Origin of the sequence: Pedobacter polysacchareus, from assembly GCF_019802255.1 — a bacterium.
Taxonomy (GTDB): domain Bacteria; phylum Bacteroidota; class Bacteroidia; order Sphingobacteriales; family Sphingobacteriaceae; genus Pedobacter; species Pedobacter polysacchareus.
Window position 1 is genome coordinate 1 of the sequence record NZ_JAHYSS010000005.1, and the last position, 57671, is coordinate 57671.

Genomic DNA, 57671 nt, shown 5'->3' on the forward strand with positions numbered 1-57671 from the left:
ACAAAAAATCCCTACCTGAATAAACGGATAAGGATTTTTATGGTTAAATTTATGTCAACCTATTTCAGGACGTGACAAATGATTTATATTAGCTTAATTTTTCTAAAGCAGTTTTAATTCTCAATACGGCATCTCTCAATTTATCTTCTGCAGCAGCATAAGAAATTCTGATACAATCCTCGTTACCGAAAGCTTCACCCGTTACAGTGGATACATGAGCTTCATTTAATAGGTAAAGGCAAAGGTCTTCTGCATTGTTGATTTTGTAATCGCCAGTGCTGGTACCGAAATAAGCTTTCACTTCTGGGAAGAAGTAAAATGCACCATCAGGAAGGTTTACTTTGATATTTGGAATTTCTTTTAATAAAGCATAGACAATATCTCTGCGGCTTCTGAATTCATTAACCATTGCACTTACAGATTCTAAACCACCTTGGTAAGCATGTAAAGCGGCACGTTGTGCGATAGAAGAAGTTCCTGAAGTCACTTGTCCCTGCATTTTATCACAGGCGTTAGCAATCTCTTTGTTCGCAGCCATATAGCCTACGCGCCATCCAGTCATGGCATAAGATTTTGAGAAACCATTGATGAGGATTACTCTGTCTTTGATCGAGTCAAACTCAGCAATCGAAGCATGTTTTCCTACAAAGTTGATGTGCTCATAAATCTCATCAGAGATGATATAGATATTTGGGTGTTTCTCAAATACAGCAACCAGGTCGGCCAGTTCTTCTTTCGAATAAACAGATCCTGTTGGGTTACATGGAGAAGAGAACATGAACAATTTAGTTTTTGGCGTAATGGCCGCTTCCAATTGTGCACCAGTGATTTTGAAATTGTTTTCTACGGTAGCATTGATAAATACGGTTTCGCCTTCCGCAAGTTTGATCATTTCTGAGTAAGATACCCAGTAAGGAGTAGGCACAATTACCTCTTCTCCAGGGTTTACCAGGCACATAACAGCATTGGCCAAAGATTGTTTTGCGCCAGTAGAGACTACAATCTGATCAAAACTATAGTTTAGTCCATTTTCTCTCAATAACTTATCAGCAATTGCCTTACGTAATTCAGGATAACCTGATACAGGAGTGTAGTAAGAGTAGTTTTCGTCCACAGCGATCTTCGCTGCATCCTTCACAAACTCTGGAGTAAAGAAGTCGGGCTCACCGAAGCTCAGGTTGATTACATCTATTCCTTTTGAGGATAGTTCTCTACCTAACTTTGCCATTTTAATGGTCTGAGACTCTGAAAGGTTATTGATTCTGTTGGATAAAAATGTCATAATATTTTGTGCGCAAGCAAATATAATTTTGTGAGAAGGCAAATATATAAACCTAACGGAATTTTAAACTAAAAAAAATACTTTTTAATGTAATTTGCTGGTTAAAATGTACTTTTGACAGCTAAACTCTGCCAATTGTTACCTCAGAAAAAAGCAATACTCGTTTCTTTATGTATCAGCATCCTGCTGATGCTGGCTAAGTTTGTAGCCTACTTTATCACCCATTCCAATGCCATCCTTACGGATGCAGCAGAAAGTATTGTCAATGTGCTGGCGAGTTCTTTTGCGTTTTACAGCATATACCTCGCTACCTTACCGAAAGATGAAAACCACCCTTATGGGCATGGGAAAGTAGAATTCTTCTCTGCTTTCGTGGAAGGAGTCCTAATTGCAATTGCCGGAATTATCATCGTTTTTAAATCTAGTTACGATCTTATTTTTCCTAAGGAAATCAGTCAGTTATATGAAGGTGCAGCTATTATAGGCGCCACGGGGGTGGTGAATCTACTGGTGGGGCTTTACCTGATCAATACGGGTAAAAAACACCGTTCTATTACTTTGGAGGCCGATGGCAAACACCTGATGACCGATGCGATTACCAGTGCGGGTTTGGTGATTGGAATTATTCTGATCCAGCTCACCCAGATATTTTGGCTGGATAGCGCGATCTCTATTGCGCTGGGTGGCTATATTATTTATAATGGCTATAAGCTCACCAGAAGGTCGGTAGGAGGCTTGATGGATGAGAGTAATGTAGAATTGGTGAAAGATATTGTCGCCATTTTACAGGATAACAGAGAAGAAACCTGGATTGATGTTCATAATTTAAGGGCACAGCAATATGGTGCCGATCTGCACATCGATTGTCACATTACTTTACCGTACTATTTTGACCTGAACCAGGTACATCATGAAATATCTGCCATTGATCAGTTGATCAATGTGAAAGCAGAACATACTACAGAACTTTTTATTCATGCAGACCCTTGTCTGCCAGCATGCTGCAATTATTGCAAGATGAGTAATTGTAACGTCAGGCAGGAAGCTTTTCAAAAGGAGATTCCATGGACGGTGGAAAATGCAACAAAAAACCAAAAACATTTCGATCAATGAGCTATTTTAACGTAAGGGTATACGGCCTGCTTATCAATGCCGACAATCAAGTTTTGATTAGTGATGAGCAGTCTGGAGGGAAGATTTTTACTAAATTTCCTGGTGGTGGACTGGAGCTGGGTGAAGGCCTGATCGATGCACTCAAAAGAGAGTTCATGGAAGAGTGTAATGCAGCAGTGGAGGTGCTGGATCATATTTATACCACCGATTTCTATGAGAAATCATCTTTTAACGACAGCCAGATTTTAAGTATTTATTATATGGTAAAAGAGCTGCATCCCCTGGAACTAGATTTTAAAACCATCCCATTTGATTTTGAGGGAGATAGTCTGCAATCGTTCAGATGGATGGATTTAAAAGACCTTAAAGTAACGGATGTGACTTTCAAAACAGATCAAAAAGTAGTAGAACTACTCCTACATAAAAATATTTAAACATGACTTTAGCAGAAAGAGATCAGAAGGTCATCTGGCACCCTTATACCCAGATGAAGAACGCCTTGCCGCATATACCAATTGTAAGTGGGTCAGGTGCATATCTTTTCGATGAGGATGGAAAGAAATATATTGATGCCGTTTCCAGCTGGTGGGTGAACATTCACGGACATTCACATCCCCATATTGCCAAAAGAGTATCCGAGCAATTAAGTGTATTGGAGCATGCAATTTTCGCAGGCTTTACCCATGAACCAGCCGTACAATTGGCGGAAAGGTTATTGGAAATCCTTCCAGTAGGTCAGGAAAAGGTTTTTTATACCGATAATGGCTCTACAGCTGTAGAAGTTGCCCTTAAAATGTGTCTGCAGTTCTGGTCTAATACTGGAAGTAAGGCACGCACTAAGATCATCGCTTTTAAAGATGCCTATCATGGGGATACTTTTGGAGCAATGTCTGTAAGTGGTAGAAGTATTTTTACCGGACCTTTCAGCTCCATGCTCTTTGATGTGGAATTTATTGATCTTCCTAATGCGGAGAATATCGCTCAGATCAAGTCGAAAATTAATTACCTGAGTAATGAAGTGGCTTGTTTCATCTTTGAACCCATGGTGCTTGGCGCCGGAGGGATGCTGATGTATGAAGCGGAATACCTGGATCAGCTGATAGAAACCTGTCAGAAACATGGTATTTTAACGATTGCAGATGAGGTGATGACCGGATTCGGGCGTACAGGTACTTTGTTTGCTTGTGAAGCATTAACGACAAGTCCGGATATTTTCTGCCTTTCGAAAGGTCTTACCGGTGGTACCATGCCTTTAGGCGTAACGACTTGTAATGAAAAGGTGTTTGAAGCTTTTATGAGTGAAGATAAACTGAAAACCCTGTATCATGGACATTCCTTTACCGCAAATCCAGTTGCCTGTGCAGCTTCTTTAGCCAGTATGGACATCCTCATGAGCCCGGAGACTTTGCCAAACATTCAAAGGGTACAAGCAAAACATGAAGCATTTGCAGCGCAGATAAAAGACCATCCCAAGCTTAAAGACGTACGCCAAAAAGGGACTATCCTGGTCATGGAATGGGAAACAGGAACCGATACTTCTTATTTAAGCGGCTTAAGAAATCAATTGTATTCCTATTTCCTGGAAAGAGGGATTATCTTAAGACCATTAGGGAATATCATTTACATTTTACCTCCATATATCATCAGCAATGAGGACCTGGACTATATTTATAAAACCATTACTCAGGCTTTGAACGATATTTAACAGGCTGTTTTTTATTGTGATCGTCATCAGATTGGCTTAAACTTCCACAACATGGCTGGGAGTGATGGCATAAAAGCGATCACCTTGCTCCGGTTTAATCCTACTTAAACCGGTAAAAGCGCTAAAAGCAGGTAAAACTGCATACGATGTACCAAAGTAAAAGCAAGGCAGACTTAACCTTTGTCTTGCTTTTCCATATACGGTGACCCCTGGATGGATGTGTCCGGAAATCGTGTAATATTCATCCTCAGCTATTGGACGATCATGGATAAATCGGAATGGCCAGCAGGTCAATTCTTTTTCATAAACTTCAATCCCTAAATCCTTATAATCTTTAATCTGGAGTCTATCGTGATTTCCTTTGATCAGTAGAAATTTCAGGTCTGCAAATGCAGCTCTCCATTGAGAAAATACAGTGATATCACTATTGAGCTGGTGGTGAAATAAATCTCCGGTGATCAGCAATGTCTTTGGATGATACTGTTCTATGAGCCCTTTAAGGCGTGTTAAATCCTGGTCGCCGATTGTAGAAGGCACTTGAATACCATGTTTTCTAAAATGTGCCGGCTTACCAATATGGAGGTCACTGATGATTAGCATTTCCTGTGCTGGCCAATAAATAGCCCTTTCTTTGTTTAATATTAATATTTCTCCCCGACAGGTAATTTGCATGTTTAAGCTTTATTTTTTTTGTTCTTTTTGTCCGCCTCAACGGTCATTCTTTCAATCCTTTGTCCTAGCTCTTCTGTGCTCATGTTTTCTCTTAGACTATCCACTTTGATCGGGAAACAGAGCGGTGTATAACTCTCTGGTCGCTTTAATATGATCGTGCTTTGCTGGATGCGCTGCAAGGCTGCCAATAATCTGGGCTCTTCAATTTGCTGGTAAAATGCCTCTTCATAAGCCTGACGCAATAATAAGTTCCTCGGATCATAATCCGTAAAAACATTGAAAAATAAAGCCGACGACGATTGTAAATGTTTGTTGGCGGTATATTTACCAGGGAATCCCTGGAAAACCAATCCGGAGATACAGGCGATATCCCTAAACTTTCTTCTGGCCATTTCCGTGGCATTGATACTGCTCACGATGTCTTCTCCTAGTTGCGCAGGACTGAATAAAGTCCTGATTTCTTCTTCATCCAAAGGAATGGGATGCTCTGACAGCAATTCAAATCCATAGTCATTCATGGCGATCGAAAAACTGATCGGGGTATGGCGACTCAGGCGATAGGCAATTAATGCGGCTAAAGCCTCATGCACCATACGGCCTTCAAATGGGTAAGCAAAAATATGGTAGCCGTCTTTCGTATGAATCAATTCTACCAGAAACTCATCGTTTTTGGGTACATGAGATACGGCGGCCTGTCTTTCAAAAAGAGGAAAAACGATGTCCAGCTCTTCATCTTCATGTGTTTGATCCAGCGTCTCATTGTATTTTTTCCTTAAAATACTGCCCAGATTGGCACTCAATGAAATCCGGCCGCCCATCCAGCTCGGACTGATCGCCTTTTTCGCTTTGCTGCGCCTCACCAGGGCCGTCATTTCTTTGACCATAACGAATTCTAATATCCTTCCTGCTAGCGTAAAGCTATTTCCCGCTTTTAATTTGGAAAGGAAAGATTCCTCTACCATCCCTATATATCCGCCGCCGAGATATTTTACTTTGATCATGGCATCACTGACGATCGTACCAATATGAAGGCGGTGGCGCATGGCGATTTGCCTGCTTTCCACTTTCCATAGCCCATCCTCCGTTTTAACCACTTTTTTAAATTCATTATAGGCCGTCAGACTGTCGCCGCCAGTGGTAATAAACTGCATCATCCAGCTCCATTCTGAAGGCAGCAGTTCCTGGAAAGCATGGGTTTCTTTTACTTCTTCATAGATTTGATCTTCCTTAAAGCCATCGCCTACGGCAAGTGTAACCAGGTACTGGATGAGCGTATCAAAAGCCATCACTATCGGTTCCCGACTTTCTATCTGCTGTGTTTTTGCAGCCTCTTTAATGGCCGCTGCTTCAACCAATTCCAGGGCATGGGTAGGAAGGAAATAGATCTTTGAAGTCTCATTTGGAGAATGCCCACTTCTTCCGGCACGCTGTAAAAACCGGGCAACTCCTTTAGGGGAGCCAATTTGAACCACCGTGTCTACCGGCTTAAAATCGACACCCAGATCAAGGGAAGAAGTACTGATGACTGCTTTTAATATTCCTGAATGCAAAGCATCTTCAATCCAGTTGCGTAATTCGTAATCTATAGAACCATGATGAATGGCCAGGACCCCAGCCAGGCTTTCATCTAGGGCCAGCAGGTTTTGATACCATAATTCTGCCTGCCCTCTGGTATTGGTGAAAATCAGGGTAGTCTTGCTCTTATGGATAATGGGTAAGAGTTTATGCGCCAGTTTATGACCCAAATGTCCTGCCCATGGCAGCATATCGATATGATCAGGTAGGATAGACTTGATCAGGATTTTCTTTTTTACCTCAGCCCTGACAATGATTTTTAGCAAATCAGGATAGGGAACCAGCACCTCCATAGCCTGCTCCAGGTTGCCTATCGTGGCCGAAATGCCCCATATTCTAAGCAGTCGTTCCGGATGTTTTTCTTTTAAAATACCTTTAATTCTGGAAATTGCCAGTTCTGCCATCACGCCCCGTTTACTTCCGATCAATTCATGCCATTCATCGGCAACAATACATCGCAGCGGATAAAAATGGGCAAAATTGTTCTTCTGAGCCAGCAATAAATGCATGCTTTCAGGGGTAATGATCAATACTTCTGGCATTTGTTTCTTTTGCTTCAGCTTTTCTGATGCCGTCGTATCTCCGTTTCTAACAGAAATTTGCCAGTCCAACTCTAGTTCTGCACAAACTTCCCGCATGGCGCGGGCAAGGTCCTTTGCTAAGGAACGGAGTGGCGTAATCCAGATCAACTTTAAACCCTTGCTCGCTTTTACGGGTTTCTTCAATCCCTTTTTTCTAGGCAATTTCGAACTGTTTTCGGCTTGTTCATTCAATTCTTCAATAACCACGGCAAGAAAAAGAGAGAATGTTTTTCCAAAACCTGTGGGTGCATTGATCAATCCACTGTATCCTTCCGCGTAATATTGCCAGGCATCGCTTTGAAACTGGAAAGGTTTTCTCTTCCCCGATTTCAGCCATTTTAATACCTGTCGATAGCCACTGCTCTTTTCTATACCCATATTTACTATTCTAATGTAGAATTTAACAACTGCCTTAAATCGGCTAAAGTATTGATTTCTTCCGCTTTTTTATCCTTTCTCCACCTGGCAATCCTGGGGAAGCGCAGGGCGAGACCGGCTTTGTGTCTTTTACTTTCAGCAATACCTTCAAAAGCAATTTCAAATACCAGTTCTGGTTTAACAGTACGTACGGGGCCAAATTTCTCTATTGCATTTTTCTTTACAAAAGCATCAACCTCTTTAATTTCTGCATCTGTTAATCCGGAATAAGCCTTGGCAATGGTAATCAGCTGATCGCCATCGCGTATAGCAAAAGTATAATCTGTGAAAAAGCCGGCTCTTCTGCCGCTTCCTTTTTGTGCATAAATCATAACCGCATCAACGGTATAAGGGTTGATTTTCCATTTCCACCAATCGCCTCTTTTTCTGCCGCTATGGTATAGAGAATCTAGTTTTTTGAGCATCAATCCCTCGCTGTTCATGGCCCTGGAATCCATTCTTATTTCCGCAAGTGCTGTCCAGGATTTCGCTTCCACCACTGGAGAAAGGAAGAGGTTTTCCTGTGCTGGAATTTTAGAAATGAGCAGTTCCAGTTTTTTCCTTCTATTTTTTAGTGGTTCCCCACGCTGATCTGCTCCCTGGTATTCGATCAGGTCGTAACAGTAAAAACCTATAGGTGCATTTTCCAGCTGATTTTTAGCAATGGTTTTCCGGTTTAGCCGCTGCTGCAATATGGCAAATGGCAATACTTTTCCCGATTTGACTGCAAGAATTTCTCCATCCAGAACGGTTCCATCCGGTAATTCCGCAGATAAGAAATGAAGCTCCGGAAACTGATCTGTGACCAATTCTTCTCCTCTAGACCAGATAAAAAGTTCTCCGCCACGCTTTACAATTTGTCCGCGGATACCATCCCATTTCCATTCTGCCTGCCATTCTTGTACGGTTCCCAAAGCTTCGGGAGCTTGCTCCAGCGCATAGGCCAGACAAAATGGATAGGGCCAGGAATGGTCTGTATTCACATGCGCACCTGCAATCAGCTCGGGATATGTAATTTCTTCCGGATTCCATTTGCCCATGATGCTGTGCATGATCTGGTTGGCAGGAACCTGACTTTGTTTGGCTAAAGCATTGACCAGCATTTTTCCGGAAACCCCAATTCTGAAGTTTCCTGAGATCAGTTTATTAAAAATAAAGCGTTCAGGAGTGTTGAGGCGATCCCAGGAATCAGTGATAAAACTTTTTTTAGCCGAATCATCTAAACCATTAAGGACTGCCAAAGCCTTAATCCATTCGCTCAGTTTAAGGTCGCTGGTTTGCGTTGGAGGCGGTAAAATCAGGGCAATCGTTTCGCTCAGGTCTCCTACATTATGGTAGCTTTCGGCAAACAGCCAGGCGGGAATCCCGCTTTTTTCAATAGCCCATTCTTTAAGCAATGCGGTGCTGACCGGTCGCTTTGGCTTTTTTCCGGTAAACATGGCAATCACGTAAGGTTTGTCCTGCTCTTCTGCTTCATTAAAATAAGCGACCAGTGCGGCCATCTTATCGTTGGTTTTATTGCTGCTTTCCAGCTGGGCGATCAGTTCTGTGAATCGTTTCAATGGATTACCTCCTCATCGTCTTCTACACCGTATTGTGTTTTCACCTCTTCAGAATCAATACCGATTTCATTTAAATACTTAGAGAAGGTGGCGGTATAGCCATGGGTTACATATACTTTTTCTGCTGCTGTGGCTTTAATGGCAGATAGCAAGCCTGGCCAATCGGCATGATCGCTGAGGGCAAAGCCAGCATCAGAACTTCTCCATCTCCGCCCGGCACGTACCTGCATCCAGCCGGAGCAGACACCCGTTGCCGGATGGACTAAGGTTTTGATCCAACGGCCATCTGCTACTGCCGGGGGAACAATCACAATCCCTTCCTGAAGTTCGGATTTGCCGATTTCCGGGCTGATTCTGATCGTTTCCGGAAGCGCTACTCCAGCTTTGATAAAAGCTTCATTTAAATTCGCTATAGCGGAGTGGACATATATTTTCTGCTGGAGAGGACTGAGTCCTTTAATTAGTCTTTGGGCCTTCCCGAGACTATAGGCGGTCAACACGCTGGTTTTTTGCTGCTGCTGATTGTTGCTGTGCCAATGGCTGATCTGGTCGAAAATCTCCTGCTGAGGCAGCCAATTGTAAATTGGCAGCCCAAAAGTGCTTTCTGAAACAAAAGTATGGCATTTTACAGGTTCAAAGGCGGTACTGATGCCATCATACTCCACCTTATAATCACCGGAAACCACAAATATTTCCCCTTTATACTCCAGTCTTACCTGCGCAGATCCGATCACATGACCTGCGGGAAACAAGCTCAGCTGGACGCCATTGATCAGCAGGGTTTCGCCATAGGCAAGGGTTTGTATCTTTAAATCACTCCCCAAACGGTGGAGTAGAATAGGTTTGGTCAGCTCATGACATAAATACGCATCATTGCCGGACTTCACATGGTCGGCATGGCCATGCGTAGTTACCGCAAGCCGGACAGGTTTCCAGGGATCAATGTAAAAATCACCTTTGGGGCAGTATATGCCTTTGTTTGTAAATTTGATTAAAGCCATCCCATTCAGAACAATTGCAAAGAAGATAAAGTTTGCTGGCATTATTTCCGTGGAAAATACTTAGCATTCAGTATATTTAGCCATTCGTGTTGTATTTAAAGCATGATTTAAGGAATATTATACCCTATTTTTTATATGCCTAATACCTTTAGACTAGTACTGATACTTTTATTGAGTATAACATTCCAGTATTCCATAGCCCAAACTAAAAGAACCATTAGTGGGAATGTTACTGACGCAAAAACAGGGGAAACGCTGATTGGCGCAAGTATTAAAGTCAATGGAGGGAGCACTGCTTCCAGCCTGACGAATGCTTACGGCTTTTATTCCCTCATTATCCCTGTAGGTAAATATGAAGTAGCTGTTAGTTTTATCGGTTATAAAACTACGGTCAGACAAGTGGAAGTGTCCTCTAAAGATCTGCGCCTCAATGTAGCCTTAGAGGAAGACAATCAATTGAATGAAGTTGTCATTTCAGCAACTAAAAAAAACGAAAACGTGAGCAGCCCTCAAATGGGATTACAGAAGCTGAGTGTTCGGGAAATCAATGATGTTCCGGTGCTGCTTGGCGAACGCGATGTACTGAAAACCTTGCAGCTCCTGCCAGGAATTAAATCAGCAGGAGAAGGAAATAGCGGTTTTTATGTAAGGGGAGGGGCTACAGATCAGAACCTGATCCTCCTGGATGAAGCGCCAGTCTATAATGCTTCCCATCTACTGGGTTTTTTCTCCACCTTCAATTCCGACGCCATTAAAGATGTGAGCGTCTATAAAGGAGGGATGCCTGCACAATATGGCGGACGATTGGCCTCGGTGCTTGACCTGAAAATGAACGACGGAAACCGCAAAGAATTTACTGCGGAAGGAGGCATCGGCCTGATCTCTTCCAGGCTTAAAGTAGAAGGACCGATCGTGAAAGACAAAGGTTCTTTTATGGTCAGCGCAAGAAGAACCTATATGGATCTTTTCTTTAAGCTTTCACCGGATAGCTCAATCAACAGCAATACCTTATATTTTTATGATTTAAATGCCAAGGCAAATTACCAGCTGGACGATAAAAATACCTTGTATATTTCCGGTTATTTTGGCCGCGACAAGCTCGGCCTTGCCGACACATTTGGGTTCAATTGGGGCAATGCCACGGTGACCTTGCGTTGGAACCACTTGTTCAGCAGTAAATTGTTCTCCAATACCTCCCTGATCTATAGCAATTACAATTATGTGATTCAGAATATGATGGAAGACAATAACTTTAAAGTGAATTCTTCTATTAAAGATTTTAACCTGAAGCAGGATTTTGATTACCGCTTGAGTAATAACCATAGTCTGAAGTTTGGGCTCAATGTGATCCACCACACGATCGCCCCAGGAAAGCTCAGTGCCGACGAGAGTTCCAGCGTCAATCCAACCACTTATGAGAACAGAAAAGGCCTGGAATCTGCCATGTATGTGTCTGACGAATGGACCGTTAATGAGCGTTTTAATCTGGTATATGGTTTGAGACTGAGTAATTTTTCTTTACTGGGGCCTGGAAATTTCAAGACTTATGATGAAGACGGAAATACGGTTTCCAGTAAAAACTACAGCTCCGGAACACTGGTCAAAACTTATTTCAATCTGGAGCCGAGGCTGTCGGCCAGTTATCAGCTGAACCCTTCCAGTGCGATAAAAGCTGCTTATACCAGGAATGTACAAAACATTCACCTGATGTCTAATTCGACCTCTACCTCGCCAACAGACCTGTACATTATGAATAGCAATAATGTGAAACCGGAAATTGCGGATCAGGTAGCAACCGGTTATTTCAGGAACTTTAACGATGATAAATATGAGTTCTCTGCAGAGATTTACTACAAGTGGATGCAAAACCAAATTGAGTACCGAAGTGGGACCGATTTGAGAGGAAACAGCAATGTAGAAGCCGATTTATTATATGGTGACGGCCGTGCTTATGGAATAGAATTTTTTCTAAAGAAAAGGTTTGGCAAGTTCAATGGCTGGATTGGCTATACTTATTCCAGAACTGAACGTCAGTTTGATGCGATCAATGAAGGAAAGTGGTTTTATGCGAAACAAGACAGGACACACGATATTTCGTTGGTAGGGATTTATAAAGCGAGTACACGCTGGACCTTCTCCTCTGTTTTTGTTTACAATACCGGAAATGCAGTGACTTATCCAAGTGGTAAATATGAGATCAATGGTAAAACTGCTTTTTATTACAAAGAGAAGAATGCTTACCGGACACCGGCTTATCATCGTCTAGATGTGGCGGCTACATTGGAAGGAAAACCAGGCAAGAAATTACAGTCCAGCTGGTCTTTCGGAATTTACAATGTTTACAACCGACAAAATGCTTTTTCAATTGATTTTAAAGATAATGAAAATGATCCTAGTCGGACAGAAGTGGTCAGAACGACCTTGTTTGGCATTATTCCTTCGGTTACCTGGAACTTCAAATTTTAACCTAAAAGCGTCATGAAGAAAATGAAATTATATAGAGGATGGGGTTTAGGATTGCTGATTATTTGTCTTTTCTCCGCATGTGAGAAGGTGATAGAACTCAAACTAGACGATGCTCCGGCAGTGGTGGTGATAGATGGTGGTGTGAGCGACCAGAATGAGATTCAGCGCGTTAAGGTTTCCAAAACTTATAACTTTACCGAGCCCAACAAATTTAATGGGCTTAGCGGTGCAAAAGTAGTGCTCGCTGTGGATGGTGCTGGAGCTATTGTTTTTAATGAAGTAAGTCCAGGTATATACCAAAGTGTAAAATTCAAAGGCAAATCGGGTTCCAGGTACGACTTATCGGTGACGGTAGAGGGGCAAACCTATAAAGCCAGTTCCACCATGCCAGCCCGGGTGCCTATGGATTCGCTTACCTTTAAGAGCTTTACCTTTTTTGGAGAAACCAAGAATTATGTGGCGGTAAACTTTAGAGATCCTGCTGGAGTAGCCAATCAATACCGTTATATCCTAAAGTTTAAAGGAGTGGTAGAAAAAGATGTGGTCTCCGAAGACCGCTTTGATGATGGCAATAAAGTCACCAATGTGATCTTTTATGAGTTGAATGACTTGATTAAAGGAGATAGTGTTCAGGTAGAAATTCAATGTATTGATCGAAATGTATACCGGTATTTTTACAGCCTGAGTCAGAATACAGGAGGAAACGGGCCACCGGTGGCTCCGGCTAATCCACCCTCTAACTTTAGTAATGGCGCTTTAGGGGTATTCAGTGCGCATACTTCCAGTATTAGAACGGCATTGATTAAGTAAAGCAACATTATGTCATCTTCCTGTTGTATTGTTGCAATTGTGTTGCATTAGTTATTCCTGTTTCTAACTTTGTGCTTAATCTGGTTGTCAGGGAAAGGGATTTACCCTGGTCTGCCTTCCTTTAAACCTTAAGCAATATGGAAAAAGAAACGATACAAGAAGTGATCATTATCGGTGGAAGTTATGCAGGTCTTTCTGCAGCAATGGCCTTAGGCAGGGCAGGACGGAAAGTCCTGGTGGTAGATAGCGGGAAGCCCTGTAATGCGCAGACGCCACATTCTTATAACTTCCTGACACAGGATGGCGAAACACCGGCCGCAATTGCTGTAAAAGGATTGGCAGATGTTTTAAAATATCCTACTGTAACACATTTAAATGATTTCGTAACTGCTGCCGTAAAAGACAATGACTATTTTGAGCTAAAGACGGCAACCGGTAAGTCTTTGAAAGCGAAAAAGCTATTGTTTGCCACAGGTGTTAAAGACCGGATGCCAGACATCAAAGGCTTTGCGGAATGCTGGGGGATTTCTGTAATCCATTGTCCGTATTGCCATGGTTATGAAGTTGCAGGTCAAAAAACAGCTTTGCTAGCCAATGGAGAAATTGCATTTCATTTTATCCAGGTGCTGAGCCAGTGGACTAAAGATTTGGTTTTGTATACCAATGGCCCAGTAAATCTGAACGAAGCGCAGCTTTTACAGCTCAAAAGTCATGGCATTCCCGTAATTGAAGTCCCTGTAAAAGAACTTTTGCAGGAAAAAGGCCAGCTAAAAAGCCTGCTGCTGGAAGATGGGCAGGAGCATTGCTTCAACGTGATGTATGGAAAAGTTGATTTTGAGCAGCATTCCTCGCTTCCTGAAAGCTTGGGCTGTGAAATTAATGAGCAGGGTTATCTGGTGATTGACGACAAAAAACAAACCAGCATTACTGGTGTATTTGCAGCTGGTGATAACACGACTATGGCCAGGTCTGTTTCCATGGCTGTAGCATCAGGCACACTATCAGGGGTTTCGATTAATTCTGCATTGATTTCTGAAAGCTGGTGAAACCGGATTTTTTCTTCACAAGGAAATATATATAGGCAAAACAGATCTTTTTTAGAATAGCTATTTAAAGGAGTAAAACTTTATCTTGTGTCCTATTGTTCGTATATAAATGATCGTAATTTGTTTTCTGCTAGAAACATTACTAACTTTATGATTCTTAATGGTAATCTCAATGGCGACTCAACTAGATCTGGATACTGCAACATTAGAAGAAGAAAGAATAAAAGCTTTAAAAAGGTACAGTATTCTTGATACACCACCAGATGGTTCATTTGACAAGCTGACCAAGCTTGCCGCCAGCCTTTTAAAAGTACCGATTGCGATTGTGAGTCTCGTAGATACCGATCGCATCTGGTTCAAATCTAAGTACGGAATTGATGCACAGCAGATTGACAGAGATGAAGGACTTTGTGCTTCCGTGATCTTTTCTGATGACCTGTACCTTGTAGAAGACGCATCCGTAGATCCCAGAACGCTATCCAACCCATTGGTAGCAGGTAGTTTTGGATTGAGGTTTTATGCTGCTGTACCACTTCGTACCCGTGATGGCTTCAATCTTGGGACTTTTTGCGTGATTGATAAGGCGGCAAGAACATTGAGCGAAGAAGAGGAGCAGATCCTTAGAGATTTAAGAGACATTGTGATGGATCAGATCGAATTGCGGCTGGCCTCCAGAGTGAGTATGGCTCAGCACAACCAGATCTTAAATACAACAGCCCATGACCTTAAGAATCCATTAACAACGATTCCTGTACGTGCGGATCTGATCAAGATGAAGAAAAGCAATCCTGAAATGGTGGATACACTTTGTGATCAGATAAAAATCGCCAGCCTCAATATGGTGCGCATCATTGATGAACTCCTGCAGGTTGGGAGTATGGAGGCAGGAAAGATCCATTTGATGTTAATCAAAGTAAATGTCTCCTTTTTGGTGAGTAATGTGGTTTCTATGAACCAGCCCCTGGCAGAGAGAAAAAATCAAACCCTACATTTCAGTTATGAAAAAGACCTGTATGTCAATGCTGATGAAGGGAAGCTGACGGAAATTGTAGACAACCTGATCAACAATGCCATTAAATATTCCCCAGCAGATAAACAGATCTTTATTCGTGTGAAAGAGCGATCGGGCATGGTATCGATTGAAGTGGAAGATCAGGGATTAGGCCTTACTCAGGAAGATAAAAGTAAATTATACCAGCGTTTTACCCGTTTAAGCGCGCAGCCAACTGCTGGCGAAAACTCAACCGGCCTTGGGCTATCCATTGTAAAAGTATTGGTGGAAGCACATAATGGAACCATTCGCGCAGAAAGCGAAGGCAAAGATAAAGGCTGTAAATTTATTGTAGAACTACCAGGCAGGAATAGCTAGTCTTAGAAACAGGTCACTTCCCAATATCTGGACCACTCTTTTCCAGGCGCGAGCTGAACGATCCCTTCTTTATTACTGAACTCCTGATCGTGATCAACGCCATCAGCAATGCCGCACCAAGGCTCCAGACATACAAAATCAGCATCTTTAGCTGCCCAGATGCCGAAAAATGGGAAGCCATCGAAATGAAAATCCAGTCCATGCTTGTCTTTTAGACTTTTTAAACTGATCTGATTACTTTTCAGATCTTTCAATACCAGGGCATCCTGATAGAACAATTGATGCGTTAAAGGCAGCTTTCCTCCCACTAAATGAATAGGGAGAGTTTCTTCTTCAATCAGGTTATTCGTGACCTGATGTACATTCAATTGCGTATCCTCATTAAATTCCAGGTAATAATCGTCATAACTTAAGCCAGATTGAAGTGGTATACGGAAGGCCGGGTGACCGCCAATAGAAAACCACAAATCCTTGTTTCCGCTGTTGAACACCTCATAACTACAGCTCAGAGTATTTCCAGTTAATCGGTAACGCAGACCCAGCTGAAATTTAAAAGGATATATTTTCAGGCTTTCCTCATCTTCTTTCAGCAGGAACAACACTTCTTCCGAGCTAATTTGATGGGCCTCAAACTCCCGGTCCCTGGCAAAACCATGCCTGGGCAGCTGATAGGACTTTCCCTCAAAAAAGTAAGTATCTTCCTTTAGTCCTCCAACAATGGGAAATAAAATCGGACTAAACTTTCCCCAGAAATTGGCATCTCCAGTCCATAAGTATTCCAAGGCAGTTTCCTTGTTTTCTAAACGTTGTAATTCTCCGCCTTTAGTGGAGAAAGTAGCAGAAATTTGTGCGTTTGCCAGAGAAATGATCATAGATAAAAGTAAAAATTAAATATTACATTTAGGCTCCGCATGGCAACAAAATGAACTTAGAGAAAAAACTATCTTCCAGTACCAATATCTTATTTAAAAAACCCAAAATTACCGGTGCGGTAATTTCCTTGCTACTGATCTCTTTGATCCTCTATGTATCTAATCAACGATATCAGATGGTTAAAGACGACCAGAGGATGGAGATGAACCGTGTTCTAGAGGTGGTGAGGTACAACGTAGACCAGTCGCTCAAAAACAGCTATACTGCAGCTTTGACGCTGGGTTTAACGATCAACACAGATGGAGTACCTAAGAATTTCGAAGCCGTTGCCGCACAGCTGATCAATTCTAATCCCAATTTACAGGCAGTAGAGATGGTGCCAGATGGGATTATTAAATACATTTATCCTTTAAAAGGGAATCAAGCAGCGCTCAATCTCAATATTCTTAAATTCTCTAAAGAAATTAGCGAAGAAGCCAAGAAAGCTATAGCGGATCGAAAGATGTATTTTGCTGGTCCTTTAAAGCTCAAACAAGGAGGATTGGGGATTGTTGGACGAATGCCTTTGTTTTTTAACAACAAGTTTTGGGGATTTTCTGCTGTCGTAATTAAGCTGGATACCTTTTTAAAGGAGGCAGGAGTAAAGGGCGTAGCTGATAATCGCTATGCCTTTCAGCTGTCGAAGGTTAATCCGGTAACTGGTAAAGAAGAGTTCTTTATGCCGAAAATTAAAACTACAGCTGATGCAGTGGAGGAAAGTGTCACTTTTTCTGATGGCAACTGGAAATTGTATATGAGGAGCATTCCTAGCTACAAACCTTACCTGAAAATCATATTCCCCACTATATTCGCTGTTTTTCTTGCCGGACTTAGTGGTTTTCTTGTCTCCATGGTATTTAAAAGACCTGCTGAATTGGAACGGCTGGTACACGAACAGGCCGATAAATTACTGGAAAATGAACTAAAATTCAAAACGATATTTGATCAGGCAGCGATTGGAATTATGGAGATTGATTCTAATACGGGTGCCTTACTTCATGTCAATTCAAGGCTCTGTAAAATCCTTGGATATTCAGCTGAAGAATTAGTAATGAAGCATTTTCATACCCTGAGTCACCCTGATGATCTGGACAGCGGCCTCAACCATTTTGAGCGAATGGAAAGCGGTGAAATCTCTGAATTTGAACTCCTGAAAAGGTATTTACATAAAGATGGAACAGTGGTTTGGGCAAACCTGATGATCACACCATTATGGCTGCCGGGAACAAAACCAACTAGTCATATTGCAATTGTAGAAGATGTGACGGCAAGAATGGAGGCTGAGCGCATTGCGGTTGAGTACAGGCAGCGCATCGAATCGCTGATCAATACCATTGATGGAATCGTTTGGGAAGCCAATCCTTTTACCTTTGAATTCGCTTTTATCAGTGAAAAGTCGAAAGATATTTTGGGCTATACGAGTGAGGAGTGGCTGGCTTCGCCAACCTTCTGGGTAGACCATATCCATCCGGACGACAGGCAATACCGCCTCCATTATTGTTATTCCTTTGCGGATAAACTGGAGCAGCATGATTTTGAATACCGTATGATCGCCAAGGATGGTAGTATTGTCTGGTTGAGAGACATTGTGAATGTGGTGACCTCCGATGGAAAGGTGGTGATGCTGAGGGGAATTATGATTGACATCACCAAGAATAAACAAGCGGAGAGAGATTTAAACCACTCTTTTGACCTGGTCAATGAGCAGAATAAAAGGTTGCTGAATTTCTCTTATATCGTGTCTCATAACCTCCGTTCTCATACCAGCAACATTCAATCTATTTCTGCCCTGATTGAATCAGCGACCTCTAATGAAGAGAGAAATGAAATGGTCGCTTTATTGAAAACAGTGTCGAATTCTTTGAATGAAACATTACTGAATTTAAATAAGGTCGTCAATATCCAAACAAACATCAATGTCATTGTAGAACCTTTAGTGCTTTATGAATACATCAATAGGACGCTGAGTGTACTGCACGATCAGATTGTGCTGAAAAAAGCCTGTATCCTGAATCAAGTACCGCAAACGGTATTGGTGAATTATAACCCTGCTTATCTGGAAAGTATTTTGCTCAATTTCATTTTTAATGCCATTAGATACAGCCACCCGGAACGGCCACCTCTAATTGAGCTGACTTGTCAGCAGGAGGGGCAAGTGGTACTGAAAATCAAAGATAATGGGATTGGAATGGACCTGGAAAAGCATGGTGCGGAGTTGTTCGGAATGTATAAAACCTTTAATGGAAATGCAGATTCAAGAGGAGTGGGGCTATTTATCTCTAAAAACCAGATCGATGCCATGGGAGGAAAGGTGACGGTAAGCAGTGAGTTTGGTACGGGAACGACCTTTGAAATTTACTTCAAATAGCATTTTTGATATCAATAAAAAAACTGCGACGCTTTAAATGCATCGCAGTCCGGTTATTCAATTTTTGTGTAGTAAACGATGGATAGACGAGGGCTAAGCTATGGGTTGATTCCACCACCTAATGCCGTGTAAAGTTCCACATCAGCAGCCAGTCGCTGGCGTTTCAGATCGCTCAGTTCCAATTCGCTTTGCAGCAGACTTCCCTGGGCAAGAATTACTTCCAGATAAGTAGCCATGCCGCTTTTATACAGCATATCCGCATTTTTAATGGCCGAACGCAAGGTACTTACACGATGCTCTGCCGATACCAGCTGCTCTTTTAATCGGGTTGATTTTGTTAAAGCATCAGCAACTTCGGTCACCGCTAAAAGCACAGTTTGTCTGAACTGTAACACCGATTTTTCCCTTTCTAATTTGGCGATTTCAAACTTGGTTTTTAACAGTCGGCGCTGAAAAATTGGCTGGGTAACAGATCCGGCAACCATCCCAAACAGTGAACCCGGAATGTTAAACCAGTTGCTGGCTTTAAAGGAATTCAGGCCACCTTGAGCGGTAATATTTAAGGCAGGATACATGCTGGCTTGTGCAATTCCAACTGATTCATTGGCGGTACGTAAGGCATACTCGCTGGCCTTTACATCTGCACGGTTGTTCAGTAATGCCACCGGATAACCGGTAGGAATTTGAACTGCCGGACTAATTTCATTCAGTTTTTTTACGCGGTAAACTGATCCTGGGAGTGTCCCTGTCAGCTGACTTAAGGCATTTTCCTGAATGCTGATGCCTTGTTGTAGGGTCGGTACCAATTGCTCAGAACTGAGTTTTTGTGCTTCCGCCTGTTGAACAGCAAGGATGGTGGTTAAACCGGCATACCATTGCAGTTTTGTCATTTGTAAAGTGCTGTCATTTAAAGCAACTGTACGGCGGGCAATGCGCAATTGTTCGTCCAGCATCAGGAGGTTGTAATATCCCGTAGCCACGCTGGAAACCAGTTTGCTGCGGATCAATTTGGAGGCTTCCTGTGTTTGAAGGTATTCGGAAAGTGCTTTACCTTTCATGCGGCTTAGTTTTCCCCATAGCCCAATTTCCCATGATACGTTTAATGCGGCATTATAGTCCTGAATGGTACTCGAACTAAAAAACTGTCCCATACTTAAGCCATTCAGGCTGTTTTTTGACGGCCTGTTGGTATTGGCCTGGATGTTTAAACCCATTTCTGGTAAGAAATTGACTTTTGCTTCCCGCAAACTTTGGTCGGCTTCTTCGATATTTTTCATCGCGATCAGCAGGTCATAATTTTTAGTGTTGGCACTGTCAATCAGCTGCTGTAAAGCATCGTCGTTAAAGAAGGCTTTTGTGCTCAATGTAGCTGCGCTACTGGAATCCGCAGACTGCTGCGCAGCACGGTATTCCGCTGGTAATGTAGCAGCTGGGCGCACATATTCCTTGCCCACCTTGCATCCTGTAATCAGGATGGCAAGGGCAGCGCAGGTATATAATTTATTAGGGTAATTCATGATTAATGAGATTTGACCTGTGGGTCGGTTTCTATTCCCGGTTTCCCGGTTATTTTTTCCTGTAAAGACTGGAATACCACGAAGAGTACTGGAATGATAAACAGTCCCAGAATTACTCCTGCAAGCATCCCACCGGCAGCACCAGTACTGATCGAGCGGTTACCCATTGCTGATCCTCCAGTAGCAATCATCAATGGGATCATACCCGCAATGAAGGCCAGGGAAGTCATCAGGATCGGTCTTAAACGCAGCCTTGATCCTTCTAATGCGGCTGGGATCAGTTCCATACCTTCTTTTCGGCGCTGTAAAGCAAACTCAATGATCAGAATCGCATTTTTAGCCAATAAACCAATCAGCATGATCAATCCGATCTGTACATAAATATTGTTGTCGATACCAGCTATCTTAATGGCAATAAATACCCCTAGTAGACCAGTAGGGATGGATAACATCACTGCTAATGGTAGGATATAACTCTCATATTGGGCAGCCAGCAAGAAGTATACAAACAATAAGCTCAAGGCAAGGATGAATACGGTTTGCGATCCAGAAGATTTCTCTTCTCTGGAAAGGCCGTTCCACTCATAACTATAGCCGTTTGGCAGTTTTTCAGCCAGTAATTTCTCTACTTCATCCATGATCTTTCCATTGCTCACTCCAGGTTTGGCAATCGCATTGATGGTGATGGAATTGAACAGGTTATAACGGTCTACAGACTCTGGCCCATATACTTTTCTTACGGATACCAGCTCACTTGCAGGTACCATATCACCTTTGGCATTCTTCACAAACACCATGTTCAGTGATTCTTTATCCGTTCTGTAAATGCCGTCTGCTTTCACATTGACACGGTAGTATTTACCGAAACGGTTGAAATCTGAAGCCTGAGCGCCACCGTAATATACTTGTATAGTGCTCAGTAAATCTCTTACGCTTACGCCCAACTGTTTGGCTTTTTGGTCGTTCACTTCCAGCTCAAATTGCGGGTAATCCGCTTTGAAGGTGGTAAATGCGACAGCCACGCCATCCACACCAAATAATTCGCCGACAATCTTGTTGGCCACCTGGCTGAATTTCTGCAGGTCGCCGCCTGTACGGTCCTGCAATACGAATTCGACACCACCAATGGCACCGTATCCGGCAACCGGAGGCATACGGAATACACTCACTGTTCCTTCTTTCAGGGTGGCCATTTTTGCATTGACCATGCCTAATACTGCGTCCATATCCTGTACTTCACCTCTTTCTTTTGGTGCTTTCAGCTTCACAAAGCCGAGTCCATACGCCGGACTCGCAGAGTTGCTCATGATGTTAAATCCAGATACACTGGTGGTAGTTTTTACCGATTCAAAGCTTTTGAAGGTAGAGTCTACCTTTTTAATGAACTTGGTGGTGCGGTCTAAACCAGTACCGGAAGGCATCGTTAAGGAGTAAATCATGAAACTATCGTCCTCCATAGGCACGAATCCTTTAGGCGTTGTATTTAGCATCCAAAGGGTAATTCCGGTCACTAGAGCCAATCCACCTAAACTTACCCATTTGAACCTGATCAGCCATTTCAGGCTGCCAATGTACTTTGCCGTCATTCGGTCAAATGAGGTGTTGAAAGCCTGGAAAAAACGCTGAGAAAAACCTGTTTTCTTTCCTTCTTTTTCAGCATGCGGATTCTTTAAGAACAAGGCACACAATGCCGGACTTAAGGTCAATGCATTTACCGCAGAAATCAGAATCGCAATGGCCAGTGTAAAGGCAAATTGCTTATAGAAAATCCCTGAAGAACCTTCCATGAAGCCAATAGGGAGGAATACTGCCGCCATCACCAGGGTAATCGATACAATCGCTCCCGTAATTTCACTCATAGCGGAATAGGTGGCTTCGCGGGCAGTTAAATCGGAGCCTTCCATTTTCGCATGGACGGCCTCCACTACTACGATCGCATCATCGACTACAATACCGATGGCCAGTACCAATGCAAATAAGGTCAGTACGTTTACGGTAAAACCGATCAGTTGCAAAAAGAAAAATGTACCAATAATCGCTACCGGAACGGCAATCGCCGGGATCAGGGTAGACCTGAAATCCTGCAGGAAAATGAATACCACAATAAATACGAGGATAAAAGCCTCAATCAAGGTCGTTTTTACCTGGCTGATGGATTCGTCCAGTCTTTCTTTTGTACTTTGAATGATTTCATACTTGATGCCTTTCGGAAAATCCTTCGCTGCTTTAATCAAAGATTTACGGACTGCAATTTCAATTTCATTCGCATTGGAGCCACTGGCTTGTAAAATACCCAATGTAACCGCGTCCATGCCATCCATTTTTGTGTCACTGGAATAACTGGCAGCACCAAACTCGATCCTCGCTACGTCCTTTAAGCGGAGTACACCACCATCAGCAGTAGATTTGATGATCAGATCTTCGTATTGCTCGGGTAAGTTTAACTTCCCTTTGTATTTTACGACATATTCAATTGCTTCTTTGGATTCTTCTCCGAATTTTCCCGGAGCAGTCTCTAAACTCTGATCTGAAATCGCTTCCGTAACCTCTCTTGGCGTTAGATTGTTGGCCGCCATTTTCTGCGGATTTAACCAGACGCGCATCGAGTAATCTTTGGAACCGAACATCTGTACCTGACCCACACCCTGGATCCTTTTTAGCTCAGGAACAAGGTTGATCTTGATGTAATTTTGCAGGAATTTCTCATCATATTTTGCGCGGTCTTCACTATAAATGTTGAAGTACATCACATTACTGTTTTGCTGTTTGGAGGTACTGATCCCTGCCTGCAATACTTCTGGTGGCATCTGACTGTTGATCTGGGCTACGCGGTTTTGTACGTTTACTGCCGCCTGATCTGGGTCTGTACCTTGTTTAAACACAATGGATACTGAAAAGGAACCGTCATTACTGGCGGAAGATTTCATGTAATCCATGTTTTCTACCCCATTGATGGATTCTTCCAGCGGGGTGATGACAGAACGGATGACCGCCTCAGAGTTTCCTCCAGGGTATACACCCGATACGAAAATGGTAGGCGGGGCAATGTCGGGAAACTGGGTAATCGGCAAACGGGTAAGGCCTACTATCCCCAGGAGTACCAGGAGGACAGAGATCACCGTTGCCAATACCGGCCTTCTTATAATAGATTGTAACATGTGGTTTTTATATTAATGTGGTAAATTATTGAGCGCGGTAAACGCTATCGGCATTTAATGGTTTTGGCTTAATCTCCGCCTCTTCCGTTAAACCATCCAGTCCTGAATACACAATGGTTTCTCCTTTTTTAAGGCCATCTTTAACCAGGTAATTGTTGCCGCTTTTGCCAGAAATATGGAGCGCTCTGCGTTCTAACTTATTTCCTTTTCCTACCAGGTAGACAAAGATCTTATCCTGAACGTCCATTGTAGCGGCTTTAGGCACCATCACTACTTGTTCATGCTGTTCTTCCAAACGGATTTTTCCGGTATTTCCGGAACGGAGTAATCCTTGAGGATTCGGGAACATTGCCCTCAGACTGATCGATCCGGTATTTTTGTCGAACTGACCATCTACCAGTTGAATTCTTCCTTTTTCAGGATAAGTAGTGCCATCGGCGAGTACTAAAGTAACCGGAGGAAGTTTTTTCAGCTTCTCCGTCATGTTAGCTCCTTTAATCTGTGCATTAAACTGAAGAAACGCAGGTTCACTCATGGAGAAATAAGCATACACCTCTTTCGTGTCGGAAAGGGTAGTCATGGGTTCCGGATCGCCTTTGCTGATGAGGTTACCCACTCTTTTTGGGATTTTACCGATGAAGCCAGAAATCGGGGCTTTAATCAGTGTGAAACCGATATTGATCTTTGCCGAAGCGATGCTGGATTTTGCTTGTGATACTGCGGCCTGTGCCTGATTGTAATTCGCTTCTGCGGTACTCAATTGTACTTCAGAAACGACCTTATTCTGCACTAAAGGTTTGATTTTATTCACTTCAATCTGAGCAGTACGTAAAGTCGCTTTTGCGGCTTCCATAGCTGCATTGGCAGTATTTAGTTGTTCCTGATACACACGATCGTTGATTTTGAACAAAGGCTGACCCGCTTTTACATAGGCACCTTCATCCACAAAGATTTTGTCCAGGTAACCGTCTACCTGCGGCCGAATGTCTACATTTACCCTGCCTTCAATGGCAGCACTATATTCATTGAAGGTAACCGCAGATTGCTCCAGCACAGCAATCACCGGGATTTCCGGTGCTGGAGGCGGAGTTCCGCCGGCTTGTTCCTGTCCGGCTTTCGATCCGCAACTGCTTAAAAACAACGCAGGGAAAAGAAGGGACAATAGCAAGAAATATCGGGTATTGTTTCTAAGGTTTGTGGGGAAAAACATCTCTTTTATAATTTATGTTTATTTAAAATGTCTGCAAACATAAAATGTATCCCGCGCGAAAATTCCATTACTTGACCGAAATGGATATATTAGTCGCTGAAACGTAGAAAATCAATAACCGAAATTATCGGTCGAGCCAGGCCTTAAACTGTCCGGACTTTTCTTTGCTAATGATGATTTCACCGGCAAGCGGGTTTTTCAGAATGACTTTTAGTTTGCCATTGAAATAGTTATGGATGGAGTAGATGCTGTTGATGTGAATCATGTGCTGACGGTTGGCGCGGAAAAAGCAAACCGGATCTAACTGATCTTCCAGTTCATCCATCGTGAAGGGTACAATCAGATCTGTCTGGTCGTCCAATACCAGGTGTGTGATTTTATGTTCAGAATAAATGTAATCAATGGAAGAAACAAGAATGGTTTTGTAACCATCTTTATAAGGTAAAAGGAATCTGGACCGGTATATTACAGATTTTGATTTGATGTAATCTACCAATTGATCCAATGCTTTATTGGGATTAGTTTCCTGTATAATATGATCGTACATACTCAAAGCTTCCTTTAGCTCGGCCTTTTCTACGGGCTTAAGCAAATAGGCAAGGCTGTAAATTTTAAAGGCACGAAGCGCATATTCGTCGTAAGCCGTCGTGAAAATGACCGGGCAGTGAAGCTCTACTTTCGGGAAGATTTCAAAGCATAAACCATCTCCCAATCTGATGTCCATCAGAATTAAATCAGGATGCGGATGTTGGGTCAGGAAATTTACGCTTTCTTCTACACTGCCCAATACGCCCATAATATGCACGTCTTCTCTCAATTCCGCCAGTAATTTAATGAGTCTGTTGGCATTGGGTTTTTCGTCTTCGATGATTAGAATATTCATATTTCAGGTACTATAATGGAAGTAAAGGTAAGTAAACGGCAAAAGACTCTTCATTCTCTAAAATGTAAGGTAGGTCTTCCGACAGTAAGGCATACCTGCTTCGTATATTTTGTAAGCCGATACGGGCTGAAGGAATGGAAAGTTTAATTCTCTGCAGGTTATTGCTCACCACAATATGGGAATCGGTATTGTAAATTTCTATGAGCAGCGGACTGCTTTTTGTGGCTGCATTGTGTTTGATCGCATTTTCAATCAGCAGCTGTAAGGTGATGGGAGGTATACCGCGGTCATCGTCATTGTTAATGTCTACGGAGACAATCACATTTTCTCCATAGCGGATCCTGATGAGGTATAAATAAGCATCTACAAATTTGAGCTCTTCTTCCAGGGAAACGATGTCTTTTTTAAGATTGGCAATCATATACCGATACACCCTCGATAAGTTTCTCAGGAAAACCTCTGCTTTTAACTGATCTTCAGAAATCAGTTCCGAAAGTGTACTGAAGTTGTTGAACATGAAATGAGGATCAAGCTGCAGCTTTAGGGATTGAAGCTCTGCCTGCATGGCTATTTCTTTGAATTCTGCGGTTTTTAATTTCAGTTCTGTGGCCTCCATCATGGTGGCCGTCCACTTTTGTAAAAGGAAGTTTCCGGTAGTTACAGCACTGATCAGGATCCCCATAATCACACATACATAGACGAATTGAATGCTGTTCAGTTCCTCTTCAAAAGTTGGTTTTTCTTTATACGTGTAGACTAATGATCCGATATAATACAAGAGAACCATCAAAATGATGACAAATACGATTTGGGTGAGGAGTTGGATACTGAAGCGCATGAATGGACGCTCTGTCCATGGAATTACTTTATCCAGCATGGAAGAATTGAATACACTCAGTTCAAAAATCAATACACAGAACAGTAGCGTTAAACTTGCGTCTGTAATGATTTCCAGGGTAGGTCTCTCAAAATAGAGCTGGTAATAAGGGCTGTAGGGATTGAGAAAATAAGACAATAAATTCAGCACCACAAAGATCAAAGGAATCGTAATGAAACGAAGGTGTCTGTTTAAGGGTTTAGAAAGAATTGTGCGGGGTTTCAGCATATTTCTTATGTGATGATTTTAATCGGCAAAATACATAAAATGCGCTTTATATTAGAGGAATAGAGGAGGAGCTCGATTGCTTGCCTGGTTTTGGAACAAAAATAATAAATACAGCTGGGAGGCGATTGCTGAATTTCACCCAAGCTGACCAAATAGGTAACCCAAGCGGAGAAATGAATTACCCAACTGCTGGGAAAAGCAAAATCCACTAGTGTTGATTAGTGGATTTCGTTGATTTTTAGAGTTAAGGCTGTTTATTCCTGATAAGGATCTGTAGTTTGACGGTATTGCTGTTTCAGGTCATTTCCAAATTCTTTCGCTTTATCCAGCCATTCCGGAGCCTGTTCTGTCAATTCGTCGACAAGGGATTTTCCGTTGGTGCCTTTTTTTGTGGCATATTTTACAGCCCCATAAACTGCTGCACCGATAAGTAGAGATTTGAGTAGGCCCATAGTGGTATTTATTTTAGGATTAATTGCTTCACTATAAAAACAACACAAGCGTCCAATAGTTTTGCCTTTTACAAAACAATAGATTTACATGTTACAGAAAAGGCCTGCTCCAGCTGTTTGAAAACAACAGGAACAGGCCTTTTTATTTTTAGAAACCTGATTTAAGGTTGTACTGCCGTTTTTGCGGCCTCAGCTTCTGCTTTCGCTTTTTTCTTGAAGAAACCTCTCAACAAAAAGTTATGTTGTAAAGCTTCCATGTTTTGATCCAGTTTCTTGCTGCTGCCTTCCAGATTTTGCATGATCACTCTGATTTGATCTGCTGCTTTCTGGTCGTTTAATAACAGGCCAGCGGCGTTGTCACTCTGGTTTAATTTCGAGCTGGCTTTATTCAGGTTATCTGTTAAAGCTGCGGCAGAACTTGCTGTTTTCTTTAACTCATTAACTGAAGCCTGTAACTGTGAGAATACCAGGGTATCGGTCAGCATCTTATCTGCTAATCCACCTTTAGTATTCATCTTTCTGGTGAAAGTATTCAGGTCTAAGGCCATTTTATTGGCTGCCTCTGTAGTCACTTTTAAATTCTGTACAATCGCTTTAAAGTTATCCGCAATCTGCTGATCTGCTAGTAAAGCACCTGCAGCACCTTTTCCTTCTACCAGATTTTTAGCAAGAATTTTAAAGTCTGAAGTGACATCTACCAGGTTTTTATTGTTCACCTGGAAAGTTTTCATAATGTCATCCGTAGAAAGTGCATTGCTGGCTTTTAAGCGGTCTCCTTCTTCTACGAATGGAAATTTAGGCGTACCACCAGTTACCACAATGATTTTATTACCAATCAATCCATCAGAACTGATGGTTGCGGTGGCATCTTTATGAATGTATTTATGTGCTTCTTCTTCAATACTTAAAAACACCTGTACCTGTGAAGTGCCAAAGAACTGGATTTTTTTGATGGTTCCGACTTTTACGCCTGAAAACCAAACATTGTTCCCTGCCTTTAAGCCCTGGATATCATTAAAAACAACATCAACAGTAAAGCTTTTTACAAATGTCTTTTTCTGGCCTCCCAACGTAAAAACTCCTAATACAAAAATGAGTAGTCCAAGGAATACGAATACTCCTACTGTTACTTTGCGACGCGTGTCTGTTACCTGCATATTGTTATTGTATAAAATTATAATCGTAAAATGGTTTTACCCGTTCATCATTGGTATTGAATACCTCATCAAAAGTTCCCTGACGTTCAAATTTGCCATCAAGTAACATGGCCACCCGGTTTCCTACTGCTTTTGCGCAGGTAAGGTCGTGTGTGATCACGATAGAACTGGTATGGAATCTTTCCTGTACTTCATTGATCAGGCTATTGATCTCTAAACAAGTAATCGGATCTAATCCTGCGGTAGGCTCATCATATAACATCACTTCCGGTTGAAGGATCAATGTTCTGGCAATGCCCACCCTTTTTCTTTGTCCACCAGAAAGCTCCGATGGCATTTGATTGATGGTTTGAAGTAATCCCACCGCATCAAGCACCTGCTCTACCGCAATGTTCACTTCTCCTTTTGTCAGATTTCTCTGGTTCCTCACCAAAGGGAATTCCAGATTTTGCCTCACGGTCATACTATCGTACAGCGCACTGTTTTGAAAAGAGAAACCAACTTTCAGCCTTAGGGCCAATAGCTCTTTGTAACTAATTTCATCCACCATCTGGCCGAGTACCTTGACGGCACCTTCATCTGGAGTCAGCAGGCCAACAATAATTTTTATCAATACTGACTTTCCTGTTCCTGATTTCCCAAGAACCACTAAGTTTTCACCTCTGTAAAGATCCAGGTCGACGCCTTTAAGGACGTCGTAGGTGCCAAAAGACTTGTACAGTCCTTTGATCTCTATTACCTTTTCCTGATCCATATTGGTGGGTTTCTTTTGTTCCATTATTTATAAGATCAAGACCTGAATAAACCAAAAAATTGTACCGAAATCACCTCTTCAATAAAGATGAGGAACATCCCGATCACTACTGCGGAGTTGGCCGCTTTACCTACGCCCTCAGTTCCTTTGGAAGAATTATAACCCTGATAACAGCCTACGATTCCAATGGTAAAACCAAAAATAATGGCTTTAACGGTAGATGCGGTGATGTCTAAAAAGGTAATTTGTTCTAAAGAAGCCTGGAAAAATGCTCTTGCACTGGTGTCCTCGAATAAGGAAACGTTGAGCAGGGCACCTAACATACCTACCATTGCGGTATAAAAAGTAAGGATAGGAATGGTGATGGTGGAGGCAAGGACCCTGGTGGTTACTAAAAATTTAAAAGGGTTGGTGGCCGATACTTCCATGGCATCTATTTGTTCCGTAACGCGCATAGATCCCAGCTCTGCACCAATACTGGAGCCTACTTTTCCTGCTGCAATGAGCGAGGTCAGGAGGGGAGCAAGGGTTCTGAGTAAGGCAATGCCGACTAAAGAAGGCAGCCATGAGGTGGCACCAAATTCTGCCAGTGAGGGTCTCGATTGCTTTGTAAATACAATTCCTGTGATAAATCCGGTTAGGGAGATTAAAGCCAGGGAGCGATATCCGATGTCGTAACATTGGCGCATCAGTTCTTTTCCTTCATAAGGAGGAAGAAATCCTTCTTTGAAAAACCGCGTGACGAACTGACATACGTCATAAAGTGTCAGGAACATCCTGGTGAACTTTCCAGGTGGCTTGGCTTGTTTTTGTAAAATGGCTGGATTTTCAGCTTTGTTATCCATTAATGTGTATCGATGTGTTCAGATAATAGGTGTTATAACAGAGATGTGCAACCCTTATCAAAATTTGCGCCATATTAACGATATTATCCCGATTAAGGTGTTTTAGTAAAAAAAAATGGCCTGTAAATTACAGACCACCCTTTAGATTATATGAATTATTTTCCTCCCGGAGGACAGTTTTTCTTAAGAAAGTCGGTGTAAGTCAGCGATAAATGCTGGAAAGTTCCATCTCCTTCACTAATGCTGTGCGTACGGTTAGGATAAGACATCATTTGAAAAATTTTACCGTATCTGATCAGCTCATTGACTAACATTTCGGCATTCTGGTAATGCACATTGTCATCTCCTGTACCATGAATGTACAATAAATTGCCTTTGAGGTTTTTCGCATAGCTGATCGGTGAGCCTTTTACATACGCTTCTGTAGTTTTCAAAGGAGAACCCATATAACGTTCCTGGTATACATTATCATAAGTCAGCTGATTGGCTACTGCTGCAATGGCGATACCTGTTTTGTAAATCTCAGGATATTGAAAAAGCAGGTTTAAGGTGGATGATCCACCACCACTCCATCCCCAAACAGCAACCCTGTCTTTGTCGACAAAATTCCATTCCAGGATTTTCTTAGCAGCCATAGCCTGGTCACGGATGTTTAGAGTACCAATAGATTTATAAATGCTTTTACGCCATTCTCTGCCTTTTGGAGCAGGTGCGCCACGGTTTTCTACAGAAATATAAATGTACCCGTCTTTTGCCATATCCCCATTGTACAAGAAATTACGTCCTGCACCATAAGTGTCCGTTACAGTTTGTGAAGCAGGTTCGCCATAGACATAAAATACTACCGGGTATTTTTTTGTACGGTCAAAGTTGTCTGGTTTTTTCATCCAGCCATCCATCGTCACGCCATCTTCAGTCGTTACTTTAAAGAATTCTACCGGATTTTTCTGCGCCCTGATTCTACCCAGCTGGTTGGTGATGCTCCCTTCCATTGTGAAAGGATTTAAAGTAGTCAGCTTCATCCATTCCGTAATGGTAGGTACAGTTGCACTTCCATAACTGTGGCGTGCAAACATTCCATTCGGAGAGATTTCATAATTGTGCGTTCCCGGAAGAATAGATGGCGTCACCATTTCTGGTTTGCCGCCACCACTTAATTTGGTTTTATATAAATACTTCTGAGTCGCATTGTCTGGAGAGGCCATGTAATAATACCAGTTGTTTTTCTCATCCACCAAAGCAGTTTCGATCACATCAAAATTGCCTTTTGTGATCAGCGTTTCTTTTTTCCCATCTTTACTGATGCGGTATTGATGTCTCCAACCGTCTTTTTCACTCGACCATAGGAATTCTTTTCCATCATTTACCCAATTCCATCCCTGACCAACGTCGATCCAGGCTTTATCAGTTTCGGTATAAATGTTTTTTACTGCTCCAGATTGTGCATTGGCAACAAATAGTTTGCTCTCATTTTGTTCTCTATTCAGCTGCTGAAGGATCACCTCATTGGTGTTAGGAATCCAGTCCATTCTAGGGATGTAATTCTGAACCTCAGAACCTGGAACGCTCAGCCATTTGGTGGCTGCGGTATTAATGTCTACGATACCCACTTTACAAGCCGATGGATTTTGTCCTACTTTAGGATATTCTACCGGTACATTGAAGGAATAAATCGAATCGGTATTGTTGATCATCAAAAAGTTTCTGATGTTGCGTGCATCTAATTGCCAATAAGCAATTGTAGTACCGTCAGGGCTCCATCTGAATCCATCCCTGCAGTCAAACTCTTCTTCATACACCCAGTCGAATGTACCATTGATGATGCGGTCTGTACCATCTGTAGTCAGTGCTTTTGTGCTGCGGGTAGCCAAATCATCTACGTAGATGTTGTGCTTGCTTACATAAGCCACTTTATTTCCATCAGGTGAGAACTTGGCAAACATCAAAGAAGATGCAGGCTGGTCCTTACCGATTTTAATCATTTCTTTTGTTTTCAAATCAGCTACGAAATAATCACCTCGGGTTTCATACCTCCATACTTTTTTGCTATTCGTATACAACAGGATTTTAGTCCCATCGGCAGAAATCTCAAAATCTTTAATGGCGCCTAGACCTTTATTGGCATTGGCATATAAGAAACTCGGATCCAGGATGAGTTTTTCCTCATTTTTAGGTAGGGTAATGGCTACAATACCGGATTCCTTAATCTGGTAATAGGAATTGCCATCTTTGGCCCATCTAATGTCCGATTGCTTTTGTGCATAGCTTTGTCCGAAACTTCCCAGAATAAGGAGGACTGCCAGTTTAAAAAAGAGGTTTTTTAGGTTCATTTTTTATAGTGCTATAAATTGCTGATATACTTTTTGAAGGTAAGCTTTCGCCAGGTCTAACCGTTTCTCGGTACCTTCCTTGTCCTTGTCGTTACTGTTGAATAAGGTCATTTTTCCTACATTATCAAAGGTAACACATTGTTCATTATCAATAAAGCCCATGCCATTGTCCCAGCTAAAATAAGCGAAAGGTTTGGTATAAGGGTTCAATAGGTTTTTACTCCATTGGAATTCTTTAGCAGGAATATTTAATTGTGCGAGTAAAGTGGCGGCAATGTCTACCTGTGAGCCAACATTACTGTATTTCTTCCCTCTGAACTCCTTTTTGATCACTTCTCCGAAAAACAGGAGTGGAATGTGGTAACGTCCAGGTGTAGAAATATCGTGACTTTGCTTAGGCAATAAATGGCCGTGATCCGCCACGAATATAAATAAGGTATTGTTGTACCAAGGCTGCTTTTTAGCGTTGTTTAAAAAGGCGTTGATACAGGAATCTGTATAGTAAGCGGTGCTTTTAAACTGCTCCACGTTATTGGCATTACCAAATTTTGATTTCCCAGGTAGGGTATAAGGTTCGTGATTGGTTAGCGTCAGCAAAGTAGAATAGAAAGGTTGTTTTTCTTTATTCAGGTCTTGCAGCTGCTTGTCAAAAACGGCTTCATCATATTGTCCCCAGAATGATTTCGGTGCATTTCCTGAGAAGTTGTTTTTATCAATGAGCTTTTGATAATCATGACTGAGGATAAAAGCTTTGTAATTGTCGAATTCGGACTCCCCTCCATAATAGAAAGAAGTATGGTAACCATTTTTGGCCAGCGAGCTGGAAATGGCAGGTAATTTTTGCAATTTCTCCGGCCATTTTACAATGCTGCCTGCAGCAAGGGTAGGGAAACCCGCGAGACTGGCAATAAGGCCTTTATCGGTGCGGCTTCCAGCAGCAAATAAATTGTCAAATAACACCCCTTTATTCATTAAAGAATCAAAATGTGGGGTAATGCCTGGTTCATTGCCAAGCGTCTGTGTAAGATCGGCAGTGAAACTTTCAATAATCACCATGACCACATTGGGCCTATCGGTGGTTAAAATTGCCGTAGTGCTGTCTTTTTCTACTGCATGCAGGTTTTGAATCAGCTCATCTGCTTTTTTAGGATCCAGGTATAAATAAGGATTATGACTGGTCATTTTTTCGGAAAGTGTACTTCTGATCAAGTTCCACTCTGTATTTACTGCAGCATGATTGAGCAATTGTTCCTTTGAAAAGTAAGCCATACTTTGTGTAATCGGTGAGCCTCTAAAGCCTCCGCGGATAAACATAAAAGTAAGTACAAGAACCAATATTGAAATTAGGCCGCGCAGCCAGATTGGGGATTTCTGAAAAGAAAGCTGTTTGGGGATCAATTGCTTTTGTAAGAAATATCCACCTCCAATGAGCATTATCAATATCAATAAAGATAGTGCAATCGGGGAGGAAGCTCCTGAAGCCATAGCCTCTCCGGGCGAAGAAAAAGCAAAGCCAATAGCTTTGGCATTCACTTTAGTTCCCCATTCCCGGTAAATGTTAAAGTTTACAATGGAAAGTATGCTGAATATCACCAGCAATACTAAATTATAAATAGAAATCCATTTGATGTTTACGGATTTCCAGCCAGTAAACAGCGATACGATATAGCCTAAAAACGGAATGACAGCAAGGTATGCCGTCATCGATAGGTCTAATAGTAAGGCCTGGTAGAAAGTAGCCATGGTTTCCGATAAAGGAACCATGGCTAGCTTTTTATGGTAAATTAGAAGAAATATTAAACGGTCTGTAAAGAAAAATAGCAACCAGAAAATATAAAATCTGATAAAAAAAATAAGGCTTCTAAACATTTTAGTGAATGCTATTGACCTCCACCTTGCATTTGCAGGATTTCTTCCATCGTTTTCACTTCATATCCTTTAGGAACGTCTAGGCTGAAAGGGCCTGTTTTTTCTTCTACCAGGCTTTTTATAGTAGCGGTAGATTTTACACCTCTATTGAAGCTGGTAAATTTAACTGGAGTACCTTTTACACCGATGAAATCACGACCTACTAAACCTGAAGGAAGTTCAATATCGTTGGTTGACCATAATTCGTAAGTGTTTCCTTTGTCGTCCTTATAGGTATATTTCTCAGTATTGTAGTTTAAGATCATTTTCTTCTCGCCAGTAGCTTTGAAATCGCTGAACTTAGGGTTGTTTTCTTTCTCTTTTTCGTAATCTGCTTTAGTACCCTTTACAGCAAATTGCATTTGTGCAACCGGAACATCAATCAGTACTAGTGAATTTAGGTCTACAATATCGGCAAGTACTGTAATCGTAGCCGGACCTTGCTGCATTTCCATTCTGGATATGTTGCCATTAAATTTGATTTTAGATTCCGTAGGAAGCATGGCAGCCATAGGTTGCTGTTCAGAAGTAAGTGCATACTCCATTCCGAAAGTAACAGTTCCTTCGGTGATTTTCTTTTGGGCGTTTGCGAAGATAGCTGAACTTACAAGAATTGCAGCTAAAACTCCGGTTTTGATAGATTTTAACATATAATAGTTTTTAGTGTTTGTACTAATTTGATACGTATTTAAACTGTTTTGATAGGTGCTTCTTTCGATTTGATACGTGTACTGATGAATTGAATGATTTGATTACCATTGTATTTTCTCTTTGCTGATAAAGGCAGCAATACCTTTTTTGAAATCTTCACTGTCTCTCACCCTGGCATTGATCTGAACCGCCAGTGACAGACAGCTCTCTAATTGAGGGTTGGTGGTCTGACCAATCAGTTGCTTCGTTACCATTAACGAATTGGCGGAAGTTTCCGTACACAAACTTAGTGCAAATTCTTTTACCTTCTGATGAATGTTTTCTTTGTTTGTTACAAAAGTGATCAATCCATAGTCCAATGCCTGTTGTGCACTGAACAGCTCACCTGTTAACAGGATTCTTTTGGCAATTGTTTCAGAAGTTTTTCTAAGTAAAAAACAGGAGACAATCGCAGGTACAAATCCAAGTTTTACTTCGGTATAACCGAAATTGGCTTCCGGTACTGCGAAAGTAATGTCGCATACGGTAGCCAGTCCGCATCCACCGGCAATGGCATGTCCCTCTACCTGGGCAATCACTACTTTGGGTAAGTAATAGATGGTAGTGAATAAACGCTTTAAATTTTCAGAGTCGGCCAGGTTTTCTTCATAACTGTTTTGCTGGAGCTGCTGTAGATAAGCGAGATCGGCACCTGCACTAAAGGTATTGCCGTTTGCTTTTAAAATAATGACTTTTACCTCATCGTCTTCTGAAGCCTCGATCAAGGTTTCCCTAAGCAGTGTAACCAGCTCCGGATTTAAAGCATTTCGCTTTTCCGGGCGATTAATCGAAATGGTGGCAATGCGTTGCTCAACAGAATATAAAACTAATGGCGCTGTCATAGGTCTGGGGGTAAGTTTCTTTTGCTTTTCTAATCAAAAGTAAATAAAAAGCAAATCATTGTGGTTAAAACGGAAGGAATTGGATGAAGATCTAAGGTGGTAGCGGAATGATTTTTAAAAACCGGATTTGATGGTACGCCAATACAGGCTGAATGAAATACTGAAAAGCATCATCTTCTTGTTTTAAATGTGTGTAAACAGTAGCTTGCTGGGCAAAAATATAAGCGATGGCTTGCTGTTTTGGGATCTCAAAACGGATGATTTCCTGCTGATGGTATCGCATGACTGCTGTTCTGCTCAGCGAAAATTGCAAGACTAAGAAAAAAGAAAAAGCGGCCATCAATAATCTCCAGTTGCCATTTACAATGGCCATAGTACCTAAAGTTAAAAAAACAGATAACAGGAGTAACTCCACTTTATTGATCCAAATCCCTGACAAAACGGAATAAGGAATTGCCGCAATAAATTTCAATCCAGTATTGTTGAATTGAATTAGCCAGCTGAGCACAGGAGCCAGAAAATCCAGACCTGGAATCAGCAGTAAAATCCCAAGGTACATGATCAAGGTGACGGGAATTAGAATAAACAGGTTGCCCAGCAGGAATAAAAAAGGAAATTGATGGAAATAATAGATAGACAGCGGAAAGGTGAACAGCTGTGCTGCTAATGACATAGAAATTATTCCCCATAATTTGCGGGCCCATTTATTTTGTATAGTCCAGCAGTCCTGGAGCTTGGGCTGTAAATATAAAAGACCAAAAACAGCTAGAAAAGAAAGCTGAAAGCCGACATCCCAGATTAAAAAAGGGTCATACAGCAGCATAGCAAAAGCAGCAAAGGATAAGATGTTATATTTATTTGCAGGCCTGGAGTATGTTTTTCCAACTAAAAATATAGAGATCATGATGACTGAGCGTAATACGGAAGGACTGCAGCCTGTTAATAAGGCGTAAAACCACAATAAGCCAAGGATGAGGAATAGCTTTATATATTGAGCGTTCCTTTTTTGGTTAAGGAAAGCTAGGGCGTAGTTTAAAATGAGATAAATTAAACCTACATGCATCCCGGACACTGATAAAGCGTGTATGGTACCCGTTTTGGAATAAATGGCCAGTATTTCCTTACTAAGATCGGCCCGATAACCAAGGATCAGCGTAGAGGCCATCGCCACAGCTTCATTGTCCTGTAGCAAGGATTGGTAGCGCTTGACTTGCTTGACTCTGAGGGCAATCGCAAATTTAAATAATTCATTTCCAGATTGCAGACCGAGTTTTATTACCTGATTTTGCAGTAAGAAACTTTGGTGTCTAATATTTTGTGCGGCCAGCCAGGCCTGATAATCAAATTGTGCAGGATGAAAAGAGGACTTGATTGGGGTGTAGCTGGCTGGAATCAGCAGCTCTTCCCCATAGTTGATGGCTAAAGGTTGCCTGTGATCTAATTTAATAGCGACCATTATTTTTCCAGATGCCGTTTTGGCCTGTAGCATGTGTTTCCCTTGATTTCCCAGCTGTTCAGTAAAATAAACTGACTGGATCTGTCCTTTGAATCTAAGTATCCCTGTTTTTTGGTAGGGTTCGTCCATCACCTGGATCTTTAAATAAAGGTTTGATGATTTAGAGAAATCGTCTGACTTTAAATTATTTTGATGGTGGTAGCACAACAAGCCACCGAAAAAGAAAAAAAACAATTGAAAAAGCAAGCCAGTTCCTGATTTGAAGCGATACACTTTAATAATGTTATAATAGTTGTTCAGGAGCAGCAGCAGGCTGAGTAAGCTTAGATTGATTCCGATCAATAAAGGTAGGAAGCCGGGATATTTAAAATGATAGAAAACTACAATTCCTAAGGTGTAGGGTAGGAGTATTCTGGGGAATACCTGTTCCGGCTGGGCTGAAATATCCATGTCTTAAAATTGATGACGGATTAATAATTTAACCGCGGATTTCATATTTCCATTAATTTCGTCCAGCCCGGAACCGATGAATGCTTGATGCGGGTAATAATAGAGGTCATAACGGCTCCAGAGGTCTAACTTTCTCCATAAACGGTACCGGAGGTTTAAAAAAGTGCGGATACCCTGTCCGTAATATCCTCCGGAGCCAGAACCATATAAAACATCAGCTTCGTAGGCATAAATTCTAGACTGATAGGAAGGGGTATTAAAATAGGCCAGACGGATGTTCCCTGATATTTTTGAATGCATGGGCGTATAATAAATGTCCTGATAAATCAGGTATCCGAATTCTTTAAGCAGCTTTCCTTTTTGATATTGAATCAGTTCTATCCTTTGTACTGTGCTGATTTTTTTATGGAATTTCCAGTTACAGTCTAGTCTGAAACTAGTTTTTAGGAGTTTTTCTAAAGAGCGGACCGTATTTACTGCTGCGGGATTTTGCTGTTTCTTTTCGGTTTTAAAGCGGGCCGTTACTTTAAACTGTTTAGTCGGACTATAAACCAATTGTGCTAGCGTTTCATAGCCGCTGGAAGCCGTATCTACCCGGTACTTCTTTTCGGGGAACTTAAAATAATCCAGATAGAGCGCAAATTTCCAATGTGGATGTGGCAGGTAATTGATACCGAGGTAAAGCCCTTTTTCATTGCTGCTTGTGGTGTTTTCTCCAATTGCCTGGCTAAAGAAATTTGCATAATCTTTGTCGTATTTTCGATATAGCAGCACCATGGAGATAGATTTAGAAAGGTTGGTCATCGCTCCTTGTAATCCTGCCCATCCACCGGGAAAGCTTTTTGCCAGTTCTCCATAAAAGTAAATATTTTGAAAAGCGACATTATAGTGGAGGCCGATGTTGCCTAGCTTTCTTCCTTCAAAGCCATATTTTTGGTAACTGCTGCTGTCTCTGGTGAAAGTCTGATCAAAGCGGGTCTGGTAAGCAGAAAAACCCATGTTTAAGGAATTACTGAGGTATTGTAAAGTGGCTCCATATGCCTCCTGTGCAAGCTGCTTCCTGTTTCTGATCTCTGCAGCATTTCGGTGCAGTCCGCTTTCTGAAATACTGCTTAAGGTATATTTGCCGTACTGATCTGTTTTTAAACTTGCATCGCGTTTTCTGATGGAATAAAAGGGGGTAACGAAGAGGTTTTTGGGTAATTTCAAAGTACTGGCAATGCCCCGGAAAAAGGTGCTTTCATTAGAGGAGGTATAAGGTTTTAAGCCCAGGTCTTTACTGGCCAGGCTAGTTACATCAGGCCCTTTTCCCAATGAAAAACCAGACCAAAGCGTCAGTCCTTGTCCGAATTGCAAGGTGTAATCTCCTATGACCAGCTTTTGAATACTTCGATAATTAAACAAGGCGAAATTTCCGGAAACAAAATCAATGGGTACCGGCTTTGTACCGATGGTTTCACCGGCATCTTTTTTCATTAACAGGGAAAATGCACCAATTTTAGGATACTGGTATTTATAACTCAGCAGCAGTTTATCGGCGGAGCCCAGGTACCTGCTGCCCGGTAAATCCCGGAAGCCTTTTTGCCGTTCAAGTGTTCTTCCATATCGAAATAGCAGTTGCTGTTCCGCTTGCTGGTAAAGGTCTTTGAATTTTAAAGAAGCAAAGCGATTTACTGGAATGAGGGTGACAAATGGAAGCATCTTGTCAATTGTGATCAGGTCGAAACCAGCAATAGATTGCAACTCGAGCAGATCCAATAATTTTCCATTGAGCAGTAGGTGCTCAAAAAAATTGCTGACCTGCAAAGGAGATAGCCAGAATAGTTTTTTCAACTCTTCCGCGTTCGTATGGTTCAGGTCTATTGGATGTTTTCTGAAAAAATCAAGCTGTTCTTCAAAGGCAGAAAGATCTTCCTCTTCCTTTCCGTTTTCGGCCAGGTTTTCCCTGAGTTCCATCACTTGTTCTTCTTCCTGTGCCTGGACAGGTAGCCATGGATAGCCGATAAAGAGGAGTAAATACAGGAATAGTGAGTAGGACATCATGATGCCTAATCACTATATTATTTATTTAATAAAAGAATAAATTAATCTTTAAATTATATTTCTTCGTTTAACTTAAGTAAGAAATCTTTCAACTTCTCCAGAGAAGCAATGATCTTTTGGTTTTCTTTTACTTCAGAAGTGTTGTTTTTTAAGTGCTCTTTGGCGCCTTTAAGGGTGAATCCTTTATCATCTACCAGGTGGAAAATGATCTTTAGATTTTCAATGTCTTCAGGAGTGAATAAACGGTTGCCTTTTTTGTTTTTCTTAGGCTGCAGTACATCAAATTCTTTCTCATAAAAGCGGATCTGAGATGCATTTACGTTAAACATTTCGGTCACTTCGCCCATCGTATAATACATTTTATTAATTTCCCGTTCTTTGTAAGGCATAGTTTGATATTGATTATTAGTGGTTTACGGCATTTATATAAAGTATTCAAATGTAAAGGGATTTTAGTAGAATACCGCAATAAAATTTTAATTTTGTTCACCACTAATAAGGAGAAGGATGACAGCTAAGGAAATCAGACAGGCATACTTAAAATTTTTTGAATCAAAACAACATCATATTGTTCCATCTGCACCAATTGTAGTAAAGAACGACCCTACTTTGATGTTCACCAATGCGGGAATGAACCAGTTTAAGGATTTGTTTCTGGGTGAAGCACCGATTAAATATCCGCGTGTAACAGATACACAACGTTGTTTACGCGTTTCTGGCAAACATAATGACCTGGAAGAAGTAGGTATTGATACCTATCACCATACGATGTTTGAGATGTTAGGGAACTGGAGCTTTGGAGATTACTTTAAGAAAGAAGCCATTTCCTGGAGCTGGGAACTTTTAACAGAAGTATACAAAATCCCTAAGGACAAATTATATGTGTCCATCTTTGAAGGAGACGAAAAAGAAGGACTGCCAAGAGATACAGAAGCGTACGAGCTTTGGAAACAATTTGTGCCGGAAGACCGCATCATATTAGGAAATAAAAAAGACAACTTTTGGGAAATGGGCGATATGGGACCTTGCGGTCCTTGTTCAGAGATTCATGTGGATTGCCGTTCAGCAGAAGAACGCGAGGCAGTAAGCGGAAAAGACCTTGTAAATGCCGACCATCCTCAGGTGATTGAAATCTGGAACAATGTATTTATGCAGTTTAACCGTCTTAAAGATGGTTCATTGCAGCCTTTACCAGCGCAGCATGTAGATACAGGAATGGGCTTTGAGCGTTTGGTTCGTGTATTACAGGAGAAATCTTCAAACTACGATACCGATGTTTTCCAGCCAATGATTCAGGTGATCGCCAAACATTCGGGTGTGGTATATGGTACAGAGGAGAAAACAGACATCGCCATGCGCGTAATGGCGGATCATATCCGTGCTATATCTTTTGTAATTGCGGATGGTCAGCTGCCTTCAAACAATAAGGCGGGTTATGTGATTCGCCGAATTCTTCGTCGTGCAGTGAGGTATGCTTATACTTTCTTAAACCTGAAAGAGCCATTTTTAAACCAATTGGTTCCAGTTCTGGCCGAGCAGTTTAAAGGTGTTTTTGATGAACTTTATTTACAGCAGGATTTTGTGCAGAAAGTGGTATTGGAAGAAGAAGTTTCCTTCCTGAGAACTTTGGCTACAGGAATTCAGCGCTTTGAAAACTTCACGAAAAAACAAGGAGAGCTGTTGATGTCTGAAAATGCCATTGAATCTGAGAAATCATTCGATGACAATTGGGTATACAGCATCTTAAAAGACCAGATGGTCATTCCTGGAGAATTTGCTTTCGAACTGAATGATACTTATGGCTTCCCAATCGACTTAACGGAGTTGATGGCCAGAGAGAAACGTTGGTTGGTAGATATGGAAGGGTATAATAAGGCCTTAACCTTGCAGAAAGAAAGGTCAAGAGCGGCAACTGCAGTAGATACCGGCGACTGGATCATGGTGAATTCCGATCTGGAAACGGATTTTGTAGGTTATGACGACTTCGAAGTAGAAACGAAAATTATTAAATACCGTAAAGTGAATGCGAAAGGGAAAGATCAATACCAGATTGTATTGAGCAAAACACCTTTCTATGCAGAAAGCGGCGGACAAGTTGGTGATACCGGCAGATTAGAAGACCATAGCAGATTGTTCTTTGTTGAAGTTACTGATACGAAGAAAGAGAATGGCGTGATCGTTCATTATACCGATACTTTACCAGAAGATTTAGACGGTTTATTCTGGGCAGTGATAGATGAAGACAAGCGTTTATTATCTCAGGACAATCATACCGCAACTCACTTACTGCATGCAGCTTTGAAAAAAGTGCTGGGCAGTCATGTGAATCAAAAAGGTTCCCTGGTAAATCCTGATTACTTACGCTTTGACTTTTCTCATTTCGCGAAGATCAGCGAAGAAGATCTGGCGCAGATAGAGCACCTGGTGAATCAAAAAATCAGAGAGAATATTCCTTTGAAAGAACAAAGAGATGTGCCTTATGAACAAGCCATTTCAAGTGGGGTAACTGCTTTGTTTGGAGAGAAATATGGCGATTTCGTTCGTGTAATTACTTTTGATGACCATTATTCTAAAGAACTTTGTGGTGGTACACACGTAAAGGCTACCGGGCAGATTGGTTATTTCAAAATCATTTCTGAAAGTGCTGTAGCCGCTGGTGTAAGACGTATCGAAGCCATTACAGCGGATAAAGCAGAAGCTTTTATTCTAGAGCAAAATAGAGAACTGAACGAACTTAGGGCCTTGTTAAAAGGGAATAAAGACCTGAAAGCCGCAGTATCTTCTTTATTGGAAGAGAATGCCAAACTGAAAAAAGAAGCGGAAAAAGCAGTAGGAGAGCAAAGTGCTAATTTGAAACATGAAATTGTTCATCACCTGAAAACCATCAATGGTGTAAATGTGATTGCTACTCATGTCGATCTTCCGAATGCCGATGCGGTGAAAAACCTGGCTTTCTCTGTGAAAGATCTGGTAGATGACCTGTTATTGGTGTTCACCACTTTAATCGATGATAAACCGGGGATCACAGTGATGCTTTCTGAGAACCTGATTAAGAGCAAAGGTTTAAATGCCTCCAATATCGTGAGAGAGCTGGCTAAAGACATTCAGGGTGGTGGCGGTGGCCAACCATTTTATGCAACTGCCGGTGGTAAGAACAAGGATGGTCTAGCTACAGTTTTAACCAAAGTAGAAGCGCTGATTCCAGCATAAATTATTGTTGCCGAAAGGCTAAAAAAACTTTTTAAAGGAGCTGTCTATAAAGATAGCTCCTTTTTTTTATTTTAGAAACAAATGAAACTATATTGAAATGTTTATTTCTATATTGATTTTGGTAGATTGGAAGTGATCATGAGGAATGGTCATAAAGCATGCTGACCTAAACTGAAAAATACCAGCTGATCAGGCCCCTTTCGCCAATGCTTTAAGTGGCCTATCTGTTTTGCTATTGTTTTGCTATTGTTTTGCTTTTTTTTTACTCAACGCTTGCTCCAGCAAAAGAACAGCAATAGCGCAGTAAGAGGAAAGTAAAGTTGTATTTGATGAGATACAGGCCTGAGGATGGTTTAATTAATAGTTAAGCTGGGCTGGCTAAATTAATGGAGGATGCTAATGCAGGCTAGGTTTTTTATAAAAAAAAACTCCCTGTACAGTATGGACTGTGCAAGGAGTGGTATGGATTGATTTCTTTTACTTAGGATCTTTTTTTGGGGCAATTCCCTTATCTACATCTAGTGTAAAAGATGCTTCTGAAGCATCAAATGCTTGTTTGAGTAAATCTATTGGTGGTTGTTCAATCTCCTCATCTGTGGGTTGATCAAAATTTTCATCAAATCCATTGGAATGAATGTCTTTCTGACTTTGTTGATCGTCTGCTTCCGAATTTAGAGCATCATCTAGAGGAACATTGTCTTCTGGGTTTTCTGGGATAGCCATAGTTTAATATTTAGGTATATAGACATAACAGTATATCTTTGTGCTTGTTTCACCAATTCAGGCAAAATTTAAGAAATACTAGGCTTCCGGCCAGTGAAATACCAGGGGAAATCCATCAGGATCTCTTACATATAATGCCTTATAGCCATAAGAGGTACTGGATGGTGCGGTTACATCTACACCATTAGACTGCAGATATTGGTAAACCTGATCCAGGTCTGAACAGCCAAAATGGATAGACATGTCATGACGCTCCAGCCAATCATGGGCTGTGGCGGGTTTAGGACAGGTTTTTTCTCCACGAGGTGCCAGCAGCAGTTCGATTCCATTTAAGCCCAATCGTGCCCATTTGAAATTATCTGGCTTTTCCGGAGCTGCAGAAGTTTCTATGAGGTCAAAACCGAGTAAGTCCCGGTAAAAACGTACGGAGGCAGGCATATTGAAAACCGAAAGTAAAGGTGTAAATCCTCGTATTTTTATTGGTTTTACTGAAGTTGTATCATTTGACATAATTTCTCCTTTTTTGCTGGTTAACAGATCATTCCATTAAGATAATAGAATAATCGGAATCGAACAACGATATGTGAATTATTTATTGTGCTATATTTCCTAACCATTAAGCCTTAGCTTTGTTTTGTATAAAAAGCTACGTGTTATGGAGATTAGAGAATTACAGCTCATTACAAATCAGTTGGAAGAAACGGAAACGTTTTACAATCAAATATTAAACATTCCTACTCAAGATAAAAGCGAAAATGAGCGGTCTTTTCTCATTGGGAAAACCAGGTTGTCATTTGTATTGGGATCGGAAGATCATCCGGTTTATCACCTTGCCTTTGATATTCCTAAAAATCAGCTGATGGAAGCTTACCAATGGTTAAAACAAAGGACCTCAATCATTCCGGTAACTCCGGAAACAGACTTTTCTAATTTCGAATTGTGGAATTCAAAATCCTTTTATTTTCATGACAACAATGAGAACCTTTTGGAATTGATTTGCCGTTTCGATCTTGATAATGAAGCGACAAAACCATTTGATGGTGCTTCGATATTGTCTGTTTCTGAAATCGGATTGGTATCTGAGGATGTTCCATTTTTGGCGGAGACTTTAATGAGCAAATACAGTCTGGATGTTTATGAAAAGCAACCTGCACAGGATAATTTTACTGTATTGGGTGATGAACAAGGTTTATTGATCCTGGTTAATGAAGATAGAAACTGGTATCCGACCGAGCAAAAAGCAAAACCATTTCCGCTGAAAGTGATTTTAAACAATGGGACTGGAGAGGATCAGGAGCTGAGGTTTTCTTAATCAGGTACTGACATAAAGGGGGAGGGATACATAAAAAACAGTTCCCTCGCCTTTTTGGCTTTCGAACCATATTTTTCCTCCCTGCGCATGTGTATATTCTTTACAAAGAAATAGCCCCAGTCCAATCCCTTTTTCATTCTCTGTACCATAAGTAGATTGTGCTTTCAGCGAAAATATTTCTGATTTATTTTCATCAGGGATACCGTTTCCGGTATCACGAACTGCAATTAGACAGTCTTTTCCATATCTGCTGGCATTCAGTTCTATCAATCCCTCGGAAGGCGTGAACTTGATGGCATTGCCAATAATGTTCCTGACAATCAATTGCAGCATGTGTACGTTTGAAATTAATTCCAGGGAAGTATCTATATCTGCAGTAAAAGTGATTTTCTTTTCTTTAGAGGCGGCTTTTTGAGTTGTAATTACCGAATCCAGGGCTTCATGTAATTTGTTGATCTCCATCGCCGTTTTTCCATTGTTTAGTTCTGCACGAGACCAGGAAAGCATATTGTCCAGCATTTCCTGAGTTCCACTCAAAGCATTGGTCAGCTTTTTATCCATCATTTCTTTCTCTTCAGTACTGAGAATATCCATGCGGAAAAGGTCCATATAGCTTTGTATTGAAGCTAGTGGGGCGCGAAGATCATGGGCGATGATGGAAAAGAATTTCGTTTTCTCATGGTTCATTCGCTCTAATGCTGCGGTTTTCGCAGCAGCATCTTGTTTTTCTTTAAAATAAGCGGTTTTAAGGTAAAACAACCCAAGGAAGGTGACCAGAATGGTGATGATATAGGTGGAGGCAATGTCTGCGAAAACAGCTGCTCTGTCCTGATAAGCATCCTTAATGTATCCTGGGTTTTTGTATTCAAAAAAGAGCAAACCTAATCCTGTGGTCAAACAAAGTATCGACCATAGCCAGTATTGACTCCTGGGCGATATGATCATGATCATAAAGAAAGCAATAGATAGAGAGAGCAAGGAAGGTCCTTTTATTCCATTATTGAAGAAATAAATGCTGCCTAATGCCAATAATACCATTAAGGAAGAGAGAATGATGCTGTATTTAAACTGTTTTTTGAATCTGGAAAGATAGTAGGTAAAACACAATACAACCAGTAAGATGGCAAACAGAATGGAAATGGTTTGCATTCCATTGAAATAATTAAAAGGGACATCATATCCTATAATGAGGATAGCAATGAGGCTAATTCCATTAAAAACCTGGTTTTCAAGGGTAAAATGGGCACTTGGTCCAATCAGTTTATAGACCAGTTCTTTTAAGCCATCAACAAAGCGGGAGATCCTTTCTGGTATCATCACCTAAAAATAAGCAAAGTATTTGATGATGTGGAAAATAATAGCGCAATTGGGAATGATTTTGAAATATGGGCGAACTGCTATTCGTGGTATGAGTCTTGTACGGATTAATATTAGATTATGGAACAATTAGTTGAACTACCTGCTGCCCTTTTAAAAACTTACGAAAGCCTGCCTGGTCTTTATTTAGTCCTATCTCCAGAATTGGTCATGATAACGGCCAGTGATGCTTATTTAAAGGCAACGGGATTGACAAGGGCCGAGCTGAAAGGAAAAGAAGTAGTTGAGCCGAGTTTTTTAGTTTCACTGCATCAGGTCTTGGAGACAGGAGTTCCACACCAATTGCCGGTATTGAGGTTAGCATTGCCAAATCCAAATGACCAGGATCAATCCATATTCAGCTATTGGGAAACCACGCACACGCCTTTTTTTGATGAGAATGGTGCCATTCAGTATATTATTCAGTACAGCTATGATGTGACAAATTTTGTTTCAGCAAAAAACAAGGTAGAACAGTCTGAGAAAGAAATTGGTGCGAGTGAAAAACACCTGGGTTTTTTATTGAATACTATGCCTCAACAGGTTTGGACTGCCACAGCAACTGGAATCATAGATTATGTAAATGAGATCTGTTGCCGCGATTTTGGAAAAACAAGAGAAGAGTTGAGAGGAGAGGGATGGCAGTCATTTGTCCACCCAGACGACCTTCCGATTTGTATCAGAGCCTGGAGTTATGCCTTGGGTCAAAATTCTGAATACAGTGTGCAGTTTCGCCTTAAAATGTCCGATGGAGCGTACAAATGGCATTTGGGGAAGGCGATCCCATTGATAGAAAGTGGAGAGCTGAAAATGTGGATGGGAACCAATACCAATATCGACATTCAGAAATCAAATGAACAGCGAAAAGATGAGTTCCTGGCAATTGCCAGTCATGAGCTGAAAACTCCTTTGACTTCTATAAAAGCCTTTAATCAGTTAATGAAAAGGTCAAAGGATCCTGAAAAAATACAGGGATTTGTAGAAAAGTCAGCCAGTCAGATCTTTCGGTTGGAGCAGTTGATTACTGATTTATTAGATGTAACGAAGATCAATTCTGGAAACATGGTCTTTGAGAAAGATGCGTTCCAGTTTAGTGAAATGATAACCACAGCGGTTCAAAATGTTCAGGCGATGTCGCCAGATCATGAATTGCTATTGGAAAACAACATAGATGTCTCTTATCATGGCGATCGGTTAAGGATTGAACAGGTTTTAATGAACTTTTTAACCAATGCAGTGAAGTATTCGCCAAATGGAGGAAAAGTGATCATTAATGGTAAAATCCAGTCAGACAATATTGTCGTTTCCGTACAGGATTTTGGGATAGGTATTGCCGAATTCGAAATGCAGCGGTTATTTGAACGGTACTACCGCGTAGATAATGAGGATTTACGTTATGAAGGACTGGGCTTAGGACTTTTCATCTGTTCCGAAATATTGAAAGCCCATCATGGCAGCTTTTGGCTGGAAAGTAAGCTAGAGGTCGGTTCTACTTTTTATTTCAGGCTCCCTCTAAAAGAGCTTACAGCAGTACCGCAAGCGGAAAAGCATCAGCTTTATGAGGACGATAACCTAAGGGTTTTCTATAATAAATTGCAAAACCGTATTGACGCAAGGTGGACTGGTTTTCATAATGGAGAATCGGTACAGCATGGGGCTATGGTGATGATGGCTATGTTAAAAGCCAATGGATGTACAAAGATCTTAAACGACAATCGTGAGGTATTGGGTACCTGGTCAGATGCTCTGGAATGGGTAGGTAAAACCTGGTTTCCTATAGCGGAAAAGGCAGGGTTAAGGTATTTTGCATGGACCAATTCTGCTGATATTCTTGCCCAGTTTTCTGCTCAAAAGCGTGCAGACATGGCAATTGGAGAGGTATTGGTGCAGTTTTTTTCAGAGATCCAGTCTGCGGAAGACTGGATCAATACTCAATAATTTATTGTCCAGCTAAGGAAGGCCTAGGCACTGAAACATGTTTTTTTGTGTAAGAGGCCAGCCAAACCAGTGCAGCAATCGCATAAGCACACAAGACCAGGATCGAGATGTTACTCACTGAATTTCCACTTTGATGGCTGCTGATGAATAAGGAAAGGATGGATAGTCCGATTCCACCACCCAGAAAATAGGAGGTTGATGCCAGGCTGGATGCCAATCCATAATGCTGTGGTGGAATACCCTGCACAGAAATCACCGATAAACTCGTATAGCAAATGGTCATGCCCAATCCAGACACACAGCATGCAGAACATAATAATAAGATCAGGTTATGGTCCATCAATACGGAAGCCAGTAAAAATCCTGCACCGCCTACCATTAAAGACATCCCAAAAACACCGGTTTGCCATACATTCAGCCTTCTCATTAAGGGAGGAAGTACAAATTTAGCAAATAAGGCAGAGATGATACTGAATGGAACCAGGGTAACCCCGGCTTTGGCTGCACTGAAATTCATATCTTTTTGAATCAGTAAAGACAGCAGGAACATATATCCGGTAAAATAAGCGCCGAGTAAAAAGAATACGCCGATACCGGTAGTGGTTGCTTTAGAACGGAATAAAGACATGTCTATTAAAGGCTCTTTCTGCACTTTCAAGCGATGCTGAATGAGTTTAAAACCAGCAATTACAGCGATGGTCAGGCCGATTAACATCAGGTAATGTTCGCGGATTCTGCCCAGTTCATGTACGCCATAACTCAACATTAACAGCACCAATACCAATAGTACACCAGATAATAAATCCGGTCTGGATTTCGATTTCGTCAATTCATCAGGAGCAAGGTAATACCAGGCAAGGCCAATAATGACAAATAAAACAGGCACATTAACGAAGAAAATCCAGTGCCATCCCCAATAAGTGGTGATAATACCACCTAAAGCCAGACCGCTGCCAGAACCAATAGCTGCAAATGAACTGAAAATACCGATGGCTTTTGCACGTTCCCTGGTTTCTGTAAAAGTATGAGTTACAATAGAAAAAGCGGAAGGCATAATCAAGGCAGCACCAATTCCCTGTGCGGCACGGAAAAAGGCCAGCATCTCAAAAGAGCTGGAGAGACCTGCGCCAAGAGAGGTCAGCAGGAAAATTGCAGAACCGGCCATGAAAATATTTTTCTTTCCTACAAGGTCTGATAATTTACCCCCAATGATCAAAAATCCCCCGTATAACAACACATAGAGTGTTTGCAGCCATTGTACTTTGTCGCTGCTTAGCCCGTAATCTGATTGGATAGATGGAATGGCAAGGTTGACAATGGCTATGTCCAATGCTTCTATAAAAATACCAATAGAGGCAATGGCAAGGATCAGGTTTTTTCTTTGAGTCATAAATGTAATGGGGGAAATTTTCCTTGCAAAGGTAACTTTAGTAACACAGACTAAAAATAAGTTCTGCTTATTTAGAACAAATGATTAATATTTGCTAATTTGACAGAACAAATGCGTTATTGACCTTAAATATGCCTACTCAAACAGAACAAGTCCGCCAGAGCCCACTGGTTTTAGATGATAAAGATTATGAAATCATGAGATTATTGCAGACAAATGCAAAGCTCACAATTCGGGAAATCGCGTCTCAAGTACACCTAAGCCCAACCCCAACCCATGAAAGGATCAAAAGAATGGAAAGGGAGGGAGTGATTAGGAAATATGTGGCTTTGCTGGATAACCGGAAGATCAATAAGGGCATCATTGTGATTGTACAGATCTCCTTAAAAGTTCACAATAAGAAAGCTGCTCAGGAATTTATCGATGCGGTATTGAACTTCAAAGAAGTGACGGAATGTTACAATATATCCGGCGATTTTGACTTTATGCTCAAGATAGTAACCGAAAGTATGGAAAGTTTTCATTCTTTCTCCATGAACAAGCTCAGTGAGATTCCCGGAATTGCACAAACGAAGAGTATTTTTGTGATGGACACCATTAAAGATACCCATCACTTGCTGTAAAAGCACTTTTATTCGTAGTTCTAAAATGACATTGTAGAAGCAATTTTCTATTTGTATTCCTTGGAATTATAATCCATGGATGATAATTTTGTATTCGTCTTTAAGGCTGAAATAAATTTTGAAACATGAAGATAGAAGAAGAATTAAAACATCAATTTCTGACACCCCAGCAGCGGGCTGCCACGAATATTATTTTCACTTCTAACTGGATCTTGAACAAGATTGCTATTGCGTTAAAACCAACTGGCTTATCGCTGCAGCAATTTAATGTGCTGAGTATTCTACATGGTCAGGAGGGACAAACCGCAACTGTCAACCTGATTAAAGATCGTTTGATAGATCGGATGCCTAATGTTTCCAGATTACTCAATAAGCTGATGGACAAAGGTTTGATTGTTAAAGAGCGCAACTTGTCGGACCAACGTGTGGTGTATGTGAGGCTGAGTCCTGAAGGACTAAAGCTAAAAACGGCAGCCAGAGCGATTATCGATGAGGGGGTGCTCGACCTCAATAGTGAAGATGCTAATGTCTTGAATGACCTATTGGAAAAATTAAGAAAATAAAATTGTAAAGAAAATGGCTATGAATAAAGTAATTCTTTTGAACGCAAGACCGGTAGGAAAGCCAGTCTTGACTGATTTTAAATTTATAGAAGAAGCGATGCCTGTGGCCAGTGAGGGGCAGGTGCTTTTGAAAACAAAATATGTTTCTGTAGACCCGTATTTAAGGGGCAGAATGAACGATTCGGAATCTTATGTTCCACCATTTGAGTTGAATAAACCGATGTCATCGGGCATAGTTGCAGAAGTAATAGAGAGTAAATTGACAGGTTTTGAAAAGGGAGACTTTGTTTCCGGCAACCTGGAATGGAAAGAATATCAAAGCCACAATGGCCAGGGATTAATCAAGGTTGATCCTAAAGCAGCAGATTTAAGTGCTTATTTAGGGATTCTTGGAATGACAGGATTGACAGCGTATTGCGGGTTACTGGAAATTGGAAAACCAAAAGCAGGGGAAACCATTGTCGTTTCTGGCGCTGCCGGTGCTGTTGGGACGGTAGTTGGTCAAATTGGTAAGATCTTAGGTTGTAGAGTAGTAGGGATTGCAGGTACTGATGAAAAGGTAGCCATGCTGAAATCGAAGTTCCATTTTGATGAAGCGATCAATTATAAAACGACGACAGACATGACTGCAGCAGTAAAAGCCGCCTGCCCAAATGGCGTAGATGTGTATTTTGATAATGTAGGTGGAGCGATTTCTGATGCGGTATTGGCAAATATCAATAGGTACGCCCGTATCCCCGTTTGTGGTGCGATTTCATTGTATAACAATACCACAAAAGATGTTGGTCCTCGTATCCAAACTACGATGGTGATCAAAAGCGCCTTAATGCAAGGTTTCATCGTATCCGTATTTGCGGATAAATTCCAGGAAGCAATTGCGCAGATGAGTACCTGGTTGAAAGAAGGTAAATTAACTTATGCAGAAACAGTAGTGGAAGGCTTTGACCAGATTCCTCAAGCCTTTATGGACCTCTTTGAAGGTAAGAATGAAGGTAAAATGATCGTTAAGGTTTAATCCGATGATCTGCTGTAATTAAAGAATAACCGCATGAAAGGAGCGCTGATTTGAAGGCTCTGGTTTAATAGTTTAATGGTAAAATAATCAGATTGAGATGTTAAATTTTGAATTCAAAAACCCTACCAAGATCATTTTTGGAAAAGGGGAGATAAAAAAGATAAGTAAAGAGATTCCTACAGGTGCTAAAGTATTGGTGCTTTATGGCGGAGGAAGTATCAAAACCAATGGCGTATACGATCAGGTGATCGATGCACTAAAAGGCTTTGAAATATTGGAGTTCTCGGGAATTCCGGCAAATCCAGAGTATGAGGTTTTGATGCAGGCATTAAAAGTGATCAAAGAGGAAAAGATTACTTACATGCTGGCAGTAGGCGGTGGTTCCGTGATTGATGGGGTGAAATTTCTTTCTGCAGCAGCGTTATACGATGGTGATACCCCATGGGATATCCTGACGCAAAATATCAGAACAGAAAAAGGCTTGCCTTTTGCTTCGGTATTGACTTTGCCAGCTACGGGATCAGAAATGAACTCTGGTGCAGTGATTACACGTAAGGAAACTCAGGAAAAACTAGCGATGGGTGGCCCTGGTTTGTTTCCGGAATTTTCAATTCTTGACCCTGAAGTGATCAAATCCATCCCTAAACGCCAATTGGTAAATGGAGTAACAGATGCCTTTACACATGTTTTAGAGCAATATATGACCTATCCTGCAGGTGCACATTTACAGGATCGCTTTGCGGAAAGTATTTTGCAAACCTTGATTGAAGTAGGTCCAAAGGTGATTGAACATCCGGAAGACTATGAATCTGCAGCCAACTTTATGTGGAGCTGTACAATGGCCTTAAACGGATTGATTCAAAAAGGTGTGCCGACCGATTGGGCTGTCCATGCAATGGGACATGAGCTGACTGCCTTATTCGGCATTGATCATGCGAGAACACTGGCGATCATTGCACCAAGTCATTACCGTTATAACTTCGAGGCGAAGAAAGAAAAACTGGCGCAATATGGTCAGCGTGTTTGGGGAATTACCTCTGGAAGTATCGATGATATCGCCAATGCAGCCATTGCCAGAACTGAAGATTTCTTCCATTCCATGGAGATTCAAACGACACTTTCTGAGTATACTGATGATTTCGAAGGAACCGCACAAAAGATCTCGAAACGTTTTACAGAAAGAGGCTGGTTAGGGTTGGGTGAACATAAAACCCTTTCTCCATCTGATGTAGAAAAGATTGTAGAAATGAGTTATTAAACTTTTTCGAAACCATACTAACTGTGCCGGGTTCTTGAAACATTCAGGAATCCGGCATTGTTATTTTCCCTCAAAGTGCCTGCTCGTACTAAAGATTTATAGCTCAATGACATTATTTGCCACAGTGAAATCAACAGATGAGCCTTTAAAACAAATTTTATTTTTAAAAAGAAGTTTGATGAAGATAAATTCGGATCGCTCATAAACCTTGTCTTTTGATTAATGATCCAATCAGGATCATTAAAATGATTTGCTAGCTCATTATAGATGGCATTAAAAAGCTTTAAATGCGGGATTCAGAAATAATTCAGGATATTTGCCAACAGCCCTTTCCTGAAGGTTTCCAGGAAAATAAAAAGCATAAATATGAATCTGTTATTAGTTGAGGATGATCTTCGTGTTTCTGAACTTGTCAAAAGAGGCTTGGAAGAGCATGGGTATCAGGTAACGCTGGCTTATGACGGCCTGATGGGTAAAAAATTAATGATTGCCAATCATTACGACCTGATCATTACTGATATTGTGCTTCCACAGCTGAATGGTATAGCGCTTTGCAGGGAAATTCGTCAGGTTTGGCCAGAACTGCCTATCATCATGTTAACGGCCTTGGGAACTACAGAGGATAAACTGGATGGCTTTGATGCTGGTGCAAATGACTACCTGGTGAAGCCTTTTGATTTTCGGGAACTTCATGCCCGTATTAAAGTACTGCTGAGCCGTAATACTGGTGTTTTGCAAGCGCCAATAGTCAAATTACTAAAATATGCAGATCTGGAAATGAACCTGCAAACAAATGTCGTTTGTCGGATGGGAGCGGAAATTAACCTGACACCTAAGGAGTTCAAGCTGTTGGAATACATGCTGCGGAATAAAGAAAGAATTCTGACCCGTGCAGAGATCGCCGAAAAGGTTTGGGATACCCATTTTGATACCGGAACCAATTTTATTGATGTCTATATGAACTACCTCAGGAAAAAAATTGATAAGAACTTTGAAAATAAACTGATTCATACCAAAACCGGAATGGGCTTTATCTTTAAGGAAAGTTAAATTTTTGGTCTATTAACCTGCTCTAATCAGCTGCTATTGTGAAAATCCGCTATAAACTGACCCTTCTTTTTACATTGCTTTTTACACTGCTCATCTGTGCATTTGCTTTTTTTACCTATTATTCTTCGGCAGAAAATAGAGAAGATGAGTATTACAAACGATTAAAACAGCTCGCGATTACCAAAACCAACCTATTATTGGATGCTAAAGTAGCACCAGATGTTTTACAGTTGATCTATAAAAATGCGCCAAATAACCTGTTTCAGGAGGAGGTAGCAGTTTATGATACTTCCTTTCATCTATTGTACCATGATGCGGTAAATATTGACAAGATCAAGGAAACCAAAAGTATGATCGCCGAGATCCTGGCTAAAGGAGAGATTCAATTTAACCAGGGACAATTACAGGCGGTTGGTTTTCTGTATCCTTATAAAGGAAGAAATTATGTGGTGACTGCCGCCGCAAAGGACGAATATGGCCTGACAAAGTTGAGTCAGCTGCGATTTATATTGCTGATTTCTGTGTTGGCTAGCGTGGTGCTCACTGTTTTTGCAGGTTACCTTTTTGCCCGGCATGCTTTAAAACATGTGGCAGAAATGGTAGATGAGATCGAAGAGATGACCGCAAATAACCTCGATCAGCGTTTAAAAGTGGAGAATGCTAAAGACGAAATCGGCGAACTGGCGATCACTTTTAACCGGATGCTGGATCGTATTGAGCATTCTTTTGATGCACAAAAAGAGTTTGTATCTCATATTTCTCATGAATTGAGAACACCTCTGGCTACTGTAATTGCTGAATTGGAGATCTCTCAAAATAAAGAAAGAACACCTTTGGAATACCAAAACGCGATAGCGCTGGCCTTGAAAGATGCGAGGAAACTGGCCCGGCTGTCGACCAGTTTATTAGATCTGGCCAATGCCAATTACGACCAAACGGAGATTAGCTTCAAAGAACTGCGCCTCGATGAAGTGTTGCTAGATGCCCGGATTGAAGTATTGCAGCACCAGCCGGAGTATAAAGTAAACCTCATTTTTGACGAGGAAGCAGAAGATGACGACTTCATTTCTATCTATGGAAATGAGCATTTATTGAAAATCGCTTTCCTCAATTTGATGGAAAACAACTGTAAGTTTTCTGAAGACAAACAATCCAATGTTGCGATCTCCTATTATCAGGACAAAACGATGCTCCGTTTCTCTGATCAGGGTATCGGTATTTCGGAACAAGACCGTTTGCATTTATTCGACCCGTTTTATAGAGGGGATAACCAGTATTACGCAGAGGGAAATGGCATCGGCCTGGCACTCACAAAAAAGATCATCGCATTGCATAACGGTGAGATTTCCGTTATTTCTGAACAGGGAGAAGGAACTACTTTTATCGTTACACTGACCCACGTTTAGGGAGTATTTGCGCTTTCTTATAAGGGAGATGTATCCTTTCTAATCACTTTCTAATGATTTTCTAATCATACCCTAACGGCCCTTTCCAAGGGCTTGGGGTACTTTTGTGCCATCAAAAAAACAAATCGTATGGACAAGCCCCCGTGTTATAAGCCATTAATTATTTACCCTCCCTACTCAGCATAGTATTTCCGGTACTTTCCTGAAAGGGAATGATATCGAAAAGCAATGTTAAGTACACTAGACTTTAGCAGCCGTTTATTATTAGCCCTCAGTTTGGGCGCCGCGATTGGCATAGAACGCCAATGGCATCAACGTATCGCAGGATTACGTACCAATACCCTGGTGTCTTTGGGAGCTGCCATATTCATTACCCTGGCGGTAAAAATCGGCGGTGATGCCAGTGGCAGGGTCGCTTCTTATATCGTGAGTGGGATTGGCTTCCTCGGTGCCGGAGTGATCATGAAGGATGGAATGAATGTGAGCGGCCTCAATACTGCAGCTACCCTCTGGTGTTCCGCAGCGATTGGTGCACTCTCCGGAATGGGCTTTTACCCTGAAGCAGCAATTGCCACAAGTTTCATCGTACTCGCACACCTTATTTTGCGCCCTATTGGTCTTAAACTAGGCAAAAACTCATTTCATCCTAAAAGTGAAACTGCTCAAACTGAGTATTTGATTTCCATCAAGTGCAAAGAGCGGGTAGAAAATCACATTCGTGTATTGCTGTTGCAGCACCTTGGGAATCATGAAAAGCTCATGCTCAGGGCACTGACCAGCAGCGATAACGGTGATCCTGCAAATGCGATCATTACTGCTGAGTTAGTTGCGGTAGGAAATCAGGATGAATTAATGGAAAAAATGGTGAGCAGGCTGACGATTGAAGCAGAAGTAATGCGGGTAAGCTGGGAATTAACAGGACAACAATCAGAGTTATGAAAAGACTAAAAATGAAACATCAAAAAACAGCTGCTGGTTTTGAGGAGGCAGGAGCAACTAAGTTGAAAAATGTGGCTAGAATAGCAGCAGATTTCTTTTATCTCATGCTCAATAGCGACAAAGAAGGTTTGACGGCAGCTGCCGTAGCAGAAAAGAGAAAGTTGTTTGGCTGGAATGAAATTGAACATGAGCGAGCCTTGCCTTGGTACATGCAGCTATTTCAAGCCTTTTTAAACCCTTTTATTGCCGTATTGTTAATATTGGCTATTGTCTCCTTTATTGTCGATGTAGGGCTCGCTGAGGAGGCTGAGCGGGATTATAAAACGGTTATTGTAGTTGGGCTGATGGTTGTGCTGAGTTCTTTGCTCCGTTTTTGGCAGGAATTCAGCAGTAACCGGGCAGCGGAAGCACTAAAAAGCATGGTAAAAACCACTGCTACCGTTTTGCGTAAAGAAAATGGAAAAGAAGAAGTTGAGCTGAAAGCATTGGTGCCTGGTGATCTGGTGTTTTTGAGTGCCGGTGATATGGTGCCTGCAGATCTGCGCCTCATCCAGTCTAAAGATCTTTTTGTGAGTCAGGCTATGCTGACAGGTGAATCCCATCCTTTGGAAAAAAGTGCCGAAGTGGTTTTAGATGCAGACCATAAATCACCATTGGAATTGGATAACATCTGTTTCATGGGGACTAATGTATTGAGCGGTACCGCTACTGCAGTGGTGGTGAATACGGGGAATCTGACTTATTTCGGTGCTGTGGGTACTGCCATCAGCGAAAAACGTTCGGAAACCAGTTTTGATAAAGGGGTGAATAAGGTGAGCTGGTTACTGATCCGGTTTATGCTGGTGATGGTTCCTTTGATTTTTGTAATCAATGGATTAACCAAAGGAGATTGGTTTGAAGCTTTGCTTTTCGGTATTGCGATGGCAGTGGGCCTAACACCAGAGATGCTGCCCATGATTGTGACTGCTAACCTGGCCAAAGGGGCAAAGAATATGAGTCAGCATAAAGTGATTGTGAAAAGATTGAATGCCATCCAGAATATTGGGGCCATGGATATTCTTTGTACCGATAAAACCGGAACGCTCACCATGGATAAGATCATTTTAGAACGGCATTTGAATGTTTATGGAGAAGATGATGATGAAGTGCTGAAATGGGCTTATTTGAATAGTTTCCATCAAACGGGGCTAAAAAACCTCCTTGATCTGG

Annotated in this window: 45 protein-coding genes (1 of these 45 running past the window's edge); 19 read left to right on the forward strand and 26 right to left on the reverse strand. The window is 41.4% G+C overall.

The window, feature by feature from the left end; all coding sequences use genetic code 11:
- Nucleotides 1-88: 88 nt before the first annotated feature.
- Nucleotides 89-1282 carry a pyridoxal phosphate-dependent aminotransferase gene (locus K7X70_RS14710; protein WP_222537772.1) on the reverse strand — a complete coding sequence of 398 codons (1194 nt, stop codon included), beginning with the start codon at nucleotides 1280-1282 and terminating at the stop codon, nucleotides 89-91.
- Nucleotides 1283-1471: 189 nt separating this feature from the next.
- On the opposite strand from K7X70_RS14710, the gene K7X70_RS14715 reads away from it, so the two are divergent.
- From K7X70_RS14715 to bioA, 3 genes are read left to right on the forward strand one after another with little or no spacing between them, the layout of a single operon-like run.
- The gene (locus K7X70_RS14715; protein ID WP_438268963.1) at nucleotides 1472-2395 is read left to right on the forward strand and encodes a cation diffusion facilitator family transporter; all 924 of its coding nucleotides are present in this window, start codon (nucleotides 1472-1474) and stop codon (nucleotides 2393-2395) included.
- Nucleotides 2392-2829: an NUDIX domain-containing protein gene (locus tag K7X70_RS14720; protein WP_222537774.1), complete on the forward strand. Its 438-nt coding sequence runs from the start codon at nucleotides 2392-2394 to the stop codon at nucleotides 2827-2829. Before K7X70_RS14715 ends, K7X70_RS14720 begins: the two co-directional genes overlap by 4 nt.
- Nucleotides 2830-2831: 2 nt before the next feature.
- A complete protein-coding gene (gene bioA, locus K7X70_RS14725; protein WP_222537775.1) occupies nucleotides 2832-4100 on the forward strand; it encodes an adenosylmethionine--8-amino-7-oxononanoate transaminase in 1269 nt (422 codons plus the stop codon).
- Nucleotides 4101-4136: 36 nt separating this feature from the next.
- On the opposite strand, the gene pdeM is transcribed toward bioA, so the two are convergent.
- The 4 genes from pdeM to K7X70_RS14745 are packed head-to-tail and all read right to left on the reverse strand — an operon-like array spanning nucleotide 4137 to nucleotide 9950.
- A complete protein-coding gene (pdeM, locus tag K7X70_RS14730) occupies nucleotides 4137-4772 on the reverse strand; it encodes a ligase-associated DNA damage response endonuclease PdeM (RefSeq protein ID WP_222537776.1) in 636 nt (211 codons plus the stop codon).
- A 2-nt stretch (nucleotides 4773-4774) separates the two neighbouring features.
- A complete protein-coding gene (locus K7X70_RS14735; protein ID WP_222537777.1) occupies nucleotides 4775-7306 on the reverse strand; it encodes a ligase-associated DNA damage response DEXH box helicase in 2532 nt (843 codons plus the stop codon).
- A gap of 5 nt (nucleotides 7307-7311) precedes the next feature.
- On the reverse strand, nucleotides 7312-8907 hold the full coding sequence (locus K7X70_RS14740; protein WP_222537778.1) for an ATP-dependent DNA ligase: 1596 nt from the start codon (nucleotides 8905-8907) through the stop codon (nucleotides 7312-7314).
- Entirely contained in the window at nucleotides 8904-9950 is a 1047-nt protein-coding gene (locus K7X70_RS14745; RefSeq protein WP_255607281.1) for a ligase-associated DNA damage response exonuclease, read from the reverse strand. The genes K7X70_RS14740 and K7X70_RS14745 overlap by 4 nt, the downstream gene beginning before the upstream one ends.
- Nucleotides 9951-10043: 93 nt before the next feature.
- Between K7X70_RS14745 and K7X70_RS14750 the strand changes: the two genes are divergently transcribed.
- The 4 genes from K7X70_RS14750 (at nucleotide 10044) to K7X70_RS14765 (ending at nucleotide 15599) form a co-directional block, all read left to right on the forward strand.
- Nucleotides 10044-12374 carry a TonB-dependent receptor gene (locus tag K7X70_RS14750; RefSeq protein WP_222537779.1) on the forward strand — a complete coding sequence of 777 codons (2331 nt, stop codon included), beginning with the start codon at nucleotides 10044-10046 and terminating at the stop codon, nucleotides 12372-12374.
- A gap of 12 nt (nucleotides 12375-12386) precedes the next feature.
- Nucleotides 12387-13184, forward strand: a complete 798-nt coding sequence (locus K7X70_RS14755) for a DUF4249 domain-containing protein (protein ID WP_255607283.1) — start codon at nucleotides 12387-12389, stop codon at nucleotides 13182-13184.
- 137 nt (nucleotides 13185-13321) lie between these two features.
- Entirely contained in the window at nucleotides 13322-14230 is a 909-nt protein-coding gene (locus K7X70_RS14760; protein WP_222537780.1) for an NAD(P)/FAD-dependent oxidoreductase, read from the forward strand.
- A gap of 172 nt (nucleotides 14231-14402) precedes the next feature.
- Nucleotides 14403-15599 carry a GAF domain-containing sensor histidine kinase gene (locus K7X70_RS14765; RefSeq protein WP_222537781.1) on the forward strand — a complete coding sequence of 399 codons (1197 nt, stop codon included), beginning with the start codon at nucleotides 14403-14405 and terminating at the stop codon, nucleotides 15597-15599.
- Between the two features lie 2 nt (nucleotides 15600-15601).
- Here K7X70_RS14765 and K7X70_RS14770 read toward each other — a convergent pair whose 3' ends face one another.
- Entirely contained in the window at nucleotides 15602-16471 is an 870-nt protein-coding gene (locus K7X70_RS14770; RefSeq protein ID WP_255607285.1) for an aldose 1-epimerase family protein, read from the reverse strand.
- A gap of 50 nt (nucleotides 16472-16521) precedes the next feature.
- Between K7X70_RS14770 and K7X70_RS14775 the strand changes: the two genes are divergently transcribed.
- Nucleotides 16522-18879, forward strand: coding sequence for a sensor histidine kinase (locus tag K7X70_RS14775; RefSeq protein ID WP_222537782.1), 2358 nt, complete (start codon nucleotides 16522-16524; stop codon nucleotides 18877-18879).
- A gap of 98 nt (nucleotides 18880-18977) precedes the next feature.
- On the opposite strand, the gene K7X70_RS14780 is transcribed toward K7X70_RS14775, so the two are convergent.
- The 16 genes from K7X70_RS14780 to K7X70_RS14855 form a co-directional block, all read right to left on the reverse strand.
- Complete coding sequence (locus K7X70_RS14780; RefSeq protein WP_222537783.1) at nucleotides 18978-20396, reverse strand: efflux transporter outer membrane subunit; 1419 nt, start codon at nucleotides 20394-20396, stop codon at nucleotides 18978-18980.
- 2 nt (nucleotides 20397-20398) lie between these two features.
- The gene (locus K7X70_RS14785; protein WP_222537784.1) at nucleotides 20399-23554 is read right to left on the reverse strand and encodes an efflux RND transporter permease subunit; all 3156 of its coding nucleotides are present in this window, start codon (nucleotides 23552-23554) and stop codon (nucleotides 20399-20401) included.
- Nucleotides 23555-23579: 25 nt separating this feature from the next.
- The gene (locus tag K7X70_RS14790) at nucleotides 23580-24764 is read right to left on the reverse strand and encodes an efflux RND transporter periplasmic adaptor subunit (RefSeq protein WP_222537785.1); all 1185 of its coding nucleotides are present in this window, start codon (nucleotides 24762-24764) and stop codon (nucleotides 23580-23582) included.
- A gap of 124 nt (nucleotides 24765-24888) precedes the next feature.
- Nucleotides 24889-25647: a LytR/AlgR family response regulator transcription factor gene (locus K7X70_RS14795; RefSeq protein WP_222537786.1), complete on the reverse strand. Its 759-nt coding sequence runs from the start codon at nucleotides 25645-25647 to the stop codon at nucleotides 24889-24891.
- Nucleotides 25648-25657: 10 nt separating this feature from the next.
- Entirely contained in the window at nucleotides 25658-26752 is a 1095-nt protein-coding gene (locus tag K7X70_RS14800) for a sensor histidine kinase (RefSeq protein WP_222537787.1), read from the reverse strand.
- A gap of 254 nt (nucleotides 26753-27006) precedes the next feature.
- On the reverse strand, nucleotides 27007-27204 hold the full coding sequence (locus tag K7X70_RS14805; RefSeq protein WP_062547638.1) for a YtxH domain-containing protein: 198 nt from the start codon (nucleotides 27202-27204) through the stop codon (nucleotides 27007-27009).
- A gap of 161 nt (nucleotides 27205-27365) precedes the next feature.
- Nucleotides 27366-28361: an MlaD family protein gene (locus K7X70_RS14810; RefSeq protein ID WP_222537788.1), complete on the reverse strand. Its 996-nt coding sequence runs from the start codon at nucleotides 28359-28361 to the stop codon at nucleotides 27366-27368.
- Nucleotides 28362-28365: 4 nt separating this feature from the next.
- Nucleotides 28366-29139 (reverse strand): ABC transporter ATP-binding protein, encoded by a 774-nt coding sequence (locus K7X70_RS14815; RefSeq protein WP_222537789.1) that lies wholly within the window; start codon nucleotides 29137-29139, stop codon nucleotides 28366-28368.
- An 11-nt stretch (nucleotides 29140-29150) separates the two neighbouring features.
- Nucleotides 29151-29960 carry an MlaE family ABC transporter permease gene (locus K7X70_RS14820; protein ID WP_222537790.1) on the reverse strand — a complete coding sequence of 270 codons (810 nt, stop codon included), beginning with the start codon at nucleotides 29958-29960 and terminating at the stop codon, nucleotides 29151-29153.
- 155 nt (nucleotides 29961-30115) lie between these two features.
- Nucleotides 30116-32290, reverse strand: coding sequence for a S9 family peptidase (locus K7X70_RS14825; RefSeq protein ID WP_222537791.1), 2175 nt, complete (start codon nucleotides 32288-32290; stop codon nucleotides 30116-30118).
- A 3-nt stretch (nucleotides 32291-32293) separates the two neighbouring features.
- The gene (locus tag K7X70_RS14830) at nucleotides 32294-34054 is read right to left on the reverse strand and encodes an LTA synthase family protein (RefSeq protein WP_255607291.1); all 1761 of its coding nucleotides are present in this window, start codon (nucleotides 34052-34054) and stop codon (nucleotides 32294-32296) included.
- Nucleotides 34055-34170: 116 nt separating this feature from the next.
- On the reverse strand, nucleotides 34171-34848 hold the full coding sequence (locus K7X70_RS14835) for a hypothetical protein (RefSeq protein ID WP_222537793.1): 678 nt from the start codon (nucleotides 34846-34848) through the stop codon (nucleotides 34171-34173).
- 102 nt (nucleotides 34849-34950) lie between these two features.
- Nucleotides 34951-35730: an enoyl-CoA hydratase/isomerase family protein gene (locus tag K7X70_RS14840; RefSeq protein ID WP_222537794.1), complete on the reverse strand. Its 780-nt coding sequence runs from the start codon at nucleotides 35728-35730 to the stop codon at nucleotides 34951-34953.
- A gap of 91 nt (nucleotides 35731-35821) precedes the next feature.
- Complete coding sequence (locus K7X70_RS14845) at nucleotides 35822-37636, reverse strand: ComEC/Rec2 family competence protein (protein WP_222537795.1); 1815 nt, start codon at nucleotides 37634-37636, stop codon at nucleotides 35822-35824.
- Nucleotides 37637-37639: 3 nt separating this feature from the next.
- On the reverse strand, nucleotides 37640-39679 hold the full coding sequence (locus tag K7X70_RS14850; RefSeq protein ID WP_255607293.1) for a helix-hairpin-helix domain-containing protein: 2040 nt from the start codon (nucleotides 39677-39679) through the stop codon (nucleotides 37640-37642).
- 53 nt (nucleotides 39680-39732) lie between these two features.
- Nucleotides 39733-40068 carry a MerR family transcriptional regulator gene (locus K7X70_RS14855; protein ID WP_062547648.1) on the reverse strand — a complete coding sequence of 112 codons (336 nt, stop codon included), beginning with the start codon at nucleotides 40066-40068 and terminating at the stop codon, nucleotides 39733-39735.
- A gap of 118 nt (nucleotides 40069-40186) precedes the next feature.
- Here K7X70_RS14855 and alaS point away from each other — a divergent pair, with 118 nt between their 5' ends.
- On the forward strand, nucleotides 40187-42889 hold the full coding sequence (alaS, locus tag K7X70_RS14860; RefSeq protein ID WP_222537796.1) for an alanine--tRNA ligase: 2703 nt from the start codon (nucleotides 40187-40189) through the stop codon (nucleotides 42887-42889).
- Nucleotides 42890-43366: 477 nt separating this feature from the next.
- On the opposite strand, the gene K7X70_RS14865 is transcribed toward alaS, so the two are convergent.
- The gene (locus K7X70_RS14865; RefSeq protein WP_222537797.1) at nucleotides 43367-43612 is read right to left on the reverse strand and encodes a hypothetical protein; all 246 of its coding nucleotides are present in this window, start codon (nucleotides 43610-43612) and stop codon (nucleotides 43367-43369) included.
- Between the two features lie 78 nt (nucleotides 43613-43690).
- Nucleotides 43691-44122 (reverse strand): VOC family protein, encoded by a 432-nt coding sequence (locus K7X70_RS14870; protein WP_222537798.1) that lies wholly within the window; start codon nucleotides 44120-44122, stop codon nucleotides 43691-43693.
- 145 nt (nucleotides 44123-44267) lie between these two features.
- On the opposite strand from K7X70_RS14870, the gene K7X70_RS14875 reads away from it, so the two are divergent.
- On the forward strand, nucleotides 44268-44924 hold the full coding sequence (locus K7X70_RS14875) for a VOC family protein (protein WP_222537799.1): 657 nt from the start codon (nucleotides 44268-44270) through the stop codon (nucleotides 44922-44924).
- On the opposite strand, the gene K7X70_RS14880 is transcribed toward K7X70_RS14875, so the two are convergent.
- Nucleotides 44925-46241, reverse strand: a complete 1317-nt coding sequence (locus K7X70_RS14880; protein WP_222537800.1) for a sensor histidine kinase — start codon at nucleotides 46239-46241, stop codon at nucleotides 44925-44927. It abuts the gene before it with no gap.
- Nucleotides 46242-46361: 120 nt separating this feature from the next.
- Here K7X70_RS14880 and K7X70_RS14885 point away from each other — a divergent pair, with 120 nt between their 5' ends.
- Complete coding sequence (locus tag K7X70_RS14885; RefSeq protein WP_222537801.1) at nucleotides 46362-48218, forward strand: PAS domain-containing sensor histidine kinase; 1857 nt, start codon at nucleotides 46362-46364, stop codon at nucleotides 48216-48218.
- Nucleotide 48219: 1 nt separating this feature from the next.
- Here K7X70_RS14885 and K7X70_RS14890 read toward each other — a convergent pair whose 3' ends face one another.
- The gene (locus K7X70_RS14890; RefSeq protein WP_222537802.1) at nucleotides 48220-49608 is read right to left on the reverse strand and encodes an MFS transporter; all 1389 of its coding nucleotides are present in this window, start codon (nucleotides 49606-49608) and stop codon (nucleotides 48220-48222) included.
- Nucleotides 49609-49739: 131 nt separating this feature from the next.
- On the opposite strand from K7X70_RS14890, the gene K7X70_RS14895 reads away from it, so the two are divergent.
- The 8 genes from K7X70_RS14895 to mgtA form a co-directional block, all read left to right on the forward strand.
- Nucleotides 49740-50231, forward strand: coding sequence for an Lrp/AsnC family transcriptional regulator (locus K7X70_RS14895; RefSeq protein WP_222537803.1), 492 nt, complete (start codon nucleotides 49740-49742; stop codon nucleotides 50229-50231).
- A 125-nt stretch (nucleotides 50232-50356) separates the two neighbouring features.
- On the forward strand, nucleotides 50357-50794 hold the full coding sequence (locus K7X70_RS14900; RefSeq protein ID WP_222537804.1) for a MarR family winged helix-turn-helix transcriptional regulator: 438 nt from the start codon (nucleotides 50357-50359) through the stop codon (nucleotides 50792-50794).
- 19 nt (nucleotides 50795-50813) lie between these two features.
- On the forward strand, nucleotides 50814-51809 hold the full coding sequence (locus K7X70_RS14905) for an NADP-dependent oxidoreductase (protein ID WP_222537805.1): 996 nt from the start codon (nucleotides 50814-50816) through the stop codon (nucleotides 51807-51809).
- 97 nt (nucleotides 51810-51906) lie between these two features.
- The gene (locus tag K7X70_RS14910) at nucleotides 51907-53067 is read left to right on the forward strand and encodes an iron-containing alcohol dehydrogenase (protein ID WP_222537806.1); all 1161 of its coding nucleotides are present in this window, start codon (nucleotides 51907-51909) and stop codon (nucleotides 53065-53067) included.
- A 366-nt stretch (nucleotides 53068-53433) separates the two neighbouring features.
- Entirely contained in the window at nucleotides 53434-54117 is a 684-nt protein-coding gene (locus tag K7X70_RS14915) for a response regulator transcription factor (RefSeq protein WP_222537807.1), read from the forward strand.
- A gap of 38 nt (nucleotides 54118-54155) precedes the next feature.
- Entirely contained in the window at nucleotides 54156-55523 is a 1368-nt protein-coding gene (locus K7X70_RS14920) for a HAMP domain-containing sensor histidine kinase (RefSeq protein ID WP_222537808.1), read from the forward strand.
- Nucleotides 55524-55751: 228 nt separating this feature from the next.
- Complete coding sequence (locus K7X70_RS14925; RefSeq protein ID WP_222537809.1) at nucleotides 55752-56462, forward strand: MgtC/SapB family protein; 711 nt, start codon at nucleotides 55752-55754, stop codon at nucleotides 56460-56462.
- On the forward strand, nucleotides 56459-57671 hold the 5' portion of the coding sequence (gene mgtA, locus K7X70_RS14930; RefSeq protein WP_222537810.1) for a magnesium-translocating P-type ATPase. The gene runs 1472 nt beyond the window's last position; only the first 1213 of its 2685 coding nucleotides appear in the window; its start codon is at nucleotides 56459-56461; the stop codon falls past the right edge of the window. Before K7X70_RS14925 ends, mgtA begins: the two co-directional genes overlap by 4 nt.

Excerpts from the sequence above, each read along its gene's own strand:
- K7X70_RS14710 (WP_222537772.1), bottom strand. The coding sequence starts at position 1,282 with ATGACATTTTTATCCAACAGAATCAATAACCTTTCAGAGTCTCAGACC.
- K7X70_RS14715 (WP_438268963.1), top strand. The coding sequence starts at position 1,472 with ATGCTGGCTAAGTTTGTAGCCTACTTTATCACCCATTCCAATGCCATC.
- K7X70_RS14720 (WP_222537774.1), top strand. The coding sequence starts at position 2,392 with ATGAGCTATTTTAACGTAAGGGTATACGGCCTGCTTATCAATGCCGAC.
- bioA (WP_222537775.1), top strand. The coding sequence starts at position 2,832 with ATGACTTTAGCAGAAAGAGATCAGAAGGTCATCTGGCACCCTTATACC.
- pdeM (WP_222537776.1), bottom strand. The coding sequence starts at position 4,772 with ATGCAAATTACCTGTCGGGGAGAAATATTAATATTAAACAAAGAAAGG.
- K7X70_RS14735 (WP_222537777.1), bottom strand. The coding sequence starts at position 7,306 with ATGGGTATAGAAAAGAGCAGTGGCTATCGACAGGTATTAAAATGGCTG.
- K7X70_RS14745 (WP_255607281.1), bottom strand. The coding sequence starts at position 9,950 with ATGCCAGCAAACTTTATCTTCTTTGCAATTGTTCTGAATGGGATGGCT.
- K7X70_RS14750 (WP_222537779.1), top strand. The coding sequence starts at position 10,044 with ATGCCTAATACCTTTAGACTAGTACTGATACTTTTATTGAGTATAACA.
- K7X70_RS14755 (WP_255607283.1), top strand. The coding sequence starts at position 12,387 with ATGAAGAAAATGAAATTATATAGAGGATGGGGTTTAGGATTGCTGATT.
- K7X70_RS14760 (WP_222537780.1), top strand. The coding sequence starts at position 13,322 with ATGGAAAAAGAAACGATACAAGAAGTGATCATTATCGGTGGAAGTTAT.
- K7X70_RS14765 (WP_222537781.1), top strand. The coding sequence starts at position 14,403 with ATGGCGACTCAACTAGATCTGGATACTGCAACATTAGAAGAAGAAAGA.
- K7X70_RS14770 (WP_255607285.1), bottom strand. The coding sequence starts at position 16,471 with ATGATCATTTCTCTGGCAAACGCACAAATTTCTGCTACTTTCTCCACT.
- K7X70_RS14775 (WP_222537782.1), top strand. The coding sequence starts at position 16,522 with ATGAACTTAGAGAAAAAACTATCTTCCAGTACCAATATCTTATTTAAA.
- K7X70_RS14780 (WP_222537783.1), bottom strand. The coding sequence starts at position 20,396 with ATGAATTACCCTAATAAATTATATACCTGCGCTGCCCTTGCCATCCTG.
- K7X70_RS14785 (WP_222537784.1), bottom strand. The coding sequence starts at position 23,554 with ATGTTACAATCTATTATAAGAAGGCCGGTATTGGCAACGGTGATCTCT.
- K7X70_RS14790 (WP_222537785.1), bottom strand. The coding sequence starts at position 24,764 with ATGTTTTTCCCCACAAACCTTAGAAACAATACCCGATATTTCTTGCTA.
- K7X70_RS14795 (WP_222537786.1), bottom strand. The coding sequence starts at position 25,647 with ATGAATATTCTAATCATCGAAGACGAAAAACCCAATGCCAACAGACTC.
- K7X70_RS14800 (WP_222537787.1), bottom strand. The coding sequence starts at position 26,752 with ATGCTGAAACCCCGCACAATTCTTTCTAAACCCTTAAACAGACACCTT.
- K7X70_RS14805 (WP_062547638.1), bottom strand. The coding sequence starts at position 27,204 with ATGGGCCTACTCAAATCTCTACTTATCGGTGCAGCAGTTTATGGGGCT.
- K7X70_RS14810 (WP_222537788.1), bottom strand. The coding sequence starts at position 28,361 with ATGCAGGTAACAGACACGCGTCGCAAAGTAACAGTAGGAGTATTCGTA.
- K7X70_RS14815 (WP_222537789.1), bottom strand. The coding sequence starts at position 29,139 with ATGGAACAAAAGAAACCCACCAATATGGATCAGGAAAAGGTAATAGAG.
- K7X70_RS14820 (WP_222537790.1), bottom strand. The coding sequence starts at position 29,960 with ATGGATAACAAAGCTGAAAATCCAGCCATTTTACAAAAACAAGCCAAG.
- K7X70_RS14825 (WP_222537791.1), bottom strand. The coding sequence starts at position 32,290 with ATGAACCTAAAAAACCTCTTTTTTAAACTGGCAGTCCTCCTTATTCTG.
- K7X70_RS14830 (WP_255607291.1), bottom strand. The coding sequence starts at position 34,054 with ATGGTTCCTTTATCGGAAACCATGGCTACTTTCTACCAGGCCTTACTA.
- K7X70_RS14835 (WP_222537793.1), bottom strand. The coding sequence starts at position 34,848 with ATGTTAAAATCTATCAAAACCGGAGTTTTAGCTGCAATTCTTGTAAGT.
- K7X70_RS14840 (WP_222537794.1), bottom strand. The coding sequence starts at position 35,730 with ATGACAGCGCCATTAGTTTTATATTCTGTTGAGCAACGCATTGCCACC.
- K7X70_RS14845 (WP_222537795.1), bottom strand. The coding sequence starts at position 37,636 with ATGGATATTTCAGCCCAGCCGGAACAGGTATTCCCCAGAATACTCCTA.
- K7X70_RS14850 (WP_255607293.1), bottom strand. The coding sequence starts at position 39,679 with ATGATGTCCTACTCACTATTCCTGTATTTACTCCTCTTTATCGGCTAT.
- K7X70_RS14855 (WP_062547648.1), bottom strand. The coding sequence starts at position 40,068 with ATGCCTTACAAAGAACGGGAAATTAATAAAATGTATTATACGATGGGC.
- alaS (WP_222537796.1), top strand. The coding sequence starts at position 40,187 with ATGACAGCTAAGGAAATCAGACAGGCATACTTAAAATTTTTTGAATCA.
- K7X70_RS14865 (WP_222537797.1), bottom strand. The coding sequence starts at position 43,612 with ATGGCTATCCCAGAAAACCCAGAAGACAATGTTCCTCTAGATGATGCT.
- K7X70_RS14870 (WP_222537798.1), bottom strand. The coding sequence starts at position 44,122 with ATGTCAAATGATACAACTTCAGTAAAACCAATAAAAATACGAGGATTT.
- K7X70_RS14875 (WP_222537799.1), top strand. The coding sequence starts at position 44,268 with ATGGAGATTAGAGAATTACAGCTCATTACAAATCAGTTGGAAGAAACG.
- K7X70_RS14880 (WP_222537800.1), bottom strand. The coding sequence starts at position 46,241 with ATGATACCAGAAAGGATCTCCCGCTTTGTTGATGGCTTAAAAGAACTG.
- K7X70_RS14885 (WP_222537801.1), top strand. The coding sequence starts at position 46,362 with ATGGAACAATTAGTTGAACTACCTGCTGCCCTTTTAAAAACTTACGAA.
- K7X70_RS14890 (WP_222537802.1), bottom strand. The coding sequence starts at position 49,608 with ATGACTCAAAGAAAAAACCTGATCCTTGCCATTGCCTCTATTGGTATT.
- K7X70_RS14895 (WP_222537803.1), top strand. The coding sequence starts at position 49,740 with ATGCCTACTCAAACAGAACAAGTCCGCCAGAGCCCACTGGTTTTAGAT.
- K7X70_RS14900 (WP_222537804.1), top strand. The coding sequence starts at position 50,357 with ATGAAGATAGAAGAAGAATTAAAACATCAATTTCTGACACCCCAGCAG.
- K7X70_RS14905 (WP_222537805.1), top strand. The coding sequence starts at position 50,814 with ATGAATAAAGTAATTCTTTTGAACGCAAGACCGGTAGGAAAGCCAGTC.
- K7X70_RS14910 (WP_222537806.1), top strand. The coding sequence starts at position 51,907 with ATGTTAAATTTTGAATTCAAAAACCCTACCAAGATCATTTTTGGAAAA.
- K7X70_RS14915 (WP_222537807.1), top strand. The coding sequence starts at position 53,434 with ATGAATCTGTTATTAGTTGAGGATGATCTTCGTGTTTCTGAACTTGTC.
- K7X70_RS14925 (WP_222537809.1), top strand. The coding sequence starts at position 55,752 with ATGTTAAGTACACTAGACTTTAGCAGCCGTTTATTATTAGCCCTCAGT.